Annotated in this window: 50 protein-coding genes and 1 pseudogene (2 of these 51 cut by a window edge); 34 read left to right on the top strand and 17 right to left on the bottom strand. The window is 62.8% G+C overall.

The window, feature by feature from the left end; all coding sequences use genetic code 11:
• The 5 genes from E5E96_RS06890 to E5E96_RS06870 form a co-directional block, all read right to left on the bottom strand.
• Positions 1–2,156: the 5' portion of a bifunctional diguanylate cyclase/phosphodiesterase gene (locus tag E5E96_RS06890; RefSeq protein ID WP_041216899.1), read on the bottom strand. The gene continues 130 nt to the left of window position 1, outside the view; only the first 2,156 of its 2,286 coding nucleotides appear in the window; its start codon is at positions 2,154–2,156; its stop codon lies off the left edge, out of view.
• An 85-nt stretch (positions 2,157–2,241) separates the two neighbouring features.
• A complete protein-coding gene (locus tag E5E96_RS06885; protein WP_024945508.1) occupies positions 2,242–2,697 on the bottom strand; it encodes a cytochrome c5 family protein in 456 nt (151 codons plus the stop codon).
• Positions 2,698–2,897: 200 nt separating this feature from the next.
• Positions 2,898–3,926: an L-threonine 3-dehydrogenase gene (tdh, locus tag E5E96_RS06880; RefSeq protein WP_016352377.1), complete on the bottom strand. Its 1,029-nt coding sequence runs from the start codon at positions 3,924–3,926 to the stop codon at positions 2,898–2,900.
• A 56-nt stretch (positions 3,927–3,982) separates the two neighbouring features.
• Positions 3,983–5,173 (bottom strand): glycine C-acetyltransferase, encoded by a 1,191-nt coding sequence (locus tag E5E96_RS06875; RefSeq protein WP_171281807.1) that lies wholly within the window; start codon positions 5,171–5,173, stop codon positions 3,983–3,985.
• A 115-nt stretch (positions 5,174–5,288) separates the two neighbouring features.
• The gene (locus E5E96_RS06870) at positions 5,289–5,933 is read right to left on the bottom strand and encodes a TetR/AcrR family transcriptional regulator (protein ID WP_073352202.1); all 645 of its coding nucleotides are present in this window, start codon (positions 5,931–5,933) and stop codon (positions 5,289–5,291) included.
• 156 nt (positions 5,934–6,089) lie between these two features.
• Between E5E96_RS06870 and rfaD the strand changes: the two genes are divergently transcribed.
• From rfaD to E5E96_RS06840, 6 genes and pseudogenes are all read left to right on the top strand, one after another.
• Positions 6,090–7,046 carry an ADP-glyceromanno-heptose 6-epimerase gene (rfaD, locus tag E5E96_RS06865; protein ID WP_024945510.1) on the top strand — a complete coding sequence of 319 codons (957 nt, stop codon included), beginning with the start codon at positions 6,090–6,092 and terminating at the stop codon, positions 7,044–7,046.
• A gap of 109 nt (positions 7,047–7,155) precedes the next feature.
• Entirely contained in the window at positions 7,156–8,919 is a 1,764-nt protein-coding gene (locus tag E5E96_RS06860; protein ID WP_171281806.1) for a polysaccharide deacetylase family protein, read from the top strand.
• Positions 8,920–10,133 (top strand): annotated as a pseudogene (locus E5E96_RS06855) (O-antigen ligase family protein).
• Positions 10,130–10,795 carry a glycosyltransferase family 25 protein gene (locus E5E96_RS06850; protein WP_118880109.1) on the top strand — a complete coding sequence of 222 codons (666 nt, stop codon included), beginning with the start codon at positions 10,130–10,132 and terminating at the stop codon, positions 10,793–10,795. The pseudogene E5E96_RS06855 and the gene E5E96_RS06850 overlap by 4 nt, the downstream one beginning before the upstream one ends.
• Positions 10,796–10,877: 82 nt before the next feature.
• Positions 10,878–11,906 (top strand): glycosyltransferase family 9 protein, encoded by a 1,029-nt coding sequence (locus E5E96_RS06845; protein WP_171281805.1) that lies wholly within the window; start codon positions 10,878–10,880, stop codon positions 11,904–11,906.
• A gap of 55 nt (positions 11,907–11,961) precedes the next feature.
• Positions 11,962–13,074, top strand: a complete 1,113-nt coding sequence (locus tag E5E96_RS06840; protein WP_171281804.1) for a glycosyltransferase family 9 protein — start codon at positions 11,962–11,964, stop codon at positions 13,072–13,074.
• Here E5E96_RS06840 and E5E96_RS06835 read toward each other — a convergent pair.
• Together E5E96_RS06835 and E5E96_RS06830 are read right to left on the bottom strand one after the other, a co-directional pair.
• Positions 13,010–14,077, bottom strand: a complete 1,068-nt coding sequence (locus E5E96_RS06835) for a glycosyltransferase family 9 protein (RefSeq protein WP_171281803.1) — start codon at positions 14,075–14,077, stop codon at positions 13,010–13,012. The two genes, E5E96_RS06840 and E5E96_RS06835, sit on opposite strands and share 65 nt — an antisense overlap.
• A gap of 166 nt (positions 14,078–14,243) precedes the next feature.
• Positions 14,244–15,107, bottom strand: a complete 864-nt coding sequence (locus E5E96_RS06830) for a YicC/YloC family endoribonuclease (RefSeq protein WP_011707879.1) — start codon at positions 15,105–15,107, stop codon at positions 14,244–14,246.
• A 416-nt stretch (positions 15,108–15,523) separates the two neighbouring features.
• Between E5E96_RS06830 and rph the strand changes: the two genes are divergently transcribed.
• The 9 genes from rph to E5E96_RS06785 all read left to right on the top strand — a co-directional run bounded on the left by rph (position 15,524) and on the right by E5E96_RS06785 (position 25,020).
• Positions 15,524–16,240, top strand: a complete 717-nt coding sequence (gene rph / locus E5E96_RS06825) for a ribonuclease PH (protein ID WP_024945517.1) — start codon at positions 15,524–15,526, stop codon at positions 16,238–16,240.
• A 75-nt stretch (positions 16,241–16,315) separates the two neighbouring features.
• Positions 16,316–16,969, top strand: coding sequence for an orotate phosphoribosyltransferase (pyrE, locus tag E5E96_RS06820; protein ID WP_005356114.1), 654 nt, complete (start codon positions 16,316–16,318; stop codon positions 16,967–16,969).
• 180 nt (positions 16,970–17,149) lie between these two features.
• Positions 17,150–19,570: a heavy metal translocating P-type ATPase gene (locus tag E5E96_RS06815; RefSeq protein WP_171281802.1), complete on the top strand. Its 2,421-nt coding sequence runs from the start codon at positions 17,150–17,152 to the stop codon at positions 19,568–19,570.
• A gap of 10 nt (positions 19,571–19,580) precedes the next feature.
• The gene (gene cueR, locus E5E96_RS06810) at positions 19,581–19,970 is read left to right on the top strand and encodes a Cu(I)-responsive transcriptional regulator (RefSeq protein ID WP_010635698.1); all 390 of its coding nucleotides are present in this window, start codon (positions 19,581–19,583) and stop codon (positions 19,968–19,970) included.
• Between the two features lie 126 nt (positions 19,971–20,096).
• Complete coding sequence (locus E5E96_RS06805) at positions 20,097–21,251, top strand: GGDEF domain-containing protein (protein ID WP_017409683.1); 1,155 nt, start codon at positions 20,097–20,099, stop codon at positions 21,249–21,251.
• A 30-nt stretch (positions 21,252–21,281) separates the two neighbouring features.
• Positions 21,282–21,545 (top strand): YihD family protein, encoded by a 264-nt coding sequence (locus E5E96_RS06800; RefSeq protein WP_005306857.1) that lies wholly within the window; start codon positions 21,282–21,284, stop codon positions 21,543–21,545.
• A gap of 199 nt (positions 21,546–21,744) precedes the next feature.
• A complete protein-coding gene (gene ccoG / locus E5E96_RS06795) occupies positions 21,745–23,193 on the top strand; it encodes a cytochrome c oxidase accessory protein CcoG (protein WP_016352365.1) in 1,449 nt (482 codons plus the stop codon).
• A 91-nt stretch (positions 23,194–23,284) separates the two neighbouring features.
• Positions 23,285–24,274 (top strand): serine/threonine protein kinase, encoded by a 990-nt coding sequence (locus tag E5E96_RS06790; protein WP_017409685.1) that lies wholly within the window; start codon positions 23,285–23,287, stop codon positions 24,272–24,274.
• A 137-nt stretch (positions 24,275–24,411) separates the two neighbouring features.
• The gene (locus E5E96_RS06785) at positions 24,412–25,020 is read left to right on the top strand and encodes a thiol:disulfide interchange protein DsbA/DsbL (RefSeq protein ID WP_011707872.1); all 609 of its coding nucleotides are present in this window, start codon (positions 24,412–24,414) and stop codon (positions 25,018–25,020) included.
• A 75-nt stretch (positions 25,021–25,095) separates the two neighbouring features.
• On the opposite strand, the gene pncB is transcribed toward E5E96_RS06785, so the two are convergent.
• Together pncB and E5E96_RS06775 are read right to left on the bottom strand one after the other, a co-directional pair.
• Complete coding sequence (pncB, locus tag E5E96_RS06780) at positions 25,096–26,274, bottom strand: nicotinate phosphoribosyltransferase (RefSeq protein ID WP_024945521.1); 1,179 nt, start codon at positions 26,272–26,274, stop codon at positions 25,096–25,098.
• Positions 26,275–26,375: 101 nt separating this feature from the next.
• On the bottom strand, positions 26,376–27,011 hold the full coding sequence (locus E5E96_RS06775; RefSeq protein ID WP_011707867.1) for a nicotinamidase: 636 nt from the start codon (positions 27,009–27,011) through the stop codon (positions 26,376–26,378).
• Between the two features lie 75 nt (positions 27,012–27,086).
• Here E5E96_RS06775 and E5E96_RS06770 point away from each other — a divergent pair, with 75 nt between their 5' ends.
• Positions 27,087–27,737, top strand: a complete 651-nt coding sequence (locus tag E5E96_RS06770) for a DNA mismatch repair protein MutT (protein ID WP_011707866.1) — start codon at positions 27,087–27,089, stop codon at positions 27,735–27,737.
• Positions 27,738–27,837: 100 nt separating this feature from the next.
• Complete coding sequence (locus tag E5E96_RS06765; RefSeq protein WP_171281801.1) at positions 27,838–28,323, top strand: DUF523 domain-containing protein; 486 nt, start codon at positions 27,838–27,840, stop codon at positions 28,321–28,323.
• On the opposite strand, the gene E5E96_RS06760 is transcribed toward E5E96_RS06765, so the two are convergent.
• The 3 genes from E5E96_RS06760 to E5E96_RS06750 form a co-directional block, all read right to left on the bottom strand.
• Positions 28,269–29,225, bottom strand: a complete 957-nt coding sequence (locus E5E96_RS06760) for an acyltransferase (RefSeq protein WP_171281800.1) — start codon at positions 29,223–29,225, stop codon at positions 28,269–28,271. The two genes, E5E96_RS06765 and E5E96_RS06760, sit on opposite strands and share 55 nt — an antisense overlap.
• Complete coding sequence (locus E5E96_RS06755; RefSeq protein WP_029302342.1) at positions 29,219–30,133, bottom strand: acyltransferase; 915 nt, start codon at positions 30,131–30,133, stop codon at positions 29,219–29,221. The genes E5E96_RS06760 and E5E96_RS06755 overlap by 7 nt, the downstream gene beginning before the upstream one ends.
• A 120-nt stretch (positions 30,134–30,253) precedes the next feature.
• Positions 30,254–31,768 (bottom strand): YifB family Mg chelatase-like AAA ATPase, encoded by a 1,515-nt coding sequence (locus tag E5E96_RS06750; RefSeq protein WP_011707862.1) that lies wholly within the window; start codon positions 31,766–31,768, stop codon positions 30,254–30,256.
• A 383-nt stretch (positions 31,769–32,151) separates the two neighbouring features.
• On the opposite strand from E5E96_RS06750, the gene ilvG reads away from it, so the two are divergent.
• The 7 genes from ilvG to E5E96_RS06715 all read left to right on the top strand — a co-directional run bounded on the left by ilvG (position 32,152) and on the right by E5E96_RS06715 (position 41,246).
• A complete protein-coding gene (gene ilvG / locus E5E96_RS06745; RefSeq protein ID WP_171281799.1) occupies positions 32,152–33,798 on the top strand; it encodes an acetolactate synthase 2 catalytic subunit in 1,647 nt (548 codons plus the stop codon).
• Positions 33,795–34,046 carry an acetolactate synthase 2 small subunit gene (gene ilvM / locus E5E96_RS06740; protein ID WP_005306810.1) on the top strand — a complete coding sequence of 84 codons (252 nt, stop codon included), beginning with the start codon at positions 33,795–33,797 and terminating at the stop codon, positions 34,044–34,046. The genes ilvG and ilvM overlap by 4 nt, the downstream gene beginning before the upstream one ends.
• Positions 34,047–34,058: 12 nt before the next feature.
• A complete protein-coding gene (locus E5E96_RS06735; protein WP_011707859.1) occupies positions 34,059–35,003 on the top strand; it encodes a branched-chain amino acid transaminase in 945 nt (314 codons plus the stop codon).
• A gap of 145 nt (positions 35,004–35,148) precedes the next feature.
• Complete coding sequence (gene ilvD / locus E5E96_RS06730; protein ID WP_043162350.1) at positions 35,149–36,990, top strand: dihydroxy-acid dehydratase; 1,842 nt, start codon at positions 35,149–35,151, stop codon at positions 36,988–36,990.
• A gap of 104 nt (positions 36,991–37,094) precedes the next feature.
• Entirely contained in the window at positions 37,095–38,615 is a 1,521-nt protein-coding gene (gene ilvA / locus E5E96_RS06725; RefSeq protein WP_029304971.1) for a threonine ammonia-lyase, biosynthetic, read from the top strand.
• 247 nt (positions 38,616–38,862) lie between these two features.
• Entirely contained in the window at positions 38,863–39,969 is a 1,107-nt protein-coding gene (gene ompA / locus E5E96_RS06720; protein ID WP_016352351.1) for a porin OmpA, read from the top strand.
• 152 nt (positions 39,970–40,121) lie between these two features.
• Positions 40,122–41,246 carry a hypothetical protein gene (locus tag E5E96_RS06715; protein WP_171281798.1) on the top strand — a complete coding sequence of 375 codons (1,125 nt, stop codon included), beginning with the start codon at positions 40,122–40,124 and terminating at the stop codon, positions 41,244–41,246.
• Between the two features lie 79 nt (positions 41,247–41,325).
• Here E5E96_RS06715 and priA read toward each other — a convergent pair whose 3' ends face one another.
• A complete protein-coding gene (gene priA / locus E5E96_RS06710; RefSeq protein WP_171281797.1) occupies positions 41,326–43,533 on the bottom strand; it encodes a primosomal protein N' in 2,208 nt (735 codons plus the stop codon).
• Between the two features lie 147 nt (positions 43,534–43,680).
• Here priA and rpmE point away from each other — a divergent pair, with 147 nt between their 5' ends.
• From rpmE to E5E96_RS06695, 3 genes are all read left to right on the top strand, one after another.
• Positions 43,681–43,896, top strand: a complete 216-nt coding sequence (gene rpmE, locus E5E96_RS06705; protein ID WP_016352348.1) for a 50S ribosomal protein L31 — start codon at positions 43,681–43,683, stop codon at positions 43,894–43,896.
• A gap of 167 nt (positions 43,897–44,063) precedes the next feature.
• Positions 44,064–45,497 carry a DUF2867 domain-containing protein gene (locus tag E5E96_RS06700; RefSeq protein ID WP_049048120.1) on the top strand — a complete coding sequence of 478 codons (1,434 nt, stop codon included), beginning with the start codon at positions 44,064–44,066 and terminating at the stop codon, positions 45,495–45,497.
• A gap of 181 nt (positions 45,498–45,678) precedes the next feature.
• Positions 45,679–46,935: a malic enzyme-like NAD(P)-binding protein gene (locus tag E5E96_RS06695; RefSeq protein ID WP_171281796.1), complete on the top strand. Its 1,257-nt coding sequence runs from the start codon at positions 45,679–45,681 to the stop codon at positions 46,933–46,935.
• Positions 46,936–47,011: 76 nt separating this feature from the next.
• Here E5E96_RS06695 and E5E96_RS06690 read toward each other — a convergent pair whose 3' ends face one another.
• The 4 genes from E5E96_RS06690 to trmA form a co-directional block, all read right to left on the bottom strand.
• Complete coding sequence (locus E5E96_RS06690) at positions 47,012–47,194, bottom strand: hypothetical protein (protein ID WP_010635722.1); 183 nt, start codon at positions 47,192–47,194, stop codon at positions 47,012–47,014.
• A 54-nt stretch (positions 47,195–47,248) separates the two neighbouring features.
• Positions 47,249–48,574 (bottom strand): two-component system sensor histidine kinase RstB, encoded by a 1,326-nt coding sequence (gene rstB / locus E5E96_RS06685; protein WP_171281795.1) that lies wholly within the window; start codon positions 48,572–48,574, stop codon positions 47,249–47,251.
• Between the two features lie 116 nt (positions 48,575–48,690).
• A complete protein-coding gene (rstA, locus tag E5E96_RS06680; protein WP_171281794.1) occupies positions 48,691–49,401 on the bottom strand; it encodes a two-component system response regulator RstA in 711 nt (236 codons plus the stop codon).
• A gap of 244 nt (positions 49,402–49,645) precedes the next feature.
• Positions 49,646–50,779, bottom strand: a complete 1,134-nt coding sequence (gene trmA, locus E5E96_RS06675) for a tRNA (uridine(54)-C5)-methyltransferase TrmA (RefSeq protein WP_171281793.1) — start codon at positions 50,777–50,779, stop codon at positions 49,646–49,648.
• 170 nt (positions 50,780–50,949) lie between these two features.
• Here trmA and E5E96_RS06670 point away from each other — a divergent pair, with 170 nt between their 5' ends.
• From E5E96_RS06670 to E5E96_RS06640, 7 genes are all read left to right on the top strand, one after another.
• Positions 50,950–52,092 carry a DUF5610 domain-containing protein gene (locus tag E5E96_RS06670; protein WP_042067175.1) on the top strand — a complete coding sequence of 381 codons (1,143 nt, stop codon included), beginning with the start codon at positions 50,950–50,952 and terminating at the stop codon, positions 52,090–52,092.
• Positions 52,093–52,179: 87 nt separating this feature from the next.
• Complete coding sequence (locus tag E5E96_RS06665) at positions 52,180–52,713, top strand: ATP--cob(I)alamin adenosyltransferase (protein ID WP_024945537.1); 534 nt, start codon at positions 52,180–52,182, stop codon at positions 52,711–52,713.
• Positions 52,714–52,810: 97 nt separating this feature from the next.
• Positions 52,811–54,493, top strand: coding sequence for an HAD family hydrolase (locus E5E96_RS06660; protein WP_171281792.1), 1,683 nt, complete (start codon positions 52,811–52,813; stop codon positions 54,491–54,493).
• Complete coding sequence (locus tag E5E96_RS06655) at positions 54,486–54,710, top strand: acyl carrier protein (protein WP_024945539.1); 225 nt, start codon at positions 54,486–54,488, stop codon at positions 54,708–54,710. The genes E5E96_RS06660 and E5E96_RS06655 overlap by 8 nt, the downstream gene beginning before the upstream one ends.
• Positions 54,707–55,471 carry an AAC(3) family N-acetyltransferase gene (locus E5E96_RS06650; protein ID WP_171281791.1) on the top strand — a complete coding sequence of 255 codons (765 nt, stop codon included), beginning with the start codon at positions 54,707–54,709 and terminating at the stop codon, positions 55,469–55,471. Before E5E96_RS06655 ends, E5E96_RS06650 begins: the two co-directional genes overlap by 4 nt.
• Positions 55,461–55,865, top strand: coding sequence for a VOC family protein (locus E5E96_RS06645; RefSeq protein ID WP_011707842.1), 405 nt, complete (start codon positions 55,461–55,463; stop codon positions 55,863–55,865). The genes E5E96_RS06650 and E5E96_RS06645 overlap by 11 nt, the downstream gene beginning before the upstream one ends.
• Positions 55,862–56,868: the 5' portion of a DUF4910 domain-containing protein gene (locus E5E96_RS06640; protein ID WP_171281790.1), read on the top strand. It continues 355 nt past the right edge of the window; only the first 1,007 of its 1,362 coding nucleotides appear in the window; its start codon is at positions 55,862–55,864; the stop codon falls past the right edge of the window. The genes E5E96_RS06645 and E5E96_RS06640 overlap by 4 nt, the downstream gene beginning before the upstream one ends.

The raw sequence follows: 56,868 nt of genomic DNA, 5'->3' as shown, positions 1-56,868 counted from the left end.
TCGATGCCTTCCACCACCAGGGTGAAGTCCAGATCCTGGCAGATGTCGCGCATGGCACGGATGAGGGCGAGATCCTTCGGTGACTGCAGCATGCGATGGGTGAAGCTGTCATCTACCTTGATGTAGTCCACCGGAAAGTGGAACAGGGCGTTGAGGGACGAAAACCCGGTCCCAAAGTCATCCAGACTGATCTGGATACCCTTGGCTCTCAGTTCGTGCAAAGAGGTGAGGGCATCGGAGTCCTGCCGTGACAGTTCCCGTTCGTTGAACTCGAAGATCAGATAGCCGGGGGCTATCCCCTCGGATTCGATGATTTCAACCAACTTCATGATCTGCTCATGACTGACCAGATGCTTGCCGGACAAGTTGATGGCCACCTTGAACTTGCTCTGGCCTGACAGCGGTAGCCACTCCTTCAATTGTTGGCAGGTGTGGCTCAGGATCTGGTAGTCCAGCTCTTGAATGAGACCACACTGCTCCGCCAGCGGGATAAAGTCGAACGCATCCTTGAGCACTCCCTCTTCGGTGATCCAGCGGGCCATCACCTCCAGCCCGGTCAGCCGGCTGTCCTTGAGCCGGATCACCGGCTGGAAATAGGGGACGATGCGTCCTTCACGCAGCGCTCTTGCCAGCATCTCCTCCGGCGAGGCCCAGGTCTGGACTGAACACTCTTCCGAATAGCTGACGATGCGACTGCGGCCGTTCCGTTTGGCCTGATACATGGCCAAGTCGGCCTGATGGAGCAGCTGGCTGATGTCGGAAGTCTGTTCCGATACGCTGGCCACCCCCAGACTGACCGTGATGCCCAGCTCGTTGCCCATCAGTCGAAAAGGGTAGGAGAGGCGGCTGATGATGCGGTTGAGAACCGGGCTGATATCCTCCTCGGTCTTGCTGTTGTCCAGATAGATGACGAATTCATCCCCACCCAGCCTGGCCACCATGTCGTTTTGCCGAATGCAGGTCTGCAGGCGGCGGCTCATCTCCTTGAGCAGCTGGTCACCGGCGCTGTGGCCCAGGGTGTCGTTGACCTGCTTGAAGTGGTCCACATCGATGAAGATCAGCGAAAAGCCGGGCGACTTGTAGCGGTGAAAATGGGTCATGGCATGGTTGAGGTGATTCATCAGCAGGGCCCGGTTGGGCAGCTGGGTCAGCGGATCGTGCAGGGCGTCGAACTGCAGCCGGCGTTCCAGCTCCTGATGCTGCTTGAGCTGCTTTTGCAGTCGGAGGTTGGTCTGACGCAACTGCTGCAGGCGCTGGTTGATGGAATCTTCCGAGTTGATGTCGTGCAGCTGCTGGCGGATCCGCCTCAGCTCCAGCAGCAGGGTGAGCTGGCTGCGCAGGAAGTCGAGAAACAGCCGATCATCGGTTTCCAGCGGGTGCTGCAGGCTGATGAGAAAGTGGGCGAAGTACTGCTGCTGCAGGCGCAGCGGTTGGCTGTACCAGTAGAGCTGCTCCTTGTGCTGCTCCATGTTGTTGGTGCTGTGGCACAACCCGGTGATGAACTCGTCGCTGTGGGGGGGCTGCTCCGGATAGATCTTCTCGAGCCGGTGGCTGTCGATGCGCACCAGCAGCATGTCCTGAATGGCCAGCATCTGGCGCAGTACCGCCTCGAGCTGGGAGAACAGCGCCTGACTGGGCAAGGTGTTGGCCAGCCGGATGATGCGGTTGATGCTCTCGATCTTCTTCTGCCAGTCAGGGTCTTTGCGGATCAGCGGTGAGGCCAGCTCCGACAGCTGGGAGCCTGCCTGGGTCTCGTTCAACCGCTTGGCCAGGCACTCCAGCAACAGGCGCAGGGTTGGTAGCTCCTTGGGCTGGCAGCAGGCCAGCAGCCACTGGACCTGACCATGCTCGACCGGCAGCGAGCACCAGCCATCGGCTTCATCGAGCTGGGTCAGTTGATCTGTGATGCGCGACTCCTCCAGCCCCAGCTGCAACTTGAAGCTGTCGGATATCTGGTATTCGCATACCCACTGCAGGCCGGCTTCCGACAAGCCGAGCATGCCGAAATGCTGCAGCGGGCAGAGCTGGTTCAGCTGCTGGATCAGGGTGTCGTAATCTTTGGAAGTGGCGGCGGAGGGGGCGGGGAAATCCATAATAGCGGAGACCAACGCCAGCAAGGGAGTCGAGTAATGGGGTGCTATTGGTTGCGCTGACATGAGTAACTCCCGGTTTGCCTACCCTACAAAGAGTAGCCGGAAGTCATCAGATTGAAAGGGCCGCAAATGCGGCCCTTTCAAACACTTAGAGCTTGTCGATCATGTAGTGAATGGCGTTTTCGATCTCTTCATCGCTACAGGTGGCGCAAGTTCCTCGTGGCGGCATCACACCGGTCTTGCCTGCAAAGCCGGCAATGGCGTGTTTCTTAAGCGTTTCAATGCCTTGGGCGATACGTGGTTCCCAGGCGGCCTTGTCGCCACGCTTGGGTGCACCGGCGATGCCGGCATCGTGGCAGGCGAAGCAGGCGCCCTTGAACACGGCTTCGCCATCGCGCGGACCAGATGCCGCTGCCGCCGCAGGGGCTGCGCCTGCGGTCGCAATCCCTTCCAGATCCTTGGCGGTATAGACTTGACCGACAGGCTTGATCCGCTCGGCGATTGCCTCCGGTGACATATCATCGGCAGCAAGCACCACGCCGGACAAACTGGCGGCCGTCATCCCGACCGCCAGCAAATAGCTCAGTTTTTTCAACACGCTCATGTACTCCCAGCAGGCTTTTATTATCCCTAGAAAACGACTGGATTATAACCGAATAGTTACAGCCATTTAAACGCTTGTGTGTGAAGTGTTAAGCACTCTGCGTGCAAAGTTTCTTCGTCAGATCACAAACTGGCGAGACCGGCCTGAAAAAAAGAAACCCGGTTTTCACCGGGTTTCATCTCACGGGCGGGCCGAAAGGCTTATTTGTCCCAGCTGAGGATCACCTTGCCGGACTGGCCTGAGCGCATGGCATCGAACCCTTGCTGGAAGTCGTCGATGTGGAAGCGGTGGGTGATGATGGGGGAGAGATCCAGCCCGGACTGGATCAGGCTGGCCATCTTGTACCAGGTCTCGAACATCTCACGGCCATAGATCCCTTTGATAAACAGTCCCTTGAAGATCACCTTGCCCCAGTCGATGGCCATGGTGGCGGGGGGGATGCCGAGCATGGCGATTTTGCCGCCATGGTTCATCTTGTCGATCATGTCCTGGAAGGCGCTGGGCACGCCGGACATCTCCAGCCCCACGTCGAACCCTTCGGTCATGCCGAGTTCACTCATCACGTCGCTGAGCTGCTCCTTGGCTACGTTGACGGCGCGAGTGGCACCCATCTTGCGGGCCAGCTCGAGCCGGTATTCGTTGACGTCGGTGATCACCACGTGGCGGGCTCCCACGTGGCGGCAGACGGCGGCGGCCATGATGCCGATGGGGCCGGCGCCGGTGATCAGCACGTCTTCACCGACCAGGTCGAAGGAGAGGGCGGTGTGCACCGCGTTGCCGAACGGATCGAAGATGGCGGCCAGTTCATCGGGGACGTTGTCCGGCAGCTTGAAGGCGTTAAAGGCCGGGATCACCAGATACTCGGCGAAGGCGCCGGGGCGGTTGACGCCGACGCCTATGGTGTTGCGGCACAGGTGGGTACGGCCGGCACGGCAGTTGCGGCAGTGGCCACAGGTGATGTGGCCCTCACCGGATACCCGGTCTCCGACCGCGAAGCCGCGCACTTCCTGACCGATGGCGACCACTTCCCCGACGTATTCGTGGCCGACCACCATGGGTACCGGGATGGTCTTCTGTGACCATTCGTCCCAGTTGTAGATATGGATGTCGGTGCCACAGATGGCGGTCTTGCGGATCTTGATCAGCAGGTCGTTGTGGCCGAGCTCGGGGGCCGGTACGTCTGTCATCCAGATGCCGACTTCTTTGTGCAGTTTGGAGAGCGCTTTCATGGTTGTTCCTTCACGATGAATGCAGAAAGAAGGGGCGCCAGGCCCCTTGATTCAAATCAGATGATGTCGAGTTCGCGGCCGATGCGAATGAAGGCATCGATGGCCTTGTCCAGTTGCTCACGGGTGTGGGCGGCGGACATCTGGGTACGGATGCGGGCCTGGCCCTTGGGCACGACCGGGAAGGAGAAGCCCACCACGTAGATACCGGCGGCCAGCATGCGGCTTGCCATCTCGGCGGCCAGTTTGGCGTCACCCAGCATCACCGGAATGATGGCGTGATCAGCCCCGGCCAGGGTGAAGCCGGCGGCGCTCATCCGCTCGCGGAAGTATTGGCTGTTCTCCTTGAGGCTGGAGCGCAGCGCATGCCCATCGGCCAGCATGTCGATCACCTTGATGGTGGCGGCGACGATGGAGGGGGCCAGCGAGTTGGAGAAGAGATAGGGGCGGGAGCGCTGGCGCAACCAGTCGATCACCTCCTTCTTGCCGGAGGTGTAGCCACCGGAGGCGCCGCCGAGCGCCTTGCCCAGGGTGCCGGTAATGATGTCGATCCTGTCCATCACGCCACAGTATTCGTGGGTGCCGCGGCCGTTCTCGCCGATGAAGCCGACGGCGTGGGAGTCGTCCACCATCACCAGGGCGTCGTACTTGTCGGCCAGATCGCAGATGGATTTGAGGTCGGCAATGACGCCGTCCATGGAGAAGACGCCGTCGGTGGCGATCAGCTTGAAGCGGGCGCCGTCGGCGTCAGCCTGCTTGAGCTGGGCTTCCAGCTCGGCCATGTCGTTGTTGGCATAGCGATAACGCTTGGCCTTACACAGCCGTACCCCGTCGATGATGGAGGCGTGGTTGAGGGCATCGGAGATGATGGCGTCTTCGGCACCGAACAGGGTTTCGAACAGACCGCCATTGGCATCGAAGCAGGAGGAGTAGAGGATGGTGTCTTCGGTGCCGAGGAAACCCGACAGTTTCTGCTCCAGCTCCTTGTGCTGATCCTGGGTGCCGCAGATGAAACGGACCGAGGCCATGCCGAAGCCGTGGCTGTCCAGCCCCTGGTGAGCCGCTGCGATCAGGTCCGGGTGGTTGGCCAGCCCCAGATAGTTGTTGGCACAGAAGTTCAGCACCTGCTCGCCGCCCACCGCAATCCGGGCCTGCTGGGCCGAGGTGATGACGCGCTCCTGCTTGTACAACCCTTCAGCCTGCACTTGCTCAAGCTGCTCGGTCAGGTGACGATAGAATCCGTTAGACATCCTCGATCCTTATTGGCTATTTCAGCTGATTATCAACAATGGGCAGTATTTTACTGCAATCTGTTGCGGTGAATTCAAATGATTGTGCTGATATTCAACAATTGTGAAACAGATCTCACCCGGCTGGTTGGGCCAGTTGACGATAGTGCTGTTCCAGCTGGCGGATCTGGTCGGCTACCTGGGGCTGCACATAGGGGCGCAGCAGGAACAGCACCCGCAAGACGCCCTGATAGAGCAACGGCTTGGTGATGCGGGTGCTGGGGGCCTGGGCAATCTGGAACGGGATCCAGCAGGTGACCACCATCTTGATGGTCTGGCCCAGATCCGGCAGATCCTCGTCGCTGACATTTATGATGCCGCCCTCGCGCAGGCTTCTGAGCAGGGCCACCACGGCGGCACGCAACTGCTCCTGGGCCTTGAGGTATTTTTGCTGCAGCGGCTCATCGCGGCTCAGGATGTCCGGCAGATTGGCGTAGAAGAAGCGGAACTGCCACATCAGATAGAAGATGGCGTCCAGATAGCCCATCAGGTTTTCCAGCTTGATCTCGTCGCTGCGCGCCGGTGTGAAGCTCTCGCTCAGGTGGCGGGCGTACTGGTCGAAGATGGAGTGGATGATGTCTTCTTTATTGCGGAAGTGGTAATAGAGGTTGCCCGGGCTGATGCCCAGATGGGCGGCAATGTGGTTGGTGGTGATGTTGCGCTCACCCTGATCGTTGAACAGCTCGGTGGCGCTGTGAATGATCCTGTCTCTGGTTTTCATCGCTGTTCCCTCTGCCGGGCCCCTGGCCGGTGAAATCGTCAAGGTCGAATCCCCTTGCGGCCCGTGATAAACTTTTCGGCAATTTCAAATTGGCTCACTATACACAGCTTTAACAGGCAGTCACACGTGGCCATCAACGTACGCGAGGCAAACTCCATGATCGTAGTAACTGGCGGTGCTGGCTTTATCGGCAGCAATCTGGTCAAGCAGCTGAACGCTCAAGGACGGACCGATGTGGTGGTCATCGATGACCTGACCGACGGCACCAAGTTCGTCAATCTGGTCGATCTGACCATTGCCGATTACATGGATAAGGATGAGTTCCAGGCGCGGATTGTCTCCGGCGACGAATTTGAAGAGTGGGATGGCGGCATCGAGGTGATCTTCCACGAAGGTGCCTGCTCCGCTACCACCGAGTGGAACGGCAAGTTCATCATGGAGGTCAACTACGAGTACTCCAAGGATCTGTTCCACTACTGCATCGAGCGGGAAATTCCGTTTATCTACGCCTCTTCTGCCGCCACTTATGGCGGGCGCAACGACAACTTCATCGAAGATCCGAAGTTCGAGCAGCCGCTCAACGTCTACGGCTACTCCAAGCAGCTGTTCGACCAGTACGTGCGTCGCTGGATGCCGGAGATCAACTCCCAGGTAGTCGGTCTCAAGTACTTCAACGTCTATGGCCCGCGCGAGCAGCACAAGGGCTCCATGGCCTCGGTTGCCTTCCACCTCAATACCCAGGTGAAGAAGGGCGAGAATCCCAAGCTGTTCGAAGGCTGCGACGGTTTCCCCAACGGCGGCCAGATGCGTGATTTCATCTATGTGGATGACGTCTGCAAGGTGAACCTCTGGTTCTGGCAGAATCCGCAGCACTCCGGCATCTTCAACTGCGGTACCGGCCGGGCCGAACCGTTCCAGAACGTGGCCGAAGCGGTGATCAAGCATCATCAGAAGGGTGCCATCGAGTACATTCCCTTCCCGGATCACCTCAAGGGCCGCTATCAGAGCTTCACCCAGGCGGACATGACCAAGCTGCGCGGCGTCGGTTATGACGCCGAGTTCAAAACCGTGGCCGAAGGGGTCGCGGATTATATGGCGTGGCTCAACCGCTAACGGGTGAGTTTTACACAGCCATGTGCAGACAAGCCGGAAGCGGGCCATACCTGCTTCCGGCTCTGTTGTTTGTCACGGTTTTTTTCAGTCTCTACCGGGTAACCACGCAATGAACATATTGATGGCACTCTCCCAGCTCGAAGTGACGGGCGCTGAGGTCTATGCCACCACGGTCGGTAACGAACTGACCCGGCGTGGCCATCGGGTTTTCTACGTATCGGACACCCTGACCAAGCCCACTCTGGGTGAGGTGTTCAAGCTGCGATTCAACAAGCGCAGCATTCTGCGCCGCTTCTGGCACGTCTTTTACCTCATTTATCTGATCAAGAAGCATCATATCCAGCTGGTGCATGCCCACTCCCGCGCCTCTGGCTGGAGCAGCTATGTGGCCTGCAAGCTGACCGGCACCCCCATGATCACCACGGTGCACGGTCGCCAGCCGGTGCATGCCTCCCGCAAGGCCTTCCATGCCCTTGGGTTCAGGGCGGTTGCCGTTTGCGAGGACATAGCCCACCAGATCATCGACAATCTGGGGGTGGATCCGGCCATTGTGCAGGTGCTACGCAACGGCATCGAAACCGACAAGTTCCAGCCTGTGCCGGCCCCGACCAATGCCAGGCCGGTGATCGCCATCGTAGGCCGGCTGAGCGGCCCCAAGGGTGAGCTCTGCTATCGGTTGCTGGATGAGGTGCTGGATCTGGACGCCTGCCAGGTGAAGGTGGTGAGCGGCAGCCAGCTGCCGGCGCGTTTCCAGCGTTTTCAGGAGCGGGTCGATTTCGTCGGCTATGTGGAGGATGTCCCTGCGCTGATGGCGCAATGCGATCTGGTGATCGGTGCCGGTCGGGTGGCGATGGAGGCCCTGCTCTGCGGCCGTCCCGCCTTTGCCATCGGTGAGGCCAAGGCCATCGGGCTGGTGACCGAGCACAATCTGGATGAGGCGCTGGCCAGCAACTTCGGCGATATCGGCCCCCAGGATCTGGCGATCGATTTTGCCGCACTGAAGGCGCAGGTTGCCCCGGCGCTGGCCAGTGGCACCGTTTCAGACACCATTCGTCAGCGCATTCAGGCCGAATATGGCTTGGTGGGAGTGGTCTCCGGGCTGGAATCCATCTATCAGGATGCGGTGGTCGAGACCCTGCGCCGCGAGATGCCGGTCATCATGTACCACCGCTTCATCGAGCATGACAGCGAGAAGGGGGTACACGGCACCTGGATGCCGATCGCCATGTTCGAGAAGCACCTGCGCCTGCTGAAGTGGCTGGGTTATGAGACCCTGACGTTCCGCGATCTGGCGGACAAGGGCTTCATTCACCGGCTGCAGTATGGCAAGAAATACCTGATGATCACCGCCGACGACGGCTATCAGGACAACCTGACTCGCATGCTGCCGCTGCTGGAAAAATATGGTTACAAAGCCGTGGTATACGTGGTCACGGGGGAAGGGTATAACCGCTGGGATGTGGAGCATGCGAGCAACCCAGACACCCGGGTGGACCTGATGGATGGCGAGCAGCTCAAGGCGCTGGCGGCCTCCGGCCATGTGGAGATCGGCGGACATACCCTGACCCACCCCAGGTTGAGCAAGCTTGCACCCGAGCAGCAAGCTCATGAAATTCAAGAGAACAAACGACAGCTCGAAGCCCTGCTCGGCCACCCTCTGCTGTCATTCGCCTACCCTTATGGGGATATGGATGAGAGCGCAAAGGCGCAGGCGATGGCGGCGGGCTACCGTTTTGCCGTTGCCACCAATAGCGGGCCCAGAGCCATGCACCAGGACCCTTTCCGGATCCGCCGCATTGCCATTTTCCCGCGTACCGATGTTTTTGGCCTATGGCGCAAAATTCGGGGTAACTATGTCTTCAGGAAGTCTTGATTGATGCTCAGCAGAAGCCTTGCTTTGCTCGATAGAACAACCACAGCCCTGTTTGCGCTGACCATCCTGTTCTCCTTTTGCGGCCTGTTTCTGGCCCCTTTCGGCCAGAGCATTCAATCCAATCTGCTGGCCGTGACCGGCATCTTCGGTTTGTTGAATTACTTTGTCGGCAAACAACGGGATGTGGGGCTCAAAGACCGTCGCATTCTCTGGGGGCTGCTGGTCTATGCCGCCATGATCTTCGTCAACCGGTTGATCCACGGTGATCAATACGGGGTCATGCGCGGGCTGTTTTATGTCGTCGTCTTTGCGCTGATGATGCCGCGCAAACCCGTGCTGCTGATGCTGGGGTACCTGGCCATCGTGCTGGGCGGGATGGGATTGGGCATCCTCAGCATCTGGCAATACCAGCACGGCATTGCCAGGGTGGAAGGGTTTACCAACGCGATCCTTTTCTCGCAGGCTGCGCTGACGCTGGCCATCCTCAACTGGTTTGTCTTCCAGCAAAAACAGTTGCCTGGATGGTTGAGGGGGGGAGCCTGCTTGGCTTGATTGCGGCCCTGTTTGCACTTTATCTCTCCCAGAGCCGGGGGGTCTGGCTCGCCTTCGGGATTATTCTTGCCTACGTCATCTGCTACAAGGCCTACTTCAAACCGTGGAAGTACATTGCGGTAGCCATATTGTGTACGGCCACAACGGGCGCCATTTATCAGACCAACCAGCTGGTTCAGGTTCGGGTCGCAGAGGCAGTCTCGGATCTCAACTCGGCAGAAAAAGGTTCGTACGACTCATCATGGGGCTTGCGCGTCATTGCATGGCAGAGTGCCTGGCTGGGATTTTTGGATTCACCTGTGGCAGGGGTGGGCACGGATGGTTTCAATGCATTGAAACAGACCCAGATCGAGAATCATCAGATATCTCCCCTGATATTTCATCCGGCGCTGGTCCATTCACATAATCAATATATGCAGAATCTGGTCGTTCGCGGCAGCATAGGATTTATTGCACTGGTTATCTTTCTTGGCCTGCCGCTCTATCTGGCGGCGAACAATATAAGCAGGATTTCGGCGGGTGTGCTGGTTCCCCTCGCGTTTGCCATTAACTCCCTAAGCGATGTGCCGTTTGAGCATCAAGGGGTGCTCTATCTGTACACGCTCAGCCTGGTTTTCATCTGGTTTGCCCATGAGTTTAAAAAGGATACCTGTACGTCATGATTCCGGTTTTTGTCATCAGTTTGGCTCGCAGCGTTGAGCGACGGGCGATGGTTGTCCAGCAGATGGCGCATCTGGGCATAGATTTCGAGTTTGTAGATGCAACAGACGGGAAGGCGCTGAGCAATGCCGAGCTGGCCAAGGTGGATTTGGAGCTGGCCAAAGAAGTGTGTGGCCATGAACTGAGTTTTGGCGAGATTGGCTGCGCCATGAGCCATATTCGAGTTTATGAGCGCATTGTCGCCGAGGGTATTGAACGCTGTGTGGTGCTTGAAGATGACATCTACCTGCACATGCACAGCAAGGCGATCATCGAGACGATAGTGCACTCCTGCCAGTCCGAGATCGTCTTCCTGCATCATGGCAAAGCCAAACGCTGGCCATTCCTGTCATCCCTGCCCGGTGGCTACCGGCTTGCTAGATACCTGACGCCCAGCAGCTCCTCCAAGCGAGGAGTGCTCTCTACCGCTGGGTATGTGCTGACTCTGGCTGGTGCCAAGAAGCTATTGCAGTGCGCCTATCCGCTGCGAATGCCTTCCGATTATCTGACCGGCCGCTTGCAGCTCAATGGCCTGTCTGCCTCCGGGGTGGAGCCCTGCTGTCTGGATGTGGATCTGTTCACCACCACCATAGATGACAGAGCCTACGGTCACTATCTGAAATAGTACTGGGCGTGCCGACGGTGGCTGTTGGTTGGCAGCCCTGTCAGCCTTGCCGACGCTGCTGGCCATACATGCTGGATAACCCATGAATCTCAAGAAGTTGCTTACCCACTCCGTTGCCAGATGGCTGATCGGCAGAGAATCTGACGCCGCCCCATGCCCCGCCGGGGCGAAAGTGAAGCGGGTGCTGGTGGTCGGTTATGACGCCATCGGCGATTTCATTCTCACCCTGCCCGCCATTGCCCGGCTCAGGGAGATCTACCCCGCCGCGCGCCTCGAGCTGGTGTGCAGCCAGCGCAACCAGCTGCTGGCGGCGTCGGTCGCCGGGATCGATGAGTGTCACGTGATCACCCTGAACGACACCCTGTGGCCGGCGAGCATGTGGTGCAAGCTGCGTGAACTCAGGCAACGGCAGTATGACCTGGTGATCAATCTGTTTGACGAGCCCGACGATATCGCCATGGCCAAGTTGCTGTTGCTGGCCAACGGGCGCTTGCAGTCACTGCCCCTGCGCTTCAAGAGTGAAGGGCAGCAGAAGTTGCTGCCGCTGTTCAACCTGAAGGCCACCATAGTGTCGTCACGCCCAGTCAGGGATCACTTCGTCTATCGCATGCTCAGCGTGGCAGGTGATGCGGCTGGGGTGCCGGCCACAGTACCATCGCCTTGCAATGAGCAGCTCGATACCAGCGTGTATGGCCGCTATCTGCTGGTCAACCTGACGGGTAGCCAGGTCGGCAACTCGATGACGGAGGCGCAGATCAACGGGATTCTGGCGCAGTTGCCTGCCTATGAGGGGATCTCCTACCTGGTCTTCTCCAGGCAGCCAGTGGCCTGTTCGCGACAGGACATGAGAGCGCTGTTTCCCGACACCATTCTCGATGCCGCCAAGATCATCAAGGATGCGCGAGGGGTCATCTCGACCGATACCTCCATCATCCATATCTCCTCTTCCTTCGGGGTGCCCACCCTGGTGTTGATGAACAACGAGCGCTGGCGCGATGCCTTCATCCCGCTGGCGGGCCGCAACATAGTGCTGAGGTCGACCACGGATCAGCTGGCGGCCCTGTCGCCGGCCGAGATCAGTCGTCAGGTCGATGCCCTGATGGCGCTCTAGCCGCGTCAGGCTGTTATCATCCTTTTTCCAACTCAACGGCCCTTCTGGTGGATTCATGTCATTAATCAACGATCTGCAACTCCAGCGTGACATTCTTCGCCGCAAGCTGGGGCAGCTGCTGTTCGATCGCAAGCGGCCGGCTCCGCTGCACGAGCGCAAGGGGAAGATAGTGTTGCTGCGCTGGGATGCCAAACTGGGCGATGCCATCGTCTCGTCCTGGGTGGCCCGCGAGCTCAAGCGCGCCAGCCCGGAGCGGGAGGTGTGGATCGTCACGACCGCGGCCATGGCGCCCCTGTTTCGCGATCATTTCGGCATGGACAAGGTGATAGAGGTGCCCAAGCGGCCGGGCTATGGCCAGCTCAAGCGGCTGGCCCATTCGCTGGGGGAGGTGGAGTGCCTGGTGCACTTTGGCAAGATGCTGAAAATGAAGGACATCTTCTTCATCAGTCAGGTGAGGGCGGATTGGGTTGCCGGCATGGACGATGCCCTGCAGGCAGTCAACCTCAAGCTGGGCAAGGCCTCCAGCGGCATGCACTTCTCCGACAAGTTCGCCCTGCTGTTGCAGCGGCTCGGCGTGACCAATCCGGACCAGCAATACATAGTTCCGACCATGAGCCCGCCCGATGCGCTGGCCAGCTGGTGGCCAGCCGAGCCGGTCCTCTGTTTCAACCCCTACGGCAGTGGCAGCTCCCGCCGCCTGCGGCCCGAGCTTATCCGCCAGATGGTTGAGCAGATGCTGGCGGCCGGCTCTTGCGCCATCTGCCTGCTCTACCCGCCGGGTATGGAGGAGGAGGTGACCGGAATTCGGGCAGGCTTGAGCCGACCGGAGCGCCTGCTGCTGTCACCAGATGCGCCCTCGCTGGCCGGGCTGTTTGCCCAGCTGCGCCAGTGTCAGGGGCTGATCTCGGTGGACACGGCGACGGTGCACATCGCCGCCGGGTTGCACAAGCCCATTCTTGGCCTCTACAACCCGGACATAGGTGGCGGCAACGAGAACTTCCTCGAGTGGCACCCGAACTCCCCGTCAGCCACCGTGCTGTTCTCGACCAATATCCGGGAGCAGGATATCAACTCTCTCGATCTGGCCGAATTCGAGCGTACTTTCAGGGCGTGGCTGCTTGCCAACCAGGCAGCGCTGTCAGCCGCTCCATCACCAGCTCGGGAGTAATGGCGCGCAGCAGGGCTTCATCGATGAAGTCCTTTTCCGCGTTTTGTGGCAGTTGGAAGTCGGGTCCCTTGGCATCGAACACATCGATGGCCTGATAACGGGGGTGGTTGACCGGGTTGGCGATGATCTTGTCGCCACCGGGAGCCACTATGGTCAGCAGGGGCAGGTCGATGGCCTGCGCCATGTGGCGGGGGCCGGTGTCATTGCCGACAAACAGCCGACAGTGGGCGAACAGCCCCACCAGTTCTCGTACCGAGCGGGTCTTGATGTGGTCGAAGACGCTGGCTTGCAGGGCGGCGGGCAGCAGCGGTTTCAGGCCGCGGTTGTACTCCTCTTCCCCCGGTCCGCAGTAGATCAGGATCTGGGCATCGTGCTGTTCGATCAGCCACTGGGCGACCTTGGCAAAGCAGTCGATGGGCCAGCGCTTGTAGTGCCCGAGCGAGTTGACGCCCATGGCGATCAGCGGGCGGTTCAGGTCGACGCCGGCGGCCAGCAGGGCATCCTTTCCTTGTTGCTTCTCTTCTTCACTTAGCCAGAGGTAGTAGTTGCGATCCTCGCTGGCCAGCTTGAGCGGCTTGAGCAGCGAGAAGCGATCGTCAACCAGGGTGCTGTTGCCCTGGAATTCGGTGTCCTTGCGAAAACGCACGATGCGGTTGTGGCCGAGCCGCCAGGGGAAGGAGTCAAACCCGATGCGCAGGCGGGCACCGGAGAAGAGGCAGCTGAGCAGGCCGATCATCTGGCCCTGGCTGTTGACCACCACGTCGTAGCGTTCACGGCGAATGGTCAGCAGCAGATCCTTCATGTAGCGCCACTGGTTGCGCCTGGCCTTCTCGATGATGATGAGCCGATCGATATTGGGATTGCCCTGCGCCATACCCGCGCAATAATCCATGACCAGATAGTGAACCTCTCCGCTTGGGTCATTCTGCTTGAGGTTGTTGCACAGCGCGGTGGAGATCAGCACATCCCCTATCTGTTTGGTTTGAACTACAAGGTATTTCATAAGGCAGGCCTCAACAGAGGTCATGGTTGATCGTCAGCGTGACAGCATACCGCACAAGTGAGTCAGATGCTGTCGGTGCAACGTGAAAATCCGATCTGGCGCAGGCCGCCAACCGGGTGCGTCGCCAAATGAAAGAAGCCCGTCGTTGACGGGCTTCTTGTATCGATTACTCGATGTTCTGAATTTGCTCGCGCATCTGCTCGATGAGCACCTTCAGCTCGACGGCGGACTGGGTCACCTCGGCGTTGATCGACTTGGAGCCGAGAGTGTTCGACTCGCGGTTGAACTCCTGCATCATGAAGTCGAGACGACGGCCGCAGGCGCCACCTTTCTTCATGATCTTGTTGGTCTCGCTGATGTGCATCTCCAGACGATCCAGCTCTTCGGCTACGTCGATCTTCTGGGCCAGCAGCACGATCTCCTGCTCGATGCGGGCCGGGTCCAGCTCCACCTTGGCTTCGGCCAGACGGTCGGTGAGCTTCTGGCGCTGCCACTCGATGATCTGCGGCAGGTGCACGCGCACCTTCTTCACTTCTACCTGAATGCCGGCCAGACGCTGTTCGATCAGGGCCTTGAGGTTGGCCCCTTCGCTGGCGCGGGAGGCAAGGAAATCTTCCATGGTCAGGTCAAACCCGCCGAGCAGCTCGGTGGCGACCGCATCCATGTCCTGCTCGGCGGCAGCCATTACGCCCGGCCAGCGCAGCACGTCGACCGGGTTGAGCTGACCCTGGCCCGCCTCTTTCATCACCCAGTTGGCACTGTCGATGATGAGCTTGGCCAGCTCTTCATTGATGTGCAGCTGGCTGGCAGCGGCTTGGGCGGCTTCAAAGCGCAGGTTGCACTCCACCTTGCCGCGCTGCAGCTTGGCGCGGAAGCGCTCACGCAGAACCGGCTCCAGGCTGCGCAGTTGTTCCGGCAGGCGAATGTAGGTCTCCAGATAGCGCTGGTTGACCGAACGAATTTCCCAAACGGCTGTGCCCCAGTCGCCCTTGAGTTCCTTGCGGGCGTAGGCGGTCATGCTGTGAATCATTGATTGTTCCGGGCTTGATGAAGTGTGGGGCCAGTATACTCAGCCAGGCCTGCTCCGTCAGCCGACAGCGTGGTTTTAGCGGCTGATATTTGGGCTGGGATGGCTTAGGGTCTGCTGGTGCTTTGTCACGACCGCGACGGGGTCAGTTTTTGTGCGGGACTAGGCGCGAGGCGTGAAGTGTGGTCGTTCACATGAGCCGCCGAGTAACGACGTTACGCGCAAAAAACTGGCCCGTCCCTACGGGTTGCGCTGCAAATGACGTCATGCGTTGTTGCAGGGCTTGTCAAGGGAGTGGTGGCCATTGCCTGCGCCCCGCGCCTAGCTTGACGTCATTTGTCGCAGCAACGCGGCTTGCGCCAAAGCGCCAGCAGACCCTATACTCCTGCGCCAATTCAGCCAGCCCAGAGGTCCGTCCCATGTCACGTCCCAGCGATCGCACTGCCGCGCAGCTTCGTCCGGTCACCATTACCCGCCACTTCACCAAGCATGCTGAAGGGTCCGTGCTGGTGGAATTCGGCAACACCCGCGTGCTCTGCACCGCCAGCGTCGACACCAGCGTGCCGCGCTTCCTGAAAGGGAAGAATCAGGGCTGGGTGACCGCCGAGTACGGCATGCTGCCGCGCTCCACCCACTCCCGGATGAACCGCGAAGCGGCCTCCGGCAAGCAGAGTGGCCGCACCCTGGAGATCTCCCGGCTGATCGCCCGCTCCCTGCGCGCTGCGGTAGACCTGACCGCGCTGGGCGAGCACTCCATCACCGTTGACTGCGACGTGCTGCAGGCCGACGGTGGCACCCGCACCGCCGCCATCACAGGTGCCTGCGTGGCGCTGGTGGATGCGCTGAACTGGATGGTCGAGAAGGGCATGCTCAAGCAGAGCCCGCTCAAGCAGATGATCGCTGCCGTCTCCGTCGGTATGTATGAAGGGGAAGCCATCTGCGATCTGGAGTACATCGAAGACTCCGCCGCCGAGACTGACATGAACGTGGTGATGACCGAAGATGGTCGCATCATCGAGGTGCAGGGCACCGCGGAGGCCGAACCCTTCACCCACGAAGAGCTGCTGGAGATGCTGGCGCTCGCCAAGGGCGGCATCGCCGACATCATTGCGCTGCAGAAGCAGTCGCTCTCCTGATTTTAAAAACGCGGCATTGACCGCGTTTTTTTATACCCCCACGCAAGTAAACGACAAGCCAAGCAAGGAGCCAGAATGAAAGCCTACCAGCGTCAATTTATCGAGTTCGCCCTGGAGAAGCAGGTCCTCAAATTCGGTGAATTTACCCTGAAATCCGGTCGTAAAAGCCCCTACTTCTTCAACGCCGGTCTGTTCAACAGCGGCCGCGATCTGGCCCGTCTCGGCCGCTTCTATGCCGCCGCCCTGATGGATGCCGGCATCGAGTTTGATGTGCTGTTTGGCCCGGCCTACAAGGGGATCCCCATCGCTTCCGCCACCGCGGTGCAACTGGTGGAGCAGCACGACGTGGATGTGCCCTGGTGTTTCAACCGCAAGGAGGCCAAGGATCACGGCGAGGGCGGCAATCTGGTGGGCAGTCCTCTCAAGGGGCGCATCATGCTGGTGGATGACGTCATCACCGCCGGTACCGCCATCCGCGAATCCATGGATCTGATCCAGGCCAACGGCGCCTCGCTGGCCGGCGTGCTGATCGCGCTGGACCGTCAGGAGAAGGGCAAGGGCGAGCTCTCCGCCATTCAGGAAGTGGAGCGTGACTACGGCGCCCACATCATCGCCATCATTCAGATGAGCGACCTGATCGCTTATCTGGAAGAGAAGCAGGCCGAGCAGCCGGAGCTGGCGGCGCAACTGGCCGCCATGAAGGCTTACCGCGCCCAGTACGGTATCTGAGTCGCCGCTCACACCGCGCAATAGTTGAAGGCGGCGCCCGTTGGCTCTTTGGCAGCAAACGGGCGCCGTTTTTTTCATCTGCAAAAAGTGGATCATGTGGCTTGAGCTTACCCTTACAGTAAAGGTTAGGGTTTGTTGGTCGGCGCTCATTCTGGCCGACTGGTTCCGGGGAGGAACAACATGACCACTCATCTTCAATCACCGATTCATCTGCAGTTGCCGCTCAGCGGCATGAGCTGCGCCAACTGCGCCGGCCGCATCACGACCGCCCTCAACAAGCTGGAAGGGGTCGAGGCGACCGTCAACTTCGCACTGGAGCAAGCCGCCATCGACCTTGCCAGCCCAGACCGTTTGCCGGCGGTGCTGGAGAGCATCAAGGCGCAGGGTTACGACTACGGCAGCGAGACCATCCTGTTTCAAATCACCGGCATGACCTGTGCCGGTTGCTCGGCCCGCCTGAACAAGATGCTGGCGGCGCTGCCCGGCGTCATCTCCGCCGACGTCAACTTTTCCATCGAGCAGGCCCGTATCGTGCTGGTACCCGGGATGCAGACGCCCGCAGGCCTGCGCGAGCAGATCGAGGCGCTCGGCTTTGGCGCCCAGCTGGCGCAGGGCTCGGCCAGCGGCCGCCGCCAGCAGTTGCTGGAGCGGGAAGCGCAGGAGGCCGCCAGCGCCCGTCAGGCGCAAACCCGGGTCATCATCTCGGCCCTGCTGACCCTGCCGCTGCTGGCGGGCATGCTGGCCATGGCCGGTCTGCTGCCCTGGCATCTGCCTGCCTGGCTAGAGCTGGTGCTCGCCACCCCGGTGCAGTTCTGGATCGGGGCCCGCTTCTATCGCGGTGCCTGGCTCGCCATCAAGAACCGCTCCGCCAACATGGATGTGCTGGTGGCGACCGGTACCAGTGCGGCCTACTTCTACAGCCTCTATCTGCTGCTCAACCTGGGGATGGCCGCCAGCGGCCAGCTCTATTTCGAGGCGAGCGCCATCATCATCACCCTGATCTCCCTCGGCAAGTTGCTGGAAGCCAGGGCCAGACGCAGCACCCAGTCCGCCATTCGCGAACTGATGGCGCTGCGGCCGGAAACCGCCACCGTCTGGCGTGGCGAGAGCTGGCAGAGCGTCGCCATCGACGAGGTGCTGCGCGGTGATCGGCTGCGGGTGCTGGTGGGTGAGCGGGTGCCGGTGGATGGCAGAATCGTGAGCGGCGCCAGCGAGCTGGACGAGTCGATCCTTACCGGCGAGAGCCTGCCGGTGCCCCGTGGTGAGGGCGACAAGGTGCTGGGCGGAGCCATCAACCGCTCCGGCGTGCTGGAGATCGAAGCCACTACGGTGGGGGAGGATTCCAGCCTCAGCAAGATCATCGCACTGGTAGAGAATGCCCAGATGGGCAAGGCGCCACTGCAACAGCTGGTGGACAAGGTCTCCGCCGTGTTCGTGCCGGTGGTGATGGCCATCGCCCTGTTCACCCTGCTGGTGTGGTACGCCATCAGCAACGACTTCGGTCAGGCGCTGCTGGCGGCAGTGGCCGTGCTGGTGATCGCCTGTCCCTGTGCGCTGGGGCTGGCGACCCCGGCGGCCATCGTCACCGGTACCGGGGTGGCGGCGCGCCACGGCATTCTGATCAAGGATGTCGATACCCTGCAGAAGGCCCATGCCATCAAGGCGCTGATCTTCGACAAGACCGGCACCCTGACCCAGGGCCGGCCGGTACTGGCCAGCTGGAGCGGCAACGACGAGCAACTGCGCCTCGCCGCCGCCCTGCAGCAGGCGAGCGAACACCCGCTGGCGCTGGCCATGCGCGAGGCGGTCGGCAAGGAGGCTGCGTTGCCCCAGCCGGAGGCGGTGGAGGTGCGGGTCGGGGCCGGTATTGTCGGTCAGGTCGCCGGCCACATGGTCGCCATCGGCAATGGATCTTTGCTGGCCCAGCTCGGTATTGAACCGCCACAACAGGATGAACAAGCTACCGACGGCGCGACCCGGGTCTGGGTGGCCATCGACGGGGTGGTGGCCGGCATAGCCGCACTGGCGGATACCCTGCGCCCCGAGAGCCTGGATGCCATCGCCACCCTGCGCCAGCGCGGCATCGCCAGCTGGCTGGTGAGCGGTGATGCGCCGGCGCCGGTGGCCCATATTGCCGCCAAGCTGGGGCTGGACGGGGCCTTCGACTCCGTGCTGCCGGCCGGCAAGGTGGAGAAAGTGGCGGCGCTGCGGGCACAAACCAGCGGGTTGGTGGCCATGGTGGGGGATGGGGTGAACGACGCCCCGGCGCTGGCGGCGGCGGATGTGGGGATCGCCATGGGCTCCGGCTCCGATGTGGCGATGGAGACCGCCTCCATCACCCTGATGCGATCTGACCCGCGGCTGGTGGCCGATGCCATCGACATCTCGGCGGCGACCTGGCGCACCATCCAGCAGAACCTGTTCTGGGCCTTTGTGTTCAACATCATCGGCATTCCGCTGGCGGCGCTGGGTTACCTCAGCCCAGAGCTGGCAGGGGCGGCCATGGCCCTGAGCAGCATCACAGTATTGAGCAATTCCCTGCTATTGAAACGCTGGCAGCCGCGGGCTCTCGCCCATGTCAGCACAGAATCGAACCGTTAAGGAGTCATCCATGAACATCAGCAAGGTAGCCAAGGCGACGGGACTGACCGCCAAGACCATTCGCTACTACGAGAGCATCGGCCTCATCTCGGCGCCAGTTCGCAGCGACAACGGCTACCGCAGTTACACCGAGGGGGCGCTGCGCGAGCTGCGCTTCGTCAAGCGGGCGCGGGAGACCGGCTTCAATCTGGAGGAGTGCCAGGAGCTGCTGGCGCTCTATCGGGACGAGCACAGAACCAGCGCCCAGGTGAAGAAGCTGGCGCAGGAGAAGATCGTCGATCTGCGCGCCCGCATCGCCGGTTTGCAGGCCATGCTCAGCTCCCTCGAGGGGCTGGTCGGCTGTTGCCACGGGGATGAAAACCCCGAGTGCCCGATCCTCGACGAGCTGGAACGCGGCTGAGCCGTCTCTGCCGGCAGTTAGGGGCCTGGCATCATCGACTGACTAACCGCTTAATAACGGACGTTTTATTGTTGGCTCCGAAGGGGTAGTGGTAGACTGTGCGGCTCTTGTACAGGGAGTACGCAGTTGACCCAGAGTGTGACACGTCAGGTGAAGCAGGCCATCATGGCCCAGCTCTATACCCACGCCTCATTCAGCCTGCCTTGTCTGGGTCTGCTGGCGCTTGGCTGGAGCCTGCTGTTCCACGACTACCTGCCCGCCGCCGAGGCGCTCGGCTGGCTGGCCGGGGTGTTGCTGCTGCTGATCTGCCGAGGCTGGCACCTGCGCTGGCGCCAGCCCAGGCTGGCGCAGATCCCGCTGCCGGTGCTGGAGCGTGAGCTCTTCATCGGGGTGACCATCACCTCCATCATTTGGGCGTTGGGTGTGCTGCTCTACATGGACAAGCTGCCCGACACCTATCGTGCCGCCATGATGATGCTCTCCAGCCTGATCCTCACCGGCAGTGCCATCATGCTGTTCGGCAGCCGCCGCTCGCTTTACGGCGCCGTGTTGCCGCTCGGGCTGGCCATGCTGTTCGAGCTGGGGGCGGGCAATGAGCAGGAGCGGATCGTCTCCTGCATGCTGGCCGGCTATCTGTTCGTCTTCCTGCCGACCCTGCTGCGCCGCTTGCGGCGGGATCAGGTGGCCTCGCTTTACCACCGTTTCTCCAACGCCGATCTGGTGGCCGAGCTGAAGGCAGTCTCCGAGCACCTCAAGCTGACCTCCCGGCTGGACGGGCTGACCGGCATCGCCAACCGGGCTCACCTCGACTACTGCCTCGAGCGCGCCTGGCGTCGCTGTCACCGGGCCCGGGCGCCGCTGTCGCTGGTGCTGGTGGATGTGGACTACTTCAAGCAATTCAACGACCTCTATGGCCATCAGCTGGGGGACGAGTGTCTGCAGCAGGTGGCGGGTCTGCTGGCCGAGGTGCAGCGGCGCGAGGACGATCTCGCCGCCCGCTACGGCGGTGAGGAGTTCGCCCTGCTGTTGCCCTGTACCAGCATGCAGGGGGCGTTGCAGATCGCCGAGAACGTGCGGGTGGCGCTGAAGGATTTGAGCATTCCCCATCAGAAATCCCTGGTTTCCGGGCGGGTCAGTTGCAGCTTCGGGGTGGCGACCCTGGTACCGGATCAGAGCCTCTCCATCAGCGAGCTGATTCAAAAAGCGGATGCGGCCCTCTACCAGGCCAAGCATAATGGGCGGGATCGTATCGAAGTAGCCTTGATGGGTAAGGTTGCCTGAGTTTCACAAGACAGATTAAAGAGGTCGTCTATGCAATGTCATCGTATCGAAGAGCTGCTGGAGTTGTTGCAGCCTGCCTGGATCAAGGAACAGGATCTCAGCCTGGTGCAGTTTGTTGCCAAACTGGCCGAGGAAGCGGGATTTGAAGGTCCTCTGTCCGAGCTGACCGACGACATGCTGATCTATCACCTCAAGATGCGGGAATCCGACAAGCAGGCGATGATCCCCGGCCTGGCCAAGGATCACGTGCCCGACTTCAAGGAAGCTCTGCTCAAGGCCCGCGGCATCAAGTAAAGATTGCTCCAGCTGGAGCCTTTATTGGTGTTCAAAAGAATCTCTCAAAAAGACGTTTCGTCAACTGGCGATACGTCTTTTTTGTTGCTTGAAATTGCGACACCACTCGAACATTAGATACATTTTACCCACACAATTAGCAGGCTGTTTAAGATATAATCCGCTCCATAACAATTAATGAGTGGAGCGAAGTGTTGCAATGGCCGACCAGGACAAGATCGATATCAAGGATGTCACCGGCGATGTAACGGGGACATACAACCCCAATACCTTCAAAGCGAGCGATGACAGGTTCAATCCCGGCAACCGCATCTACGTGAGGGCCCAGACCGGCTACTGGCAGCGGGTGCGCAAGGCCATGGGCTGGTTCTTCGTGGTGCTCTTCGTCGCCATTCCCTGGTTGCGCTATGACGGTCGCCAGGCCGTGCTGTTCGACATCGGTCACCAGCAGTTCCACATCTTCGGTGCCACCATCTGGCCGCAGGATCTGACCCTGCTGGCCTGGATCTTCATGATCGCCGCCTTTGGGCTCTTCTTCGTGACCACCTTCCTCGGCCGGGTCTGGTGTGGCTATCTCTGCCCGCAGACGGTGTGGACCTTCATGTTCATCTGGTTCGAAGAGAAGCTGGAAGGGGCGGCCAACAAGCGCCGCAAGCTGGATGCCTCGCCCTGGAACGCCGAGAAGCTGGCCCGTAAGGGGGCCAAGCATCTGGCCTGGATCCTGCTGTCGCTGGGTACCGGCCTCACCTTCGTCGCCTACTTCCAGGATGTATTCCAGCTGGTACCGGACTTCTTCACCCTGCAGGCCAGCGGCTGGGTCATTTTCTGGGTGGTGCTGTTCGCCGCCTGTACCTACGGCAACGCCGGCTGGATGCGCGCCATCATGTGCATTCACATGTGCCCGTATGCTCGCTTCCAGTCCGCCATGTTCGACAAGGACACCTTCATCGTCGGCTATGACGCCAAGCGCGGTGAAACCCGTGGCGCCCGTGCCCGCAAGGCCGATCCCAAGGCGCTGGGGCTGGGGGACTGCATCGACTGCGACCTCTGCGTGCAGGTCTGCCCGACCGGCATCGACATCCGCGACGGTCTGCAGTACGAGTGCATCAACTGCGGTGCCTGCGTCGATGCCTGCGATCAGACCATGGAGCGGATGGGCTATCCGAAGGGGCTCATCAGCTACACCACCGAGCACAAGCTGGCCAACGACTCCACCCACGTGGCGCGGCCCAAACTGATTGGCTATGGCCTGGTGATGGCGGTGATGCTGGGGGTGTTCGTCTACAACGCCATGTCCATCATGCCGATGGGGCTCGATATCCTGCGGGATCGCAACCAGCTGTTCCGCGAGAACAGCGAGGGGCTCATCGAGAACACCTACACCCTCAAGATCCTCAACAAGACCCTGCATCCCCAGACCTATCAGCTGGATGTGGAGGGGTTGCCGGAGCACGAATGGTTCGGCCCGCGCGAGGTGACTCTGAAGGCGGGCGAGATCTTCACCCTGCCGGTGAGCGTGGCGGTCGACCCCTTCAATCTGAAGAAGCCGACCCTGGACATCCGCTTCGTGCTCAAACGCGAAGGGGCGGCCGCAGACGACAGCAAGGGGATCCTGCGCCAGCCCAGCAAGTTCATCAGCCGGCTGTGACCGTCGCCACCATGGCCGGTTTTAGCCGGTCATCGGGCGCGGCAATGATAAGCAGTAGTGATAGAATGGGGCGCAACGGCGCCCCTTTCTCATGGTGGATGACATGCGTTTCAACTATTCCGACCTCAATCCCGATCTCATCATGGATGCGCTGGACCTCAGCGGCCTGCGTATCGACTCCGGTCTCATCGAACTCAACAGCTACGAAAACCGGGTCTACCAGTTTCAGGATGAAGATCGTCGCCGCTACGTGGTGAAGTTCTATCGTCCCGGCCGCTGGAGCCGGGCCCAGATCCTCGAAGAGCACGACTTCGCCGCCCGCCTCAATGAGGCGGAGATCCCGGTTGCCGCCCCCATCGCCTTTGCCGGCGAGACCCTGCTGGAGCATCAGGGCTACCCCTTCGCCATCTGGCAGAGCGTGGGGGGCCGCCAGTTCGAGGTGGACAACCTCGACCAGCTGGAGTGGGTGGGGCGCTATCTCGGCCGCATCCACCAGATAGGTGCCAGTCGCCCCTTCCACCACCGAGTCCGGCTCGATGTGGAGAGCATGCTGCACGAGCCGCGTCAGCTGCTGGCGTCCGGCGAGTGGCTGCCGAGCGGGCTGGCCAAGTCCTTCTTCGGGGTGCTGGACGAGCTGATCAAGCATGTCAGTGACGCCATGACCCTGGACGTGGCCCAGATCTCCCTGCATGGCGACTGCCACCCGGGCAACATCCTCTGGCGCGACGGCCCGATGTTCGTCGATCTCGATGACTGTCGCAGCGGCCCCGCCATCCAGGATCTCTGGATGATGCTGAGCGGCGAGCGGCACGAGCAGCTGATCCAGCTCGATACCCTGCTGGCGGGCTATGAAGAGTTCATGGAGTTCGACCCGCGCGAGCTGGCGCTGATCGAGCCGCTGCGGGCCATGCGCATTGTTCACTACATGGCCTGGCTGGCCCGGCGCTGGGAAGACCCCGCCTTCCCGCGCCACTTCCCCTGGTTCAACACCGATCACTACTGGCGCCAGCAGATCGCGACCCTGCACGACCAGCTGGAAGCGCTCAAGGCACCGCCCCTGACGCTGACGCCTGGCTGGTGATGAGGGAAAGAGAGCGGGTGGCAGACGGGACTCACGCATCCTGCTTGACCATTGACTGCGCAGTGGTGACGCAATAGGCTTGGCACTGCTTCGGTTCGCCGGGCGTGCCTCACAGTGATCCCTTAACAGGAAACGTCATGAAAAAAGTACTATTTTTCCTTGCTGCCATGCTGATGATCCCCATGGTTCACGCCGCCCCCGAATTCAAGGAAGGCGTCAACTACGATGTGGTCAAACAGACCGGTAGCGCCCAACCGGAAGTGCTGGAGTTCTTCTCCTACTACTGCCCCCACTGCGCCAAGTTCGAGCCGATTGCCGAGGATCTGAAGAAGAACCTGCCGGAAGGCGTGCCGATGAAGAAAAACCCGGTGGCCTTCCTGGGCCGCGAGATGGGTCCGGAGATGCAGCGTGCTTACGCCGTTGCCAGCCTGCTGAATGTTGAAGGCAAGCTGACCCCGGCCATCTTCGACAAGATCCACACCCAGCGTCAGTACCCGCAGAGCCGTGCCGACGTGAAGCAGATCTTCGTGGACAACGGCGTGCCGGCCGAGGAGTTCGACGGTGCCGTCGACAGCTTCGCCGTCTCCGGCATGGTCTCCCAGTTTGACCGCAACACCGAGAGCTACAACATCCGCGGTGTGCCGGCCTTCCTGGTCAACGGCAAGTACATGGTGAAGATCGAATCCATTACTTCCCAGGAACAGTTCAACCAGCTGGTGAAATTCCTGCTGGCCAAGAAAGACTGATCCCGCCAGACCCGATGAAAAAAGCCCGCCGGTGCAAACCGGCGGGCTTTTTGTTTGCCATCAGATTGGCCCAAGTCAGACCCCGACGTGGAACGCCTGCTTGAGGTTGCGGATGAAGTCCGCATCCCGGCACAGGGTCTTGCCGGGGCTGTCGGAGATCTTGGCGACCGGGCCGCCGTTGCACTCCATCAGCTTGAAGACGATGTTCATCGGGCTGACGCCGGGTAGATCGCAGGTGAGCTTGGTGCCGATGCCGAAGCTGGTGTTGATGCGGCCGCGGAAGTGGCGGAACAACTCGACCGCCTTGTCGAGGTTGAGGCCATCGGAGAACACCAGCGTCTTCTCGGTGGGGTCGATACCGAGCCGCTGATAGTGGCTGATGGCCTTCTCGCCCCACACCACGGGATCGCCGGAGTCGTGGCGCAGTCCCTGATAGCGGCTGGCCAGCTCGAAGTCGAAGTCGCGCAGGAAGGCATCCATGGTGATGCAGTCGGTGAGCGCGATGCCGAGGTGATTGGTGAACTCATCCAGCCAGCTGGTGAGGGCGGCCCGCTGGCTGTGCTCGAGCGGGAAGCCGAGCTGCTGGTGGGCCTGGAACCACTCGTGGGCCTGGGTACCCACCGCCGGCAGGCCGTATTTCTGGGCCAGCAGGTAGTTGCTGGTGCCGCGAAACGCCGGCAGCCGCTCCTTGAGACGACCCACCACCGCATCCTGCACCGCGAGGGAGAAACGGCGCCGGGTGCCGAAGTCGATGAGGTTGAACTCGCTCATCTCCTCCCGGCTCAGTTCCCGCTCCAGCTTGTCGATCTTCTGATCGAGCCGCTCCAGCGCCTGAGTGACGCCGAACTGGGGGTAGCGGAAGCGGTTGCGCATCTCGCTGATGATGGCGAGCACCGGGATCTCCCACAGGATCACGTCCTGCCAGGGGCCCTCGACCCGCACGTTGATGCGACCGTCCTGCTCGAATACCTTGAGCAGGGAGGCATCCAGCGGCTTGCGGCGCAGGTGATCGAGGTAATCGGCGGTGAAGAAGGGGCGCTCGGCCAGGAAGTTGAGCTCGGGCCTGGTCAGCCGCAAGGAGCCGGCGAGGTGCAGCTGCTCCTCGATCTGGCCCATCATGGGCAGCAGATCCTCTTCGTTGCGGCTGTGGAACTCGGCCACCACCTCGGCATCCGGATAGCGATGGAACACCGCCTGCTGCATGTGCAGCTTGTAAGCATCTGTATCGAGCAGGCTGTTGAGTATGGGTGGCATATCAGACTCCCCGCAGGCGGGTGAACGCAAGAGCGCTCCCCTGCCGCTTTTGTAGATTGCAGACGCCGGTATCGGGCAGGCTGATGAGAATGAGGGGCATATCAGGCGTCCAGCAGGCGTTGTACATCGATCAGGCTCTGGGCGAGTTCGGCGCCGGCCTCGATCATCTGGGTGTGGGCGCTGGCAACCGTCTCGGGGGCGATGCCACGACAGGCATCGAGATGGACGATCACCCGGAAGCCGGCGCGGCGCAGCTGCAGCACGCTGGTCTTGACGCAGTAGTCGGTGGCGAGGCCGCCGGCCAGCACGGTAGTGACGCCGCGGGCGTGCAGAAACTCGATGAGTCCGGTGCTGCGGCGCTCGGCCAGATCGTGGAAGCAGGTGCCGTAGGGGTGCAGATCCGGCTCGACTCCCTTCCAGACGAAGAAGTCGTAATCGACCGGGGCCGGCAGGCCGTCGAGCAGTTCGAAGCCGCGGGTACCCGGCACGCAGTGCACCGGCCAGGTGAGGTCGGCGTTGGGCAAATCCAGCGGCAGCAACATGCCGGCGGGATCGCTGACGGCCCAGGCGGCGTTGGCGGGATGCGAATCCTTGCTGCCGATCCGCAGGCTGGCGAGGGTGGCCTGAGCGTTGAGCGCAGCCACAATATCATCCCCGCCCGCGACGGGCAGTTCGTTCGGGCAGAGGGGGGTAAAGCCCTTCTGCGCATCAATATCCAGGCTGGCGACGGTTCCCATTGAGTGGCTCCTGCACATACTATTCGTGTGATATTATCTACCAAACATTAATCGAAGGCGAGCAGGGCGATCGGCATGTTGAGAATGAGTCTGGATATGGTGGTGCTGCGGTTGAACGAGGAGCGGCTCGAGCTGCTGCTTGAGACCCGCGATCGCCCGCCCTTTGCCCACTGCTGGCAACTGCCGGCGCTGCGCATCGACGAGACCCGGGATCGGGATCTGGACGCGGCTCGCCATCGCCTGCTGACCGAGTGGGGGCTGGGCCACTGCTACAGCGAGCAGGTCTGCACCCTCGGCAATCTGGAGCGAGATCCCCGTGGCTGGTCCACCACCCTGGTCTATCTCTGCCTGGTGGACTCCGAGGTCGAGGCCGTGCATGGCTGCTGGCACCCGCTCTGTGACCTGCCGGGGCTCAGCCTCGCCTTCGACCACACCCAGCTGATCGCCCGGGGGCTGGAGCGGCTGCGGATCAAGAGCCGCTACAGCACCTTGCCGCTGCAACTGCTGGGGGCAGAGTTCACCCTCTCCGAGGTGCAACGGGCCTTCGAAATCATCTTGCAGACGCCGATGAACACGGCGGCATTTCGCAAGCGGATCCACCGCGCCGGCATCCTGCTGGATACCGGTCGCAAGCGTACCGGCAAGCAGCGCCCCGCCATTCTCTACCGGATGGAGAGCCCCTGCTGCGTGATGTTCGATCAGGTGATGAACGGAGCGGAAGCATGAGTGGCGCAGGCGTGCACAAGATATTGGTCAGTGCCTGCCTGCTGGGCCCATGTTCGTTGCGCGACGATGGCCCAGGTTTTAGCCAGCGGGGGAGCAAAGCATGAGTGAGACCAGCGTGCACAAGGTGCTGGTCAGCGCCTGTCTGCTGGGCCAGCCGGTGCGCTACGATGGCCAGAGCAAGGGGATCGTCAGCGACTGGCTGCGCGAGCTGGGGGCTGAGGGGAGGGCGCTGGCGTTTTGCCCCGAGGTGGCGGGCGGCCTGCCGACCCCGCGCCCCCCTGCCGAACGGCAAGGCGAGCGGGTACTGACCGCGAGTGGACTGGATGTGACGGCCGAGTTCGATCACGGCGCCCGGCTGGCGCTGCAACTCTGCCAGGCTCAGGGCATTCGCTTCGCCCTGCTGAAGGAGGGGAGTCCCTCCTGCGGCAGCGGCCGCATCTACAACGGCCGCTTCGAGGGTGTCTCTGTGGCGGGCGAGGGCATGACCACGGCCCTGCTGCGCCGCCACGGCATCCGGGTGTTCAGCGAGGATCAGCTGCCTGAACTGGCCTCAGCGCTCGCCTTGGCCGCCTGCGGCTCGGCCTGAGCCGCCGCATCGGCTGCCTGCCACTGCGCCAGCACGGCGTCCTTATCCTGCCAGCGCTGGTTCAGCCACTGCTGGAAGCCGCGTTTGAACTGCTTGTCGTTGAAGTAATCCCCCACCAGCTGCTCATCCACCGGCAGCTCCTCGATCCGTACCCGGATGCGCTTCATCCGCCCCATCAGGAAATCCTTGAAGGGGGTTTCGGGGTTGTCCGGGTAGCTGATGGTGACGTTGATCAGGCTGTCGAACTGTTCTCCCATGGCTGCCAGGGTGAAGGCCAGCCCTGCCGCCTTGGGCGACATCAGGTGCTGGTAACGGGAGCGGGAGGCGTCGCGCTTCGCCTCGGTGAAGCGGGTCCCCTCCACGAAGTTGATGACGGTGGTGGGGATGTGGCGAAACTTCTCGCAGGCGTTGCGGGTGGTCTCGATGTCCTTGCCGCGCAGATGCGGGTTCCTCAGCAAAAACTCCCGTGAGTAGCGACGCATAAAGGGCATGTCGAGCCCCCAGCAGGCCAGCCCCAGCAGCGGGATGTAGATGAGCTCGTGCTTCATGAAGAACTTGGGCACCGGCAGCCGGTCGCGAAACAGATGACCCAGTACCACGATATCGGTCCAGCTCATGTGGTTGCTGACGATCAGATACCAGCCATCCTTGTGCAGCCGGGTGTCGTCCTCCACCTGCCAGTCGATGCGGGTAGTGAGGCGGATCACCAGGGCGTTGCAGGCCAGCCACAGGCGCATGAAACGGTTGTTGAGGCGACTGCAGGCACGGCCAAAGGCCGGGATCGGCAGCAGCAGCTTGGCCAGCGACACCAGCAGGATCAGGCTGGCGCACAGGGCGGTAAACAGTATGGTCAGGCCGGCGCTGATGAGCAGCACCAGCGGACCCGGGAGCAGGGTTAGCATGGCGTCGTTGAGGGCGTCTTGTCCGCCAGCAGCTGATCCAGGGTCTGGTCCTTCTCGTGCCAGATCCCGTTCAGCCACTGTTGAAACTCTTGTTGGAACTCGGGGTCATTGAAGTAATCCCCCACCAGATTGCGTTCGATCGGCAAAAAGCGGACTCGAACCTTGATCTCCTTGACCCGACCGCACATGAAGTCCCAGTAACTGGGGATGCCGTCCGGATAGGCGATGGTCACATCCACCAGCTTGTGCAGCTGATCACCCATGGCCGCCAGGGTGAAGGCGATGCCGCCAGCCCGCGGGTGCAGCAGGTGGCGATAGGGTGCTGCCTGTTTGTCGTGTTTGCGGGCGGTGAAGCGGGTGCCCTCCACGAAGTTCATCACACTCACCGGAATATGGCGGAACTTGGCACAGGCCTGGCGCGTGGTCTCTATGTCTTTTCCCTTCAGATGCGGCTTCTTTTCCAGCAACTTGCGCGAATATCGCCGCATGAAGGGGAAATCCAGCGCCCACCAGGCCAGGCCGAGAAAAGGTACCCAAATCAGTTCTTTCTTGAGGAAAAACTTCAGGAAGGGGATTTTTTGATTAAAAATCCGCTGCAGTACCAGTATGTCGACCCAGGATTGATGGTTGGCAATCACCATATACCACTCATTCCGGCGCCCTTTGTCCACTCCGACCACATCGAAAGGGGTTCTGATGATGGTTTTCTGGATCAGGTTGTTGAAACCGATCCAGCAGCCGGCACTGCCATCCAGCAGCGCGTTGCAGAGGGTGCGCCAGCCCTTGAGGGGCAGCAACAGCTTGAGCAGGCCCAGCGTGAGGATGGGGATAAACCAGAACAGGGTGTTGAGAAAATAGAGCAGGGTCGAGAGGCTGCCGCGCAGTCGCTCAATCAGCTTGTTGGGCATGGGTCGGGTCCGTCTTGCTGTCGATAAGGGGCCATCAAGTGGTCAGATCTGTGGCCATAATATCAGCCGACGGCCCGCGAGACCATGCAAGGGGCCATCGCGGTCGCTTCCTGCCCCGTATCAGCCGCTGCGCAGCCGTGACAGTAGCCGGTCCATGGCCCGGTAGCCGAGCGCCTCGATCAGGTGTTCCTTCTCGATGGCCTGTCGTCCTGCCAGATCCGCGATGGTGCGCGACACCCGCAGGATGCGGTGCCAGGCCCGGATGCTGAGCCCCAGCTTCTGGATGGCGTTCTCCAGAAACTCGGCATCCTGCGGCGATAAGCGGCAAATTTCTTCGATTTCACGGCTATCAAGCAGGTTGTTGAGCTTGCCGTTGCGGCTCAGCATTCGCTCCCGTGCCCCCAGTACCCGCTCGCGGATCTGCTGGCTCGACTCCCCCCGCTCCGCCTTGCCGGTCAGGCTCCCCTTGGGCAGCAGCGGCACCTCCACCGTCAGGTCGAAGCGGTCGAGAAAGGGGCCGGAAAGCTTGCCGAGGTAGCGCAGGATCTGATCCGGGCTGGAGCGGGTCTGGCCATCGCCATAGTGGCCGCAAGGGCTGGGGTTCATGGCGCCGACCAGCTGGAAGCGGGCGGGGAAATCCACCTGGCGGGCGGCCCGGCTGATGGTGATGTGGCCCGTCTCCAGCGGCTCGCGCAGGGAGTCGAGCACCTTGCGCTCGAACTCGGGCAGTTCATCCAGAAACAGCACGCCGTTGTGGGCCAGGGATATTTCACCGGGCCGCGGGTGGCTGCCACCCCCCACCAGCGCCACGGCCGAGGCGCTGTGGTGCGGCGTACGGTAGGGTCTGTGATGCCAGTGACCGGCGCGCGGGGTGAGGCCGCCGATGGAGTGAATGGCGGCGGTCTGCTGTGCCTCTTGTTCGCTCAGCGGCGGCAAGATGCCGGGCAAGCGGCTGGCCAGCATGCTCTTGCCGGTGCCGGGCGGGCCGATGAACAGCAGGTTGTGGCTGCCGGCGGCGGCGATCTCCAGCGCCCGCTTGGCCTGAGACTGGCCGATCACGTCCTGCAGGTCCGGCACATCGGGCAGGGCCTCCGTGGTCTGGGGATCCGGCAGCGGCAGCTCGTACTGGCCTGCCAGCCAGGCGGTGACGGCCAGCAGCTGATGGGCGGTGCGTACCTCGGCATCCTGGATGAGGGAAGCCTCGGGGCCATTCTCGCGCGGTACCAGCAGGGTGCGACCCGCATCCCGGCAGGCGAGAACGGCAGGCAGCACCCCGAGCACGGGACGGATCTCGCCGGTCAGGGCCAGTTCACCTAAAAATTCGTGATCGAGCAGGTATTTTGCGGGTATCTGCTTGGAAGCGGCGAGAATGCCGATGGCGATGGCCAGATCGAAACGGCCCCCCTCCTTGGGCAGATCGGCGGGGGCCAGATTGACCGTGATGTGTTTGCTCGGGAACTCGAAATTGCCGTTGAGCAGAGCGCTGCGCACCCGATCCCGCGACTCCTTCACCGAGGTTTCCGGCAGGCCCACCATGTTGAAGGCGGGCAAACCGTTGGAGAGGTGCACCTCCACTGTCACTTGCGGGGCCGCGACACCCAAGCTGGCACGGCTATAAACCACAGCTAATGACATAAATCCCGTCCTTGGTTTGATGTATGTGCTGGTTAACCGTTTTTTATTAGTTTTTTGTTCCAATCGACGCGTTCGGACTCAGTCAAAATCAGAGTCTTGTCAGGCAAAAAACGCTTGCCCAATAAAAATCACCGTGCTAGTTCTAATAGCCATTCGCGGTAAAAACCGCCCAATTTCACAGGATTTCCGGTTGTAACTATGAACATGGCCTCCCGTTTCGTCAGCATTATTGTGGTCCTAGTGGTGATTATTATCTCACCGCTCGGGGCTCGTTTAGCTGCACGGAACAAGGGATAGACCCACCACCGGACAGAACGAAACAAGCGACCCCCGAGCCTCACAGCTCGGGGGTTTTTTTTCGACCACAGGACAGGATTTTCCAGATGAACGGCGCGCAGTTTTTGGTACAGGCTCTCAAACAACAGGGTGTGACTCAGGTGTTTGGTTACCCGGGCGGGGCCATCATGCCGGTCTACGATGCCCTGTATGACGGTGGCCTGGCCCATCAGCTCTGTCGCCACGAGCAGGGTGCCGCCATGGCGGCGGTGGGTTATGCCCGCGCCTCCGGTCAGGTGGGGGTCTGTATCGCCACCTCTGGTCCCGGCGCCACCAATCTGGTGACTGGCCTCGCGGAGGCGCTGCTCGATTCGGTGCCGCTGGTGGCCATCAGTGGTCAGGTGCCCTGCGCCGCCGTCGGGACCGATGCGTTTCAGGAGGTCGACGTGCTCGGCATGTCTCTCTCCTGCACCAAGCACTCCTTCATGGTGACGGACGTGGCCGATCTGCCGCAGGTGATCGCCGAAGCCTTCGCCATCGCCAGTGAGGGGCGCCCGGGCCCGGTACTGATCGACCTGCCCAAGGATGTGCAACTGGCCAAGGTGCCAATCCAGAGCCCGCTGTTTGCGGTGGCAGAGCCCGAGCACCTGAGCCAGGCCGAACTGACGGCCGCCCGTACCCTGCTGGCCGCCGCCAAGCGCCCGGTGCTCTACGTCGGTGGCGGGGTAGGCATGGCCAATGCCGAGCAGCAACTGCGCGAGTTTGCCGCCGCCACCGGCATGCCTGCGGTCACCACCCTCAAGGGGATCGGTGCACTCGACCCCGACAGCCCCGTTTACCTTGGCATGCTCGGCATGCACGGTACCAAGGCTGCCAACTATGCGGTGCAGCAGTGCGACTTGCTGCTGGTGGTGGGTGCCCGTTTCGATGATCGGGTGACCGGCAAGCTGGAGGCGTTCGCCCCCGAAGCCAAGGTGATCCACCTGGATGTGGACGCCGCCGAGTTCGGCAAGCGCCGCGCCGCCGAGGTGGGCATCACCCAGGATCTCAAACAGGTGCTGCCGCGCCTCGCCATGTCCCTTGCCATCGACCCCTGGCGTGAGCACTGCGCGAACATGGCCCGCGAGTACGCCTTTCGCTACGACCATCCCGGCCAGCCCATCTATGCCCCGGCGCTGCTCAAGCAGCTCTCCGCCAGGTTGCCGGAGACCAGCGTGGTGGCCTGCGACGTGGGTCAGCATCAGATGTGGGTGGCCCAGCACATGCGCTTCACCAGCCCGCGCAACCACCTCTCCAGCGCCGGTCTCGGCACCATGGGCTTCGGCCTGCCGGCCGCCATTGGCGCCAAGATGTCGCGTCCCGAAGATGAAGTGGTGCTGGTGAGCGGTGACGGCTCTTTCATGATGAACGTGCAGGAGCTTGGCACCATCCGCCGGGCCCAGCTCAAGGTGAAGATGGTGCTGCTGGACAACCAGCGCCTCGGCATGGTGCGCCAGTGGCAGGAGCTGTTCTTCGACGGCCGCTACAGCGAGACCATTCTCTCCGACAACCCCGATTTCATCGCCCTGGCTGCCGCCTTCGGCATCCCCGGCGAAACCATCACATGCAAGGATCAGATAGCCGGTGCCCTCGATCGCCTGCTGGCCAGTGAGAGTGCCTACCTGCTGCATGTGGCCATTTCAGAGGAAGAAAACGTCTGGCCCCTGGTTCCGCCAGGAGTCGCCAACCACCAGATGATGGAGCAACGCCCATGAGTCAGTTCAATACCTTGCAAATCCATGCCCAGCCCAGACCCGAAGTGATGGAGCGGGTGCTGCGGGTGGTTCGTCACCGCGGTTTCAACCTCTGCGCCCTCAACATGGAGCAGGATTGCCAACAGCTGCGGATCACGGTTACTGTCGAGTCGGTGCGTCCCATCCAGCAGTTGTGGAGCCAGCTGGTGAAGCTGGTGGACGTTTCCCGGGTCGATGCACTGGAACAGCAACCCCGGATCAGAGCTTAAGGAGCCAAGCCAATGTCACAGCCTTCCCAATCCGCCACTCACCCGCAATACATCTGGTTCAACGGCACACTGGTGCCCTGGCAGGATGCCCAGGTGCACGTGATGAGCCACGCCCTGCACTATGGATCCTCGGTGTTCGAAGGGGTGCGCGCCTACGACACCCCCAAGGGTACCTGCATCTTCCGCCTGCAGGAGCACACCCGCCGCCTGTTCGACTCTGCCAAGATCTACTGGATGGACGTCCCCTACAGCGAGGCCGACGTGAATGAAGCCTGCCGCACCGTGGTGCGCGAGAACGGCCTGAAGAGCGGCTATCTGCGCCCGCTGGCCTTTGTCGGCAACGTGGGGCTGGGGCTGCATCCGCCGCTGGATGCCAAGGCCGACCTGATGGTGGCCGCCCTGCCGTGGGGCGCCTATCTGGGGGAAGAGGGGCTGAAAAACGGGGTGGATGTGTGCGTCACCTCCTGGAACCGGCTCGCTCCCAACACCATTCCCACCGGCGCCAAGGCGGGCGGCAACTACCTCTCTTCCCAGCTGATCAGCCGCGAGGCCAAGCGCAACGGCTTCGCCGAGGGGTTGGCGCTGGATGTTAACGGCTATCTGAGCGAAGGGGCGGGGGAGAACCTGTTCCTGGTGAAGAACGGTGTGCTGTTCACCCCGCCCGCTACCGCCGCCATCCTGCCCGGCATCACCCGCGACACCATCATGACGCTGGCCCGCGATCTCGGTTACGAGGTGCGCGAGCAGGCGCTGCCCCGTGAGGCGCTCTATGTGGCGGACGAGATCTTCATGACCGGCACGGCGGCGGAAGTGACGCCGGTGCGTTCCGTCGATCGGATGAAGGTGGGTGCTGGCTGCCGCGGCCCGGTGACCGAGCAGCTGCAAAACGCCTTCTTTGGCCTGTTCAATGGCCAGACCGAGGACAAGTGGGGCTGGCTGACCCCCGTCAACGACTGATGAGAGAGGGGAGGCATCATGCCTCCCCGAGTCGCTTCCGGTGAGGGCACTGCGCTGTGCCCTCACCAGGATCGATTCCCGATCCGAGAGTCACTTTTTCATTTCCAAAGATAATGAGCCCGCTGGGCATTCAGGGAGTAGAGACATGCCGAAGTTGAGATCCGCCACCACCACTCACGGACGTAACATGGCCGGGGCCCGCGCTCTGTGGCGTGCCACCGGAATGACCGATCAGGATTTCGGCAAGCCCATCATCGCCGTGGTCAACTCCTTCACCCAGTTCGTGCCGGGTCACGTCCACCTCAAGGATCTGGGCCAGCTGGTGGCGCGGGAGATCGAAGCCGCCGGCGGGGTGGCCAAGGAGTTCAACACCATCGCCGTGGATGACGGCATCGCAATGGGCCACGGCGGCATGCTCTACTCCCTGCCGTCCCGCGAGCTTATCGCCGACTCGGTGGAGTACATGGTCAACGCCCACTGCGCCGACGCCATGGTCTGCATCTCCAACTGCGACAAGATCACCCCGGGGATGCTGATGGCCGCCCTGCGCATCAACATCCCGGTGATCTTCGTCTCCGGCGGCCCGATGGAAGCGGGCAAGACCAAGCTCTCCGACCAGATCATCAAGCTGGATCTGGTGGACGCCATGATCCAGGGCGCCGATCCCAAGGTCTCCGACGCCCAGAGCGAACAGGTGGAGCGCAGTGCCTGCCCCACCTGCGGCTCCTGCTCCGGCATGTTTACCGCCAACTCCATGAACTGCCTGACCGAGGCGCTGGGTCTCTCCCAGCCGGGCAACGGCTCGCTGCTGGCGACCCACAGCGACCGCGAACAGCTGTTCAAGCTGGCGGGCCAGCGCATCGTGACCCTGGCCAAACGCTGGTATGAGCAGGACGATGCCTCGGCACTGCCGCGCAACATCGCCACCAAGGCGGCGTTCGAGAACGCCATGGCGCTCGACATCGCCATGGGCGGCTCCACCAACACCGTGCTGCACCTGCTGGCGGCGGCCCAGGAGGCGGGTGTCGACTTCACCATGGCCGACATCGACCGCATGTCCCGCAAGGTACCCCAGCTGTGCAAGGTGGCGCCCTCCACCCAGAAATACCATATGGAAGATGTGCACCGCGCCGGCGGCGTGGTCGCCATCCTGGGTCAGCTGGAAAAAGCGGGTCTGGTGCACGGCGATACCCGCAACGTGCTGGGGACCTCGCTGGTGGAGCTGCTGGCCGAATACGACGTCAGCCGCCAGCCGAGTCAGGAGGTGGTGGACTTCTACCGCGCCGGCCCTGCCGGCATCCGCACCACCAAGGCGTTCAGCCAGGATTGCCGCTGGCCGGAGCTGGATCTAGACCGCGCCGAAGGCTGCATCCGCTCGCTGGACAACGCCTACAGCCTGGAAGGGGGCCTGGCCGTGCTCGCCGGCAACCTGGCGCTGAACGGTGCCATCGTCAAGACCGCCGGGGTGGATGAGGAGAACCTCACCTTCCGTGGCCCGGCCCGGGTATTCGAGAGCCAGGACACGGCGGTTGCCGGCATTCTGGATGGCACCGTCAAGGCCGGTGAGGTGGTGGTGATCCGCTACGAGGGCCCGAAAGGGGGCCCCGGCATGCAGGAGATGCTCTACCCCACCACCTATCTGAAGTCCATGGGGCTCGGCAAGGCGTGTGCGCTCATCACCGACGGCCGCTTCTCCGGTGGTACCTCGGGCCTCTCCATCGGCCACGTGTCGCCGGAGGCGGCCTCTGGCGGCACTATCGGTCTGGTGGAGGATGGCGACATCATCAACATCGACATCCCGGCCCGCAGCATGGTGCTGGAGGTGGCCGACAGCGTGCTGGCCGCCCGCCGTGTCGCCGTCGAAGCCCGTGGCTGGAAGCCGCTCGATCGCCAGCGTCAGGTCTCCTTTGCCCTGCGCGCCTACGCCATGTTCGCCACCAGTGCCGACAAGGGTGCGGTGCGCGATCGCACCCTGCTGGGGGAATAAAGATGAATTCCAATATGAAATATGAGCAATCGACCCGGTTGGTCGGTCTTTGTGCCGACAAGGGGTTGGTGTGGCGCGATCGTGCGATGCTGGGGGAATAAATCATGGTCTCTGCGGCGGATTATCTACGCAAGGTGCTGCTCTCCCCCGTCTATGAGGCGGCGCGGGTCACCCCCCTGCAAACCCTGAAGAAACTCTCCGAGCGGCTCGGCAATCACGTCAGCCTGAAGCGGGAGGATCTGCAACCGGTCCACTCCTTCAAGCTGCGCGGTGCCTACCACAAGATCGCCACCCTGACCGAGGAGCAGAAGGAGCGCGGCGTCATCGCCGCTTCCGCCGGCAACCACGCCCAGGGGGTCGCCCTGTCGGCCGCCAAGCTCGGCATCAAGGCGATCATAGTGATGCCCAAGACCACGCCGGACATCAAGATCGATGCGGTACGCCGGCAGGGTGGCAACGTCATGCTGTTTGGCAACAGTTTCGACGAGGCCTATGGCGAGAGTCGCCGCCTCGCTGAATTGGAAGGCTACACCCTGATCCCGCCGTTTGACGACGTCGAGGTGATCGCCGGCCAGGGCACCATCGGCAAGGAGCTGCTGGAGCAGGATACCCACCTCACCCACGTGTTCGTGCCGGTGGGTGGTGGCGGACTGGCCGCCGGGGTGGCGGTCTACATCAAGCAGCTGCTGCCGGATGTGAAGGTGATCGGGGTGGAGGCGGAGGGCTCCGCCTGCCTCAAGGCCGCGCTGGCGGCCGGTGAGCCGGTCAATCTGGAGCGGGTCTCGTTGTTTGCCGACGGGGTGGCGGTCAAGCGCATCGGCGAGGAGACCTTCCGCCTGTGCAACCAGTATCTGGACGAAGTGGTGACCGTCTCCAACGACCAGATCTGCGCCGCGCTGAAAGACATCTTCGATGACTGCCGCGCCATCGCCGAGCCGTCGGGGGCCCTCTCGCTGGCCGGCCTCAAGGCCTACAGCGAGCGGGAGCAGGTCAAGGGGGGCCGGATGGCGGCCATTTTGTCCGGTGCCAACGTCAACTTCCACAGCCTGCGCTACGTGTCGGAGCGCTGCGAGATCGGCGAGAAGCGCGAGGGCATGCTGGCGGTGACCATCCCCGAGCGCAAGGGGGCCTTCCTCGACTTCTGCCGTCAGCTCGGGCCGCGCATGGTGACCGAGTTCAACTATCGCTATGCGGATGCCGAGCAGGCGTCGCTGTTCGTCTCGGTGCGCCTCACCGGCGGTGACGAGGAGCTGGGCCAGATCATCGATCAGCTCGGTGGCAACGGCTATCCGGTGGTCAACATGACCGAGAGCGAGCTGGCCAAGAACCACGTGCGCTACATGATTGGCGGCCGCCCGGCCCGGCCCCTCGGTGAACGCCTCTACAGCTTCAAGTTTCCGGAGCAGCCGGGCGCCCTGATGCGCTTTCTGGAGACCCTGGGTTGTCGCTGGAACATCAGCCTGTTCCACTATCGCAACCACGGCGCCGACTACGGCCGGGTGCTCTGTGCTTTCGAGCTGCCGGACGAGGACGTGGCCGCCTTCCACGACTACCTGCACGAGATTGGCTACGGCTGGAAAGAGGTGAGTGACGACCCCGCCTACCGGCTGTTTCTGGCCAGCTAGGTGGGTTGCAAGCAGCAAGAGGGAGGCCATCGGCCTCCCTTTTTCATGGCGCTGGCCGGCACATCCGCGGATACCCCCTGCATGGGGCGTTTTCCTGCCGGGAATGCCGGGTGCTTCACACTCTTGAGTCCCAAGTCATTTGAGGCTGGCAACAGATGGGATAACCTGATGGACGGGGCCGGGTTTGCCCCATCAGGGAAGAGAGGCGCAAGAGCGCCCATCACGACTCATTGCAGAGGCTTTCACCATGAACAAATCGATACTTGCCGTGCTGGTCAGCGGCCTGCTCGTCAGCGGGGCCGTGCAGGCTGCCGCTCAGGACAACACCTGGTACGCCGGCGGCAAGGCCGGCTGGTCCAAGTTCTTCGACGTGGATCAGAAGCAGGTCGTCTCCGACACCCTGGGGGCGCTGCAGAACACCAGCACCAGCAAGGATACGCTCGGGCTGGGCGCCTTTGCCGGCTATCAGCTCAACCCCAACCTGGGCTTCGAATTCGGTTATGACTGGTTCGGCAAGTACACCTCGTCCGGCGAATTGAGCGGGGTGAGGGTGGAAGGGGAAGCCAAGAGCCAGATGATCCAGACCACCATGAAGATAGGGTTCCCGGTCAACGATGCGCTGGATCTCTATGGCCGGATCGGCGGTGGTTACGCCTGGACCAACAGCGAACTGTCGGCCCAGACGGCTACCGACTTCATCAAGGATACCGGCAACAAGCATGGCGCCGTGTTCGTCGGGGCGCTGGGGGCCGAATACGCCATCGACCGTGACTGGGCCGCCCGCCTCGAATACCAGTACACCACCCCGCTCGGGGATACCTCTCTCGATCGTGCCGGCATCGAGATGGACAACGGCATGCTGGCGTTTGCCATGCTCTATCGCTTCGGCCAGCAGGGCGGCGAAGTGGCTGCGCCCGCCCCGGCCCCGGCTGCGGCGCCTGCTCCCGCCGTGGTGGTGGTGCCCAAGACCTTCAGCCTGAGCTCGGACGTGTTGTTCGAGTTCAACAAGGCGACCCTGAAGCCGGCTGCCAGCCAGGCGCTCGACAACCTGTTCAGCCAGATAGTGGCGGCCAATCCGAAAGACGGGGTGGCGACCGTGATCGGCCACACCGATCGCATCGGCTCCGACGCCTACAACCAGGCGCTCTCCGAGCAGCGCGCCCGCAGCGTCGCCGACTACCTGATTGCCAAGGGACTGTTTGCCGACAAGGTGCGGGTCGAGGGGCGCGGCAAGTCTTCTCCGATCACCGGCAACAACTGCAGCAGCGGCTCCAAACCGGCGCTGATCGCCTGTCTGGCACCGGATCGGCGGGTGGAAGTGCGGCTGGAAGGGGTCTCCCAACCGGCGCAATGACCACGGTGGCAGCATGAACGACAAGGGAGGCCCATGCCTCCCTTTTCATTGCCGCCAGCGGGACCGGTTATGTGCAGATGCCGATGCAGCAGCCCCCTGATATAGCCAATCGGTGTTAAGCCTTCCTCGGTGACTGGTCGATAACTGACCAGATGTATGGCGCCGAGGGCGAAGATATGCGCATCGATCACTACGACCTCCAGGGGGAGGTGCAATACCAGCAGCAACAGGCGCAGTCCCGCAAGGTGCGCCGGCTCGGCCCCGTGCCGGCTGCCAGCCTGGCGCAGTCTCCTGCCACGGCGCCGGCGGACTCGACGCCTGCGGCAGGCAGCAGCAGCCAGCTCACCTTCACCCGCAGCAGCCTGCTGACGCTGCAGATGGCCAGCCGCACTGCTGCCGGCCCGGTGCCTGCGGCCCCCACACCGACCCCCGCCAAGCCTGCCGAGACCGACAAGGGCGAACAGGATGGCATTCCCAACGACGGGCTCGACAACCGCCAGCGGCTCATCAAGCTGATGATCGAGGCGATGCTGGGCCACGAGATAGAGCTGCCGGACCCGATCAAACCGGACGACCAGAGCGCGGAGGGAGTCCCCGCGCCGACGGGTGAGGGGACCCCGCCCGCCGCCGAGCCGGATCAGCAGGTGGAGGTGACCGACAGCCTGCTGCAAAAAGAGCAGCTCAACGTGGTGGCGGCGGCGAACTTGCAGACCCAGGATGGCCAGACCCTGCAGCTGGATCTCGGTTTTGTGCTGGACTGGCGCCAACTCGATATCAGCAAGCGTCGCACCACCCTCAATGCCCTCAAGGATCCGCTGGTGTTCAGCCTGGACGGCAAGATAGCCGGCCTGACCGACGCCCGGGTCAATTTCGACATCGATCAGGATGGCAAGGCGGACAGCCTGCCCGGCCTGAGTGAAGGGAGCGGCTTCGTGGCGCTGGATCGCAACGGCAACGGCACCATAGATGACGGCGGCGAGCTGTTCGGGGCCCGCTCCGGCAACGGTTTTGGTGAGCTGGCGACCCTGGATGAGGATGGCAACGGGGTGCTGGACGAGCGGGACAGCCAGTTCTCGGCACTGCAGTTCTGGCAGCCGGAACAGTCCCCCATCGCCCTGGTGGAGCTGGGGATCGGCGCCATCCTGCTGCATCCCCTCGACACCCCCTTCAACCATCTGGGGGAAAGCGGCAATCAGGGGGTGCTGCGCCAGTCCGGTCTCTATGTGACCGAGCAGGGCAAGGGCGGCTGGGTGCAGCAGGTCGACCTGCGAGTCTGAACCCTGCACCCGCATGGCAAACCCGGTCGCTGACGCCGCGCGCCAGCGACCGCTTCATCATTAGCGACCAGAGCCTGACTCAGTTCAGCTCGGTGGGGTCGATGTCGAGGCTCCAGCGCACCCGCTTGGTTTCGGGCCACCCCTCCAGCTCCTTCACCGCCCAATCCAGCAACTGGGCCAGTGGCGCCCGGTTCGGCCCCTGCACCAGCAACTGCATGCGGAACTTGCCCGCCTTGCGCTCCATGAAGCCGCTGATGGGCCCCAGCACCTGAACATGGGGATAACGGGCGCTGCGCAGGGTATCGGCGAGGCGGGTGAGGAACAGCTGCACCTCGTCACGACCGTTGGCCTCGGCCCGAAACAGCCCCTGATAGCTGAACGGTGGCAGCCCCAGCAGGCGGCGCTCCTTCAGCGCCGTGTCGGCGAAGTGGCCATAGCCGTTCTGGGTCAGATCCTGCAACAGGGCATGTTCGGGATGGTGGCTCTGCAGCACCACCAGCCCCGGCTTGCTGGCGCGACCGGCGCGGCCCGCCACCTGGGTGTAGAGCTGGGCCAGCTTCTCGGCGGCGCGAAAATCGGCACTGAACAGGGCGCCATCCACATCCAGCAGCCCCACTAGCGTCACATCCGGGAAGTGGTGGCCCTTGGCCAGCATCTGGGTGCCGATCAGGATCTTGTACTTGCCCGCCTTGATGTCGCCGAGGTGGGTCTCCAACTCCCCCTTGCGACGGGTGTTGTCCCGATCGATACGCACCACCGGATATTGCGGGAACACGGTGCCGAGCAGCTGCTCCAGCTGTTCGGTGCCCACCCCGGAGCCAATCAGCTCGTTGCTGCCACACTCGGGGCAGTGGTGGGGCAGCGGGCGCACGCTGTCGCAGTGGTGGCAGTGCAGTCGTCGCCCGGCCTGATGCCAGGTGTACCAGGCATCGCAACGCTCGCAAGCGGCGCTCCAGCCGCACTGGTGACAGATCAGGGCCGGGGCATAGCCACGGCGGTTGAGAAACAGCATCACCTGGTTGCCCGCCGCCAGATGCTCTGCCATCAGCTGTTCCAACTGGGGGGAGAGCCCGGCCTGCAGCCGCACGTTCTTGATGTCCAGGATCACCTGGCGGGCAGTCTGGGCATTGCCGGCGCGGCGAGTCAGGGTGAGATGGTGATACTTGCCACTGCGGGCGTTGTGCAATGTCTCCAGCGACGGGGTGGCCGAGCCAAGCAGGATGGGAATGCCGGCGCGATGGGCCCGCATCACCGCCAGATCCCGCGCATGGTAGCGAAAACCGTCCTGCTGCTTGAAGGAGCCGTCGTGCTCCTCGTCGATGATGATGATGCCGAGGTTGTGAAACGGGGTGAACACCGCAGAACGGGTGCCGATCAGGATGGCGGCGCCGCCGTCACGGCAGGCTAGCCAGGCGTCGAGCCGCTCCCGATCGTTCATGGCCGAGTTCATCGCCACCACCGGCACGTTGAAGCGGCGCCGGAAGCGGTTGATGGTCTGCGGGGTGAGGCCGATCTCGGGCACCATTACCAGTGCCTGCTTGCCCGCCTTGAGCAGGGGCTCGAGGATGCTCAGGTACACCTCGGTCTTGCCGGAGCCGGTGATGCCGTCCAGCAGGAAGGCGCCAAACTGGTCGCTCTGGCTGGTGACGGCGGAGACCGCCAGCGCCTGTTCGCCGTTGAGGCGCAGCCCCTCACCCGGCTCGAAGCGGGCGACCCAGTCGCCGTCATGGCTCGGCTCCAGCGAACGCTTCTCCAGCAGCCCCTTCTTCTCCAGCGCGGTGAGGGCAGCACTCTGGATCTCCTCCTGCTTGAGGGCGGAGGGGGTCTGTGACCCCTTGCGCAGCAGGGCGAGCGCCTGCTGCTGCTTGGCTGCACGCTTGAGCTCGTTGAGATCGACCGCCATGCCGGCTTCGGTGGCGAACCAGAATTCCAGCTCGCGATAGGCGGCGGGCTCCCCCTTGCGCACCAGCACCGGCAGGGCGTGGGGCAGTACCTCTCCCAGCGGATGCTGGTAGTAGCTGGCGCTCCAGTTCATCAGCGCCAGAATGTCGGGCCCCAGCACGGGGGCGCTATCAAGCACGCGTTTGATCGGCTTGAGCTTGTTGCGCGGCACCTGGCTGTCGGCCGGGTGATCCACCACCAGCCCGACCAGGGTTTGCGGGCCGAACGGGATCTCGACCCGGCAGCCGGGGGCAGGCAAAGGCAGGGGGGAGAGATAGTCGAAGTGACGGCGTAACGGCACCGGCACAGCCACACGAACCAGATCCAGCGTTTGGGAAGAATTCACCAGAGATTGCCTATTTTTTCTGCGAAGCCACTTGCCTGAACTCAGGCATTTCCTATATTATTCGCAGCCTTTGAAACTGTGTTCAACAATCGTGTGGTGTCCGACAGAAGATCGGATAGCGACACGGCCTGATAATTGAGGTTGTCCATGAAAGCTGGTATCCATCCTGACTACGTAGCCATCACCGCCAAGTGCTCTTGCGGTAACGTCATCAACACCTTCTCTACCCTGGGTAAAGATCTGAACCTGGACGTGTGCTCCGAGTGCCACCCGTTCTATACCGGCAAGCAGAAAGAAGTTTCTAGCGGCGGCCGCGTAGACAAGTTCAACAAGCGTTTCGGTGCGATGACCACCAAGAAGTAATTCTACTTCTGAAGAATTCTGAAAAAGGCGCCCAATGGGCGCCTTTTTTATTGGTCGGCGTTCTGTAACGGCCCGCTTTGCCCTATGGTGGGACTCTCCTTTCTCCCTGCGAGGGAGCAGGGGCGAAGATGAGGGGCGGTAACATGGGCAAGACAGGGAGTGTGCAGATGCGTGATTGTCTGGTGATGGGGGCGGCAGGCTACATAGGTTCTTACCTGGTGCCCCATCTGCAAGAACTGGGTTATCGGGTGATTGCCGGGGCGCGGCGCCCCTGCCGTCTGCCACCCGGGGTGGAGTTTCGTCTTGCCGACAGCCTCAAGCCGATCACATTGCTGCCCGCCCTGGCCGGCATCGACACCGTCTTCTATCTGGTGCACGCCATGGGGGCGGGAGCCGACTTCCACCGGCTGGAGCAGCAGGGGGTGAAGAACTTCGCCGCCGCCGCCCGCGCCGCCGGGGTGCGCCGCATCATCTATCTGGGCGCCATCCAGCCGGCGCAGTGCAACAGTCGCCACCTCAACTCCCGCCGTTATTGCGGCGAGCTGTTTCGGGGCGCCGGCGTGCCGACGGTGGAGCTGCGCGCCGGCATCATCATAGGGCCCGGCTCGGCGGCGTTTGAGGTGATGCGGGATCTGGTGTTCAACCTGCCGATGATGGTGACACCTAAGTGGGTGCGCTCGCGCACGCCGCCCATTGCGCTCTCGAACCTGCTGCACTATCTGGGCGGGCTGGTGGAGGCTGAAGGGGTGGACGGCCAGATCTTCAACGCCGCCGGTCCCGAGCTGCTCAGCTATCAGCAGCAGTTGCAGAAGTTCGCCGCCCACATCGGCAAGCGCTGCCCCATTATCCCGCTGCCGTTTCTCAGCCCGCGCCTCTCCGCCTGGTGGCTGCAGTTTGTCACCTCGGTGCCGCAGCCGGTGGCCAAGGCGCTGGTGGGCGGCCTCAAGCACGACATCCCGGCCGACGACGGCCCGCTGCGGGCCCTGCTGCCGCAAACCCTGCTCAGCTTCGACGAGGCGCTGGCCGAGAGCCTCTCTCTGGAGCAGCAGCTGGGCGCCGAGCAGCAGGGGGAGGAGACCCCGCTCGGCCTGCGCTGGCGCCACCCCGAGTACGGCTTCTATGACCGCACCGCCAGCGGCGATGCCATCTGCCTCGCCTCGCCGGAGGTGGTGTGGCAGGTGCTGCAGCAGCTGGGGGGCGAGCAGCGCTACTTCTACATGAACCAGCTGTGGGTGGTGCGCGAATGGATGGATCATCTGATCGGCGGCCCGGCGCTGACCCGCGGTCGCACCAACCCGGATCGCTTCGTGAAGGGGGACATGCTGGACTCCTGGCAGATCCTCGGGGTGGACGAGGGGCGCAGGCTGGATCTGCTGTTCAACATGCGAGCCCCCGGCGTCGGCCGGCTGGAGTTCAACATACTGCCGGAAGAGTCGGGGCTGACCCGGCTCAAGGTGACGGCCCACTGGCATCCACAGGGGGCCTGGGGGCTGGCCTACTGGCTCGCCATGCTGCCGTTCCACCTCTTCATCTTCCAGGGCATGACGGAAGCGATCGCCAGACAGGCGGAGGCGAAAGCCGGCATTCCGGTGATGGGGTGAAACCATATCTATAACTAAATGGGTATTCTTGGTTGGTATGACATGCTAATTACTGGCTTGTCAGTGGCTGGGTGACGATACTTTCCTCTGTGAAAGCCCGATGGTTTTCTTTATGATCCCCAGCCCTCGCCTGTGGGCGAGCCAATGCACCACTCAATTCACTACCGTATCGGGGTCCCCCATGTCCGATCAGCGTCACGATCTTCGTCAACAAGCACTCGATTACCACGCCCAGCCCGTGCCGGGCAAAATCGCCATCGCCCTCACCAAGCCGGCCGAGACCGCCCGCGATCTGGCGCTGGCCTACAGCCCGGGCGTTGCCGAGCCGGTGCGCGAGATCGCCGCCAACCCGGCCGATGCCTACCGCTACACCGGCAAGGGCAACCTGGTGGCCGTCATCTCCAACGGCACCGCCATTCTGGGACTGGGCAATCTGGGGCCGCTGGCCTCCAAGCCGGTGATGGAGGGCAAGGCCCTGCTGTTCAAGCGCTTTGCCGGCATCGACGCCATCGACATCGAAGTGAAGCACGAGACCAGCGCGCAGTTCATCGACACCGTTGCTGCCATCGCCGACACCTTCGGCGGCATCAACCTGGAAGACATCAAGGCCCCCGAGTGCTTCGAGATCGAGCAGGCACTGATCGAGCGCTGCGACATCCCGGTGTTCCACGATGATCAACACGGTACCGCCATCGTCACCGCCGCCGGCCTGCTCAACGCGCTGGAAGTGCAGGGCAAGCAGATTGGCGACAGCCGCATCGTCTGCATGGGCGCCGGGGCTGCCGCCACCGCCTGCATGGAGCTGCTGATCAAGTGTGGCGCCAAGCCCCACAACATCTTCATGCTGGATCGTCAGGGCGTCATCCACAGCGGTCGCACCGATCTGAACCAGTACAAGCAGCGCTTCGCCAACGACACCCCCCTGCGCACCCTGATGGAGGTGATCGACGGGGCGGATGTATTCGTCGGTGTCTCCGGCCCGGATGTGCTGCCCGCCGAGGCGGTGGCGCTGATGGCGCCCAACCCGGTGATCTTCGCCTGCTCCAACCCGGACCCCGAGATCAAGCCGGCGCTGGCTCACGCAGTGCGCAAGGATCTCATCATGGGCACAGGTCGTTCCGACTATCCGAACCAGATCAACAACGTGCTCTGCTTCCCCTTCATCTTCCGCGGCGCCCTCGACGCCCGTGCCAGCCGCATCAACGATGCCATGAAGATTGCGGCAGTCGAGGCGATCCGCGCGCTGGCCAGAGAACCGGTACCGGCCGAGGTGCTGACCGCTGCCGGCGTGAGTGAACTCGCCTTCGGCAAGGACTACGTCATTCCCAAGCCGATGGATGCCCGTCTGCTGCCGCGCGTCGCCCGCGCCGTGGCGCTGGCGGCAGTGGAGTCCGGGGTGGCCCGCATCGCCCTGCCGGCGGACTACATGCTGGGCTGAGCCAGGGCAAGCGCGCAGAAAACAGAAGGGGCCCCATGTCAGGGCCCCTTTTCATTACGGGAAGCTTGTTGGTCGATTACTTGGTCTTGGGAGCAACCTTGACGGCCGGCGCCTTGGCGTGGGCAGCCTTGTGGTGTTTTTTCACGACCTTGGTCTGGGTAGCCTGGGGAGCGGCAGCCTTGGTCGGGGTGGCAGCCATGGTGAAGCCGGAGGTCAGGGCGAAGACAGCAGCCAGGCTCAGGGGGATCAGCTTGTTCATATTCCAGTTCCTCATTCGGGTTGATGACATGGAGCGTTTCTCCATGACTTCATCCTAGGGCTGTTCGACCTGCGGTTCAGTGAGTGACTGGTGACGGTTTGTATCCAAATGTACAGGCAGCATCAGGCAGAAACGGGCACCGTTGCTGCTTGGCAGCAGTTTCACCTCGCCGCCGTGGTGGCGGGCGATGCTGCGCACGATGGCCAGCCCCAGCCCGGCGCCGCCGGTGCGTCGATCGCGGCTCTGATCCAGCCGTACGAAGGGCTCGAAGATCTGCGGTGCCAGTGCGGGATCGATGCCGGTGCCGTCGTCGGCCACCTCCAGCAGATAGTGATCCTGCTGACGCGCCATGCTGAGGGTCACTCGGCCAGCGGCGTGGCGCAGGGCGTTGCCGATGAGGTTCTCCAGCGCTCGATCCAGCAGGCGAGTATCGCCGCGCCAGGGCAGGGCCATGGCCGGGCGCACGAAGTCGAGCCGCTTGTCCGGCCGCAGCGCCTGCCAGTCGGCGAGGCGGCTGCCGGCCCAGCTGCCGAGCTCCAGCTCGCTGCACTGCAGCGGCAACTCGGGGCGATCGAGCCTGGCGTAGGTGAGCATCTCCTCGATGAGGGCGTCCAGCGCGCCGAGATCCCGCTCCAGCCCCTGCTGCTCCTCGGCCGAGGGCGCCGGATCCAGCATGGCGAGCCGGTAGCGAAGCCGCACCAGCGGGGTGCGCAGCTCGTGGGCGATGGCGTCGGTCAGCTGCTTGCGGCTGGCCAGCATGGCCTGCAGCTGCTCGGTCATCTGGTCGAAGGTGCGGCCGACCCGGCCCAGGCTGCTGCCGGGTGGCAAACGGGTGCGGCAGGAGAGATCGCCGTCGCCGACCCGGCGGGCGGTCTGTTCGAGCTGTTGCAGGCCGCGCCAGTGCGGGCGTAGCCAGAGCAGGATCGGCAGCCCCAGCGAGAGACCGATGACCAGCAGCAGCCCCACGTCGACCCAGTGCAGCTCGTGCAGGTAGGAGAGATAGGGCACGGGGCCGACGATCAACACCTGATCTGTGCCCGGAATGCGCTGCAGGAAGGTGTCATCCTCCTCGACGATGACGATGTTACCGGCCTCCAGGAAGGCCTGATCCTCGTTGGCCAGCGGCTGGTTGGCGAGGGCGCCGATCTGCAGCGGCAGGGTGAGCTGGCGGCTCTGCTCGGCCATGCGGGCGGGCCAGTGCTCCGGCGGCAAGCGGGCCAGCTCGCCGGTGAGCAGGCCGAGGGAGCCCTGCATCATCCGCTCCAGATAGCGATCTCCCGCCCGCTCGGCGGTGACCTGATAGACCATGCCGACCAGCAGGATGGCCAGGGTGAAACAGCCGATCAGCAACAGATAGAACTGGATAAACAGGCGGCGCATCGGGCTCTCCTCTTGCCTGGATTACGTCTGGGCATTGCCTTGTTGCCCCCTCATCCCCAACCCTTCTCCCGCAAGGGGAGAAGGGTGCAGAGAGCATCAAGGTCATTCGGCGGGGCTTATTCCCAGGCGTGGGGTACTAGTAGATAACCCTTCTGGCGCACTGTCTTGATGCGAGTCGGGTTGCTGGTGTCGTCCCCCAGCTTGCGGCGCAAGCGAGAGATGGCCACGTCCATGCTGCGATCCTGGCCGTCGTAGTCGCGACCGCGCAGGCTGCGAAACAGCGCCTCCCGCCCCAGGATCTGGCCGGCGTGGCAGGCCAGTTCCCACAGGAGATCGAAATCGGCGGTGGAGAGCGGAATGCTGTCGCCGTCGAGGCGCACGTCCCGGCCCGGCCCGTCGATCTGCAATCGGCCGAACTGCAGGCGCTGGGGCGGCGTGCTGGCGACCACGGGCAGCGGGACCTGTTGCCCCTGCTGGCGGAACTGGACCCGCAGCCGGGCCAGCAGCACGGGGGGAGGGGTGGTTTTGAGGATGTAGTCGTTGGCGCCCAGCTCCAGGCTCAGGATCTGGTTCATGTCGCTGTCAAGCGAGGTAAGCATGACGATGGGGCCGGCGAAGCGCGGACGCAGATCCCGGCACAGGGAGAGACCATCCTGACCCGGCAGCATGATGTCGAGCAGCACCAGGTCCGGCTGCTCGGCCTCGACCCTGGCCAGCGCCAGATCGCCCCTCGGCTCCAGCAGCACTTCCATGTCGTGGCGGGCCAGCCAGCTGCTGATGAGCTGGCCTATCTCGGGATCATCTTCAACAAAAAGAATGCGTTGCATGGTGGCGTGACACCCAGACTGTGGCGCGGATGCGCGTGCCGCCAGCATAGCGGCTCCGGCCGCCCCATGCACAGGGTTAAATAATCAAACAGGGCCCGCGGGCCCTGTCTTGTTTTGCTGGTCGAGCGGGGAGCTGTACCCCGGCGGCATCAACCTGCCTTGCGCTTGAGATAGACGCCGGCTTCCATGTAGTGAACCCAAGGGGGAGTGGTTCGGACAGGGCGAAGCGGTTTCCCCTGTGGCATCAGTCTGCCTTGCGCTTGAGATAGACCCCGGCTTCCATATGGTGAGTCCAGGGGAACTGATCGAACAGGGCGAAGCGGGCGATTTCGTGGGTTTCGCCGAGCACCGCCATGTTGGCCTGCAGGGTCTCGGGGTTGCAGGAGATGTAGAGGATGTTGTCGTAATCCTGCACCAGCTTGACGGTGGCGTCGTCGAGGCCGGCCCGGGGCGGGTCGACGAAGATGGTGTTGCACTGGTAAGCGCCCAGATCGACCCCCTTGAGGCGGTTGAACTCCCGCTCGCCGCTCATCGCCATGGTGAACTCCTCGGCCGACATGCGCAGGATGATCAGGTTGTCGACGCCGTTGGCCGCGATGTTGAACTGGGCGGAGTCCACGCTCGGCTTGGCGATCTCGGTGGCCAGCACCTTGCGGAAGTTCTGCGCCAGCGCGATGGAGAAGTTGCCGTTGCCGCAGTAGAGCTCCAGCAGGTCGCCCTCGCTCCCCTTGGTCACGTCCAGCGCCCAGCCCAGCATCTGTTCGTTGATGGCGGCGTTGGGCTGGGTGAAGCTGTTTTCCACCTGCTTGTAGACCAGCTCGCGGCCCTGCACATTCAACCGCTCGATGACGAACTCCTCCCCCAGGCAGATCTTCTGCTTGTGGGCGCGGCCAATCAGCTGCAGCTCGAACCCCTTGGCCCGCAGGTCGGCCTGCAGCGCTTCGGCGGCCTGCAGCCACTCGCTCTCCAGCTTGCGGTGGTAGAGCAGGCTGACGCAGATCTGGCCGGACTGGGTGGAGAGGTAGTCGATCTGGAACAGCTTGCGGCGCAGCACGGGGTGCGGGCGCAGCCCCTCCAGCAGCACCGGCATCAGCTGGTTGATGAGGCGGCTGGCAGTGGGGAACTGATCGACCCGGATGATCTCCTTGGTGGCCGGCGCATACATGCAGTGGTACAGGTCGTCACCGTCGTGCCAGATGCGAAACTCGGCGCGCATCCGGTAGTGTTCGGAGGGGGAGGCGTGCACTTCCAGCGCAGGCAGGGTGAAATCGGCAAACAACCCGCAGAGGCGCTCGCGCTTCTCGTCGAGCTGGGCCTGGTAGTCGGCCGGGGTTCGAAGGGGCGCCGGGTCGGCGGAAACCTGCTGGGATTGGGTCATGATTTACCTCACATGCACACCGGTCTGGCCGGGTCGAAATCGGGGGAAGCCTGCAGCCACCCAAAGGGGCCCGATTTTAAAAGGCCGCCGCAGATTGTCCAGTATTTTGTGGTCAAGAAGTGTGCAGTCAGGCCGATAGCTGATCTACAGGCATGGTGGGAGGACACATTATGCAGATCGACGGAGTGGGCGCGGCCCAACCCAAGGGAGTGGGTGTTGCTCCCAAATCGCCCCAGCAGGCGGACTCTAAGCCGGTAAACAACGGGGACGAAGTCTCGTTGCACAAGGCGCCGAAATGGGCGCAGGTGCTGGTGCAGCAGGCGCTGCAGTTCGCGCTGGAGATCAATGGCCAGGGTTACAAGGCGCCCAAGGCGCAGGATCAGCCGGAGGCGGTGACCCCGGATACCCTGTTTGACTTCCAGTCGGTGGCCGACAACGTGCTGCAGTTCGTCACCGGCCGGCTTGGGGCTGCCCGGGCCGACGGCAAGTCGGACGACAGCCTGACCGGCATGATGGAGCAGGCCCGCAAAGGGGTGGACAAGGGCTTTGGCGACGCCAGGAAGCAGCTCGGCGACTGGGCGGACAATTCCGACATCAAGACCGGCATGGATCAGAGCTACAAGCTGATCCAGGAGGGGCTCGATCAGTTCGAGAAGGAGTTCTTCGGCAAGGTCTCCACCACCGACATGGGGCAGGCCGAAATGGCCAGCCGTCAGCAGGGCTCGCTGGAGATCCAGACCAAGGATGGCGACAAGGTGGTGCTGCGTTTCAACGACAGCTGGCAGACCAAGTCCCAGAAGGATGACAGCGGCAGCCAGTTCAGCCTCAAGTCGAGCCAGAGCTTCAGCTTCTCGCTGGAGGGCAACCTGAGCAGCGAGGAGATGGACTCCATCGGCAAGCTGGTCAAGGGAATCGATGATCTGGCCGGCAACTTCTTCTCCGGCAATTTCGACGACCTGTTGAAGAAGGCGGGCGAGCTGAAGCTGGATGACAGCCAGCTGGCCTCCTATTCGCTCAAGCTCAAGCAGAGTCTCAAGCTGAGCCAGACCTATCAGGGGGCGCACTCCCTGCAGGAGATGCTCAAGCCGCTGGCGGACTACCTGCCCAAGCTGGATCAGGTGCAGCAGCAGGCGGATTCTCTGCTGCCGGCATCCCAGCAGCAGGCGCTGACGCCGGCGGTGCTGGCGGCCCGTGGCCAGAGCGATCCGGCCCAGGTGGGCAGCTTTACCAGCTTCAACCAGCGGATGCTGGATGCGCTGCGGATGATCGGCCAGTTCCAGCCGGCGACGGATGCCAGCAGCAAAAGCGTCTGAACCGTTTCGAATCGAGGACCATGACCGGCCGTTTGCCAGCTCCTGCGGGGGCTGGCAAACTGGCCTTTTTCCCGATCCGGCCAGCCCATGAACCCGAAAAAGCCCAGAGACAAGCGCGAGCTTTGCTACCCCTTCATCTTCGAAACCCAGTTCCAGTGTGACTACGAGATCGCCACCGACGAGCTCTGCTGCCAGGTGGGCGCCGTGTTGTCACACCTGGATCCAGATGCCGAGATTGCGCCCATGCAGGCGGATCTTGCGGCGCTGCAGCGGCTTATCTACAACCTCAACGGCTCGGTGCGCGGCAGGCTCGGCATCTTCGAGGAGGATCTGGCGTGGCTGAAGGGGCGTTACGATCACTACAACGAGGCGAGCCGCGGCCGGGTCACCGGTTTCGTGCTGCCGCAAGGGCCGCAGCCGATCCCGACCCTGCATCTGTGCCGCTGCGGCAGCAAGAAGGTGGTGCGGCTGCTGGTGCGGCTGGAAGAGAGCGGGGTGCGTTTCGACCCCATCCTCTATCGTTTCGCCAACCTGCTGGCCAACTTCTTCTTCGTGCTGACCGTCTACCTCAAGCAGCTGTGGCAGGTGGACGAGGTACCCTACGTCAGCATCAACTACTGAATACGGTCAAAAAAGCTTTTGTTTTTCATGAAGATCAAACACGATCATCCCATTTGTCGGTCGCCGGGATGGTTCCGGTAGCGCAGTGGGGAAGGTCATGACCATGCTTCATCTCAGTGGCAGTTCGTTCTTGATGCCGGGCAACCTCGCCTGGCGACCCCTGGCTGAATACGGCGAAGTGCAGGTGGCCCCCCATGGCCAGTGGTTGCAGACCCTGATGCACCAGAGCGCCGATGCCGCAGCCGGGACCCACATCATCATCTGGCTGTGGGAAGATCTGGTGCCAGCCCGGACCCTGCAGGAGTGGGGCCGTCTGGCGCAGGATGAGCAGCAGCTGGCGGTCGCCGCCTTTGTCGACGCGCTCTGCCAACCTCTGTTGCAGCATCTGCAGCGCCGCCCGCAGGATCATCTGCTGGTGGGGGCCTGCAGCCATGCCCCGCTCTGTGTCTATGGCCCGGCCCCTGCCGTGCTCGCCGCGCTGGCCAGTGCGTTCGAGCAGCAGATGGCCCGCCTGCGCCTGCAGCAACCCGGCCTGGACGACCTGCACCTGCCGCTCTGGCTGCAACAGCATGGCCGCCAGCACTGCTTCGATCGGCGCAACCTCTATCTGATGTCCTGTTCCTTCTCCATGGCCGGTCTGGCCAGTCTGGCGCAGTGGATTCTCCCCTTGCTGCAGCGGCTGCAGCGACCCGCCCACAAGGTGCTGGTGCTCGACTGCGACAATACCCTGTGGGGCGGCGTGGTCGGCGAAGACGGTGTCGGCGGCGTCCTGTTGGGGCAGGACGGGATGGGCCGGCTCTACCAGGCTTTCCAGCAGGCGGCCAGCCACTGGCACGGGCAGGGCATAGTGCTGGCGCTCTGCTCCAAGAATCTGGCGGACGATGTGTGGCGGCTGTTTGACGAGCATCCGGGCATGGTGCTGACACGGGCGCAGATCGCCGCCGCCGAAATCGGCTGGGAGCCAAAATCCCAGGGGCTGCGGCGGCTGGCCGCCCGCCTCAATGTCGGGCTGGACAGCCTGGTCTTCTGGGATGACAGCGAGCTGGAGCGGGCCGAGGTGCGGGCCAACTGCCCCGAGGTGATGGTGATGACCCCGCCGGCCGATCTCTGGAACTGGCCGGATGCCCTGCTGACGCTGCCGGCCCTGTGCAGTCGCCACCAGAGCCGGGATGACGGCCTGCGGCAGCACTCCTATCAGGCCCAGGCCGAGGCCGAGGCAGTGCGCCGGCAACTGGGCGACGAGCACGCCTTCCTGCGGCAATTGGCGCTGCAGGCCGACTGGCAGCCGCTCTCCCCGGGCAACCAGTTGCGAGCCGAACAGCTCAGCCAGAAGACCAATCAGTTCAACCTCTCCGGCCGCCGTTATCAGGCGGCTGAGTTGGCCCGGCTGGCCGCCGAGGGGGGCGACGTCTGGCTGGCCGGCCTGCGAGACCGATTCGCTGATCACGGCATGACGGCCCTGCTGGTGGTGTGCCCGCTCGACGAGGGCAGGGCGCTGCTGGATACCCTGGCCATCAGCTGCCGGGTGCTGGGGCGCGGCTTTGAATACTGGCTGCTGGCGCAACTGGCAAACCATCTGCGGGCGCAAGGCGTGACCGAGCTGGTCATCAGCCTGGTTGCCACCACCCGCAACCAGCCGGCACGGGATTTTCTGGCGAGCCTGCCAACCCGGCCGATAACCACTCCAGCGGGGTTGCTGCCGCTGGCGGACGAGGTGTTCCTCAGTCTGGATCTCTGCTCTCTTTCTCTCCCGTTTTTGGAGTTCTACGCCAATGAATGACCTTATCGCGCTGGCACACCAGCAGTTCCCCCAGGCCAGCGTCAATGCACAGTCTGCCCTCGGCAGCTTTCCCGAGTGGGATTCTCTGGGTCACTTCAACCTGCTGTTGCTGGTCGAACAGCACTATGCCGTGCGGTTCGAGCCGCACGAGCTGGCCGAGTTGAAGAGTCTGGCCGACATCCAGCAAGCCCTGCTGCGCAAAGGGGTTGCCGTGTGAAGCAGGCACTCGAGCAGGCGCTGACCGAGCTGGGGATCCCCAGAGGTGGCGCCCTGATGGTGCACTCGGATGCCATGGTGGTGGCCCAGTTTGCCGGCATGGGCAACGCCGCAGGCATCGCGGCTTTCTGGACATGCCTCGAGCAGTGGCTGGGCGGACACCTGCTGGTGCCGACCTTCAGTTACAGCCCGATGGCGGACGAGTGCTTCGACCCTGTACAGACCCCGAGCAAGGTGGGCTTGATGACGGAGCTGTTCCGCCAGCGTGAAGGGGTGGTGCGCACGCGGGATCCCGTCTTCAGCATGGCGATCAGCGGCCCGCAAGGGCCTGCGCTGGTAGCCCGGGAGTGTCACGACTGTTTCGGTCAGGAGAGCCCGTTCGGCTGGCTGGCGGAGCAGGACGGCTGGCTGCTGGGGCTGGGTTGCCACCCCGACCGCATCACCTTCACCCACTACGTGGAGCAGCGGCTGGCTGTCTCTTATCGCTATCACAAGATGTTTGCGGGTCAGGTGCGCGTCGATGGCCGCGTGCGGGAGTGGCAGGCGGATTACTATGTGCGCGACCTGTCGCTGGCCAGCGAAATCGACCTCTCCCGGCTGGTGGCCCTGCTGCAAGAGCGGGGCGCCTGGCGCCAGACGCTGTGCCTGCGGGTGCCGGTCTGGGCGGTGTCCTGCCGTGACTTCATTCTGGCTGCCAGCGAGTTGCTGGCGGCGGCCCCATACGCCCTGATCCGGGCGGGAGGAGAACCCCATGCAGTTTGATCACATCGGACTGGTGGTGCCGGACCTGGCTAGCGGTGTGGCCTATTGCCGCGACGTGCTGGGGCTGAGCCGCTTCTCGGTTGCGGTGGAAGATCCGCTGCAGCGGGTCTGGGTGCAGTTCGTGCATGACGACCATGGCCTCTGCTACGAGCTGGTCGCCCCGGCCGGCGAAGAGAGCCCGGTCGCCCAGGTGCTCAAGACCCGGCGCAACGTCATCAACCACCTTGCCTATCGGGTGAGCAACCTGCAGGAGAGCGCCGAACGGCTGCGCACACAGCGCCACCTGCCCCTCGGGCCCAGCCAGCCTGCCATCGCCTTTGGCGGCGCCCACGTCCAGTTTTTCCTGAGCCCCCTTGGCCACATTGTCGAATTGATCGAGGCATCCACCCCATGAGTTTTTCACCCAAGAGTGGCTATCTGCCCACTGACTGGGACGACCAGGCACAAGTCGGTGAGCAACTGCATCGACTGCTCACCCTGCTGTTTCCGCTCAACCGCAGCCTGACCGGGGACGGGGTACGGCAGTCGCTGGCCCTGTGGCGCGAGCACTGCCTGCCCGAGCTGCAGATCCATGAAGTGGCCAGCGGCACCGAGTGCTTCGACTGGACCGTGCCTGACGAGTGGAACGTGCGGGAGGCCTACATAGTGGGGCCGGATGGACGCAGGGTGGTGGATTTTCAGGACCACAACCTGCATCTGGTCGGCTACTCGGAGCCGGTGCGCTGCACCCTCTCGCTGGCCGAACTGCAGCCCCATCTTCACTCTCTGCCCGAGCAGCCGGACGCCATTCCCTATGTGACCTCCTACTACAAGCGCCGCTGGGGCTTCTGTCTGCCCCATCGGCTGCGTGAGGCGCTGCCGGAGGGTGAATATCAGGTGGTGATCGATGCCACCCTGGCACCGGGCTCGCTCACCTATGGTGACTGGGTGCTGCCAGGGGAGAGCGAGCAGGAGATCCTGCTGTCGAGCTACACCTGCCACCCCTCCATGGCCAATAACGAGCTCTCCGGCCCCTGTGTCGGCGTCTTCCTGATGGCCTGGCTGGCGTCACTGCCAACACGTCGCTACAGCTACCGGCTGATGCTGGTGCCTGAAACCCTGGGGGCGATCGTCTATCTCTCCCGCCATCTGGACCAGCTCAAGCAGCGCACCCTGGCCGGGTTCAATCTGACCTGCCTTGGTGATGACCGTAGCTACTCCTTCCTGCCTTCCCGCCAGGGCAACACACTGGCGGATCGTATCGGTCGCCATGTGCTGGGTCATCTGGCACCGGGCTATAAAGCCTACAGCTTCCTGGAGCGGGGCTCCAACGAGCGGCAGCTGTGCGCGCCCGGCATCGATCTGCCGGTCACCTCGGTGATGCGCAGTCGATACGGCTGTTATGCCGAGTACCACAC

Source organism: Aeromonas sp. 1805, from assembly GCF_013085525.1.
In the GTDB taxonomy this organism is placed as follows: Bacteria; Pseudomonadota; Gammaproteobacteria; order Enterobacterales; family Aeromonadaceae; genus Aeromonas; species Aeromonas hydrophila.
This window is presented reverse-complemented; position numbering and strand designations above follow the sequence as displayed.

Excerpts from the sequence above, each read along its gene's own strand:
- ompA (WP_016352351.1), top strand. The coding sequence starts at position 38,863 with ATGAACAAATCGATACTTGCCGTGCTGGTCAGCGGCCTGCTCGTCAGC.
- E5E96_RS06735 (WP_011707859.1), top strand. The coding sequence starts at position 34,059 with ATGTCACAGCCTTCCCAATCCGCCACTCACCCGCAATACATCTGGTTC.
- E5E96_RS06835 (WP_171281803.1), bottom strand. The coding sequence starts at position 14,077 with ATGAAATACCTTGTAGTTCAAACCAAACAGATAGGGGATGTGCTGATC.
- E5E96_RS06665 (WP_024945537.1), top strand. The coding sequence starts at position 52,180 with ATGAACCCGAAAAAGCCCAGAGACAAGCGCGAGCTTTGCTACCCCTTC.
- trmA (WP_171281793.1), bottom strand. The coding sequence starts at position 50,779 with ATGACCCAATCCCAGCAGGTTTCCGCCGACCCGGCGCCCCTTCGAACC.
- E5E96_RS06670 (WP_042067175.1), top strand. The coding sequence starts at position 50,950 with ATGCAGATCGACGGAGTGGGCGCGGCCCAACCCAAGGGAGTGGGTGTT.
- rstB (WP_171281795.1), bottom strand. The coding sequence starts at position 48,574 with ATGCGCCGCCTGTTTATCCAGTTCTATCTGTTGCTGATCGGCTGTTTC.
- E5E96_RS06815 (WP_171281802.1), top strand. The coding sequence starts at position 17,150 with ATGACCACTCATCTTCAATCACCGATTCATCTGCAGTTGCCGCTCAGC.
- pncB (WP_024945521.1), bottom strand. The coding sequence starts at position 26,274 with ATGCCACCCATACTCAACAGCCTGCTCGATACAGATGCTTACAAGCTG.
- E5E96_RS06785 (WP_011707872.1), top strand. The coding sequence starts at position 24,412 with ATGAAAAAAGTACTATTTTTCCTTGCTGCCATGCTGATGATCCCCATG.
- E5E96_RS06645 (WP_011707842.1), top strand. The coding sequence starts at position 55,461 with ATGCAGTTTGATCACATCGGACTGGTGGTGCCGGACCTGGCTAGCGGT.
- E5E96_RS06840 (WP_171281804.1), top strand. The coding sequence starts at position 11,962 with ATGTCATTAATCAACGATCTGCAACTCCAGCGTGACATTCTTCGCCGC.
- E5E96_RS06765 (WP_171281801.1), top strand. The coding sequence starts at position 27,838 with ATGAGTGAGACCAGCGTGCACAAGGTGCTGGTCAGCGCCTGTCTGCTG.
- E5E96_RS06770 (WP_011707866.1), top strand. The coding sequence starts at position 27,087 with ATGTTGAGAATGAGTCTGGATATGGTGGTGCTGCGGTTGAACGAGGAG.
- E5E96_RS06715 (WP_171281798.1), top strand. The coding sequence starts at position 40,122 with ATGTATGGCGCCGAGGGCGAAGATATGCGCATCGATCACTACGACCTC.
- E5E96_RS06755 (WP_029302342.1), bottom strand. The coding sequence starts at position 30,133 with ATGCCCAACAAGCTGATTGAGCGACTGCGCGGCAGCCTCTCGACCCTG.
- E5E96_RS06870 (WP_073352202.1), bottom strand. The coding sequence starts at position 5,933 with ATGAAAACCAGAGACAGGATCATTCACAGCGCCACCGAGCTGTTCAAC.
- E5E96_RS06800 (WP_005306857.1), top strand. The coding sequence starts at position 21,282 with ATGCAATGTCATCGTATCGAAGAGCTGCTGGAGTTGTTGCAGCCTGCC.
- tdh (WP_016352377.1), bottom strand. The coding sequence starts at position 3,926 with ATGAAAGCGCTCTCCAAACTGCACAAAGAAGTCGGCATCTGGATGACA.
- E5E96_RS06695 (WP_171281796.1), top strand. The coding sequence starts at position 45,679 with ATGTCCGATCAGCGTCACGATCTTCGTCAACAAGCACTCGATTACCAC.
- rph (WP_024945517.1), top strand. The coding sequence starts at position 15,524 with ATGTCACGTCCCAGCGATCGCACTGCCGCGCAGCTTCGTCCGGTCACC.
- rpmE (WP_016352348.1), top strand. The coding sequence starts at position 43,681 with ATGAAAGCTGGTATCCATCCTGACTACGTAGCCATCACCGCCAAGTGC.
- E5E96_RS06860 (WP_171281806.1), top strand. The coding sequence starts at position 7,156 with ATGAACATATTGATGGCACTCTCCCAGCTCGAAGTGACGGGCGCTGAG.
- rfaD (WP_024945510.1), top strand. The coding sequence starts at position 6,090 with ATGATCGTAGTAACTGGCGGTGCTGGCTTTATCGGCAGCAATCTGGTC.
- E5E96_RS06830 (WP_011707879.1), bottom strand. The coding sequence starts at position 15,107 with ATGATTCACAGCATGACCGCCTACGCCCGCAAGGAACTCAAGGGCGAC.
- E5E96_RS06775 (WP_011707867.1), bottom strand. The coding sequence starts at position 27,011 with ATGGGAACCGTCGCCAGCCTGGATATTGATGCGCAGAAGGGCTTTACC.
- cueR (WP_010635698.1), top strand. The coding sequence starts at position 19,581 with ATGAACATCAGCAAGGTAGCCAAGGCGACGGGACTGACCGCCAAGACC.
- ilvD (WP_043162350.1), top strand. The coding sequence starts at position 35,149 with ATGCCGAAGTTGAGATCCGCCACCACCACTCACGGACGTAACATGGCC.
- ilvG (WP_171281799.1), top strand. The coding sequence starts at position 32,152 with ATGAACGGCGCGCAGTTTTTGGTACAGGCTCTCAAACAACAGGGTGTG.
- E5E96_RS06660 (WP_171281792.1), top strand. The coding sequence starts at position 52,811 with ATGACCATGCTTCATCTCAGTGGCAGTTCGTTCTTGATGCCGGGCAAC.
- E5E96_RS06655 (WP_024945539.1), top strand. The coding sequence starts at position 54,486 with ATGAATGACCTTATCGCGCTGGCACACCAGCAGTTCCCCCAGGCCAGC.
- pyrE (WP_005356114.1), top strand. The coding sequence starts at position 16,316 with ATGAAAGCCTACCAGCGTCAATTTATCGAGTTCGCCCTGGAGAAGCAG.
- E5E96_RS06875 (WP_171281807.1), bottom strand. The coding sequence starts at position 5,173 with ATGTCTAACGGATTCTATCGTCACCTGACCGAGCAGCTTGAGCAAGTG.
- E5E96_RS06760 (WP_171281800.1), bottom strand. The coding sequence starts at position 29,225 with ATGCTAACCCTGCTCCCGGGTCCGCTGGTGCTGCTCATCAGCGCCGGC.
- E5E96_RS06845 (WP_171281805.1), top strand. The coding sequence starts at position 10,878 with ATGAATCTCAAGAAGTTGCTTACCCACTCCGTTGCCAGATGGCTGATC.
- E5E96_RS06750 (WP_011707862.1), bottom strand. The coding sequence starts at position 31,768 with ATGTCATTAGCTGTGGTTTATAGCCGTGCCAGCTTGGGTGTCGCGGCC.
- rstA (WP_171281794.1), bottom strand. The coding sequence starts at position 49,401 with ATGCAACGCATTCTTTTTGTTGAAGATGATCCCGAGATAGGCCAGCTC.
- E5E96_RS06700 (WP_049048120.1), top strand. The coding sequence starts at position 44,064 with ATGCGTGATTGTCTGGTGATGGGGGCGGCAGGCTACATAGGTTCTTAC.
- ccoG (WP_016352365.1), top strand. The coding sequence starts at position 21,745 with ATGGCCGACCAGGACAAGATCGATATCAAGGATGTCACCGGCGATGTA.
- E5E96_RS06690 (WP_010635722.1), bottom strand. The coding sequence starts at position 47,194 with ATGAACAAGCTGATCCCCCTGAGCCTGGCTGCTGTCTTCGCCCTGACC.
- E5E96_RS06790 (WP_017409685.1), top strand. The coding sequence starts at position 23,285 with ATGGTGGATGACATGCGTTTCAACTATTCCGACCTCAATCCCGATCTC.
- ilvA (WP_029304971.1), top strand. The coding sequence starts at position 37,095 with ATGGTCTCTGCGGCGGATTATCTACGCAAGGTGCTGCTCTCCCCCGTC.
- ilvM (WP_005306810.1), top strand. The coding sequence starts at position 33,795 with ATGAGTCAGTTCAATACCTTGCAAATCCATGCCCAGCCCAGACCCGAA.
- E5E96_RS06850 (WP_118880109.1), top strand. The coding sequence starts at position 10,130 with ATGATTCCGGTTTTTGTCATCAGTTTGGCTCGCAGCGTTGAGCGACGG.
- E5E96_RS06885 (WP_024945508.1), bottom strand. The coding sequence starts at position 2,697 with ATGAGCGTGTTGAAAAAACTGAGCTATTTGCTGGCGGTCGGGATGACG.